Source organism: Streptosporangium sp. NPDC002524 (assembly GCF_040295985.1).
GTDB lineage: Bacteria > Actinomycetota > Actinomycetes > Streptosporangiales > Streptosporangiaceae > Streptosporangium.
Genome location: NZ_JBEOWK010000029.1, coordinates 1 through 57,534 on the forward strand (window position 1 = coordinate 1; position 57,534 = coordinate 57,534).

49 protein-coding genes (1 of these 49 only partly in view) are annotated in these 57,534 nt (G+C 72.1%); 14 read left to right on the forward strand and 35 right to left on the reverse strand.

Features of this window, described 5'->3' with window-relative positions:
• Positions 1-91 precede the first annotated feature (91 nt).
• The 4 genes from ABT053_RS35900 to ABT053_RS35915 form a co-directional block, all read right to left on the reverse strand.
• Entirely contained in the window at positions 92-217 is a 126-nt protein-coding gene (locus ABT053_RS35900) for a hypothetical protein (RefSeq protein WP_350975362.1), read from the reverse strand.
• Positions 218-314: 97 nt separating this feature from the next.
• Positions 315-818, reverse strand: a complete 504-nt coding sequence (gene purE / locus ABT053_RS35905) for a 5-(carboxyamino)imidazole ribonucleotide mutase (RefSeq protein ID WP_350975363.1) — start codon at positions 816-818, stop codon at positions 315-317.
• A gap of 133 nt (positions 819-951) precedes the next feature.
• Positions 952-2,037 carry a 5-(carboxyamino)imidazole ribonucleotide synthase gene (locus ABT053_RS35910; RefSeq protein WP_502991959.1) on the reverse strand — a complete coding sequence of 362 codons (1,086 nt, stop codon included), beginning with the start codon at positions 2,035-2,037 and terminating at the stop codon, positions 952-954.
• Between the two features lie 155 nt (positions 2,038-2,192).
• The gene (locus ABT053_RS35915) at positions 2,193-3,134 is read right to left on the reverse strand and encodes a hypothetical protein (protein WP_350975366.1); all 942 of its coding nucleotides are present in this window, start codon (positions 3,132-3,134) and stop codon (positions 2,193-2,195) included.
• A gap of 296 nt (positions 3,135-3,430) precedes the next feature.
• On the opposite strand from ABT053_RS35915, the gene ABT053_RS35920 reads away from it, so the two are divergent.
• The gene (locus tag ABT053_RS35920; protein WP_350975367.1) at positions 3,431-3,991 is read left to right on the forward strand and encodes a GtrA family protein; all 561 of its coding nucleotides are present in this window, start codon (positions 3,431-3,433) and stop codon (positions 3,989-3,991) included.
• Positions 3,992-4,100: 109 nt separating this feature from the next.
• Here ABT053_RS35920 and ABT053_RS35925 read toward each other — a convergent pair whose 3' ends face one another.
• From ABT053_RS35925 to ABT053_RS35965, 9 genes are all read right to left on the reverse strand, one after another.
• On the reverse strand, positions 4,101-5,378 hold the full coding sequence (locus ABT053_RS35925; protein WP_350975368.1) for an ATP-binding protein: 1,278 nt from the start codon (positions 5,376-5,378) through the stop codon (positions 4,101-4,103).
• Positions 5,379-5,381: 3 nt separating this feature from the next.
• Positions 5,382-6,050, reverse strand: coding sequence for a response regulator transcription factor (locus ABT053_RS35930; protein ID WP_012888073.1), 669 nt, complete (start codon positions 6,048-6,050; stop codon positions 5,382-5,384).
• A gap of 251 nt (positions 6,051-6,301) precedes the next feature.
• The gene (bfr, locus tag ABT053_RS35935) at positions 6,302-6,784 is read right to left on the reverse strand and encodes a bacterioferritin (protein WP_350975370.1); all 483 of its coding nucleotides are present in this window, start codon (positions 6,782-6,784) and stop codon (positions 6,302-6,304) included.
• A gap of 15 nt (positions 6,785-6,799) precedes the next feature.
• Positions 6,800-7,021 (reverse strand): (2Fe-2S)-binding protein, encoded by a 222-nt coding sequence (locus ABT053_RS35940; protein WP_350975371.1) that lies wholly within the window; start codon positions 7,019-7,021, stop codon positions 6,800-6,802.
• A gap of 235 nt (positions 7,022-7,256) precedes the next feature.
• Positions 7,257-7,874, reverse strand: a complete 618-nt coding sequence (locus ABT053_RS35945; RefSeq protein ID WP_350975372.1) for an MBL fold metallo-hydrolase — start codon at positions 7,872-7,874, stop codon at positions 7,257-7,259.
• A complete protein-coding gene (locus ABT053_RS35950) occupies positions 7,871-8,956 on the reverse strand; it encodes an S-(hydroxymethyl)mycothiol dehydrogenase (protein WP_350975514.1) in 1,086 nt (361 codons plus the stop codon). The genes ABT053_RS35945 and ABT053_RS35950 overlap by 4 nt, the downstream gene beginning before the upstream one ends.
• A 75-nt stretch (positions 8,957-9,031) precedes the next feature.
• Complete coding sequence (locus ABT053_RS35955; RefSeq protein ID WP_350975374.1) at positions 9,032-10,069, reverse strand: adenylate/guanylate cyclase domain-containing protein; 1,038 nt, start codon at positions 10,067-10,069, stop codon at positions 9,032-9,034.
• 3 nt (positions 10,070-10,072) lie between these two features.
• On the reverse strand, positions 10,073-10,591 hold the full coding sequence (locus ABT053_RS35960) for a PH domain-containing protein (RefSeq protein WP_350975375.1): 519 nt from the start codon (positions 10,589-10,591) through the stop codon (positions 10,073-10,075).
• Between the two features lie 33 nt (positions 10,592-10,624).
• Positions 10,625-11,449, reverse strand: coding sequence for a biotin--[acetyl-CoA-carboxylase] ligase (locus ABT053_RS35965; protein WP_350975377.1), 825 nt, complete (start codon positions 11,447-11,449; stop codon positions 10,625-10,627).
• Positions 11,450-11,602: 153 nt separating this feature from the next.
• On the opposite strand from ABT053_RS35965, the gene fdhD reads away from it, so the two are divergent.
• Positions 11,603-12,676: a formate dehydrogenase accessory sulfurtransferase FdhD gene (fdhD, locus tag ABT053_RS35970; protein ID WP_350975378.1), complete on the forward strand. Its 1,074-nt coding sequence runs from the start codon at positions 11,603-11,605 to the stop codon at positions 12,674-12,676.
• Positions 12,677-12,935: 259 nt separating this feature from the next.
• On the opposite strand, the gene ABT053_RS35975 is transcribed toward fdhD, so the two are convergent.
• From ABT053_RS35975 to ABT053_RS35985, 3 genes are all read right to left on the reverse strand, one after another.
• A complete protein-coding gene (locus tag ABT053_RS35975; RefSeq protein ID WP_350975379.1) occupies positions 12,936-15,572 on the reverse strand; it encodes a phosphoenolpyruvate carboxylase in 2,637 nt (878 codons plus the stop codon).
• A 110-nt stretch (positions 15,573-15,682) separates the two neighbouring features.
• Complete coding sequence (locus tag ABT053_RS35980) at positions 15,683-17,251, reverse strand: hypothetical protein (protein WP_350975381.1); 1,569 nt, start codon at positions 17,249-17,251, stop codon at positions 15,683-15,685.
• Between the two features lie 116 nt (positions 17,252-17,367).
• Positions 17,368-18,156, reverse strand: coding sequence for an ABC transporter ATP-binding protein (locus tag ABT053_RS35985; RefSeq protein WP_350975382.1), 789 nt, complete (start codon positions 18,154-18,156; stop codon positions 17,368-17,370).
• 100 nt (positions 18,157-18,256) lie between these two features.
• Here ABT053_RS35985 and ABT053_RS35990 point away from each other — a divergent pair, with 100 nt between their 5' ends.
• The 5 genes from ABT053_RS35990 to ABT053_RS36010 all read left to right on the forward strand — a co-directional run bounded on the left by ABT053_RS35990 (position 18,257) and on the right by ABT053_RS36010 (position 23,302).
• Positions 18,257-19,861, forward strand: a complete 1,605-nt coding sequence (locus ABT053_RS35990) for an acyl-CoA carboxylase subunit beta (RefSeq protein WP_350975383.1) — start codon at positions 18,257-18,259, stop codon at positions 19,859-19,861.
• A complete protein-coding gene (locus tag ABT053_RS35995) occupies positions 19,858-20,064 on the forward strand; it encodes an acyl-CoA carboxylase subunit epsilon (protein ID WP_350975384.1) in 207 nt (68 codons plus the stop codon). Before ABT053_RS35990 ends, ABT053_RS35995 begins: the two co-directional genes overlap by 4 nt.
• A gap of 101 nt (positions 20,065-20,165) precedes the next feature.
• The gene (locus ABT053_RS36000; RefSeq protein ID WP_350975386.1) at positions 20,166-21,110 is read left to right on the forward strand and encodes an NYN domain-containing protein; all 945 of its coding nucleotides are present in this window, start codon (positions 20,166-20,168) and stop codon (positions 21,108-21,110) included.
• 249 nt (positions 21,111-21,359) lie between these two features.
• A complete protein-coding gene (locus ABT053_RS36005) occupies positions 21,360-22,769 on the forward strand; it encodes an AlkA N-terminal domain-containing protein (protein ID WP_350975387.1) in 1,410 nt (469 codons plus the stop codon).
• Positions 22,766-23,302: a methylated-DNA--[protein]-cysteine S-methyltransferase gene (locus tag ABT053_RS36010; protein WP_350975388.1), complete on the forward strand. Its 537-nt coding sequence runs from the start codon at positions 22,766-22,768 to the stop codon at positions 23,300-23,302. Before ABT053_RS36005 ends, ABT053_RS36010 begins: the two co-directional genes overlap by 4 nt.
• A 306-nt stretch (positions 23,303-23,608) precedes the next feature.
• Here ABT053_RS36010 and ABT053_RS36015 read toward each other — a convergent pair whose 3' ends face one another.
• From ABT053_RS36015 to ABT053_RS36070, 12 genes are all read right to left on the reverse strand, one after another.
• Complete coding sequence (locus ABT053_RS36015) at positions 23,609-24,514, reverse strand: hypothetical protein (protein ID WP_350975389.1); 906 nt, start codon at positions 24,512-24,514, stop codon at positions 23,609-23,611.
• The gene (locus ABT053_RS36020; RefSeq protein ID WP_350975390.1) at positions 24,511-25,302 is read right to left on the reverse strand and encodes a hypothetical protein; all 792 of its coding nucleotides are present in this window, start codon (positions 25,300-25,302) and stop codon (positions 24,511-24,513) included. The genes ABT053_RS36015 and ABT053_RS36020 overlap by 4 nt, the downstream gene beginning before the upstream one ends.
• 202 nt (positions 25,303-25,504) lie before the next feature.
• Positions 25,505-28,495, reverse strand: a complete 2,991-nt coding sequence (locus ABT053_RS36025) for a hypothetical protein (protein WP_350975391.1) — start codon at positions 28,493-28,495, stop codon at positions 25,505-25,507.
• Between the two features lie 52 nt (positions 28,496-28,547).
• Positions 28,548-28,955 carry a pilus assembly protein TadG-related protein gene (locus ABT053_RS36030; RefSeq protein ID WP_350975392.1) on the reverse strand — a complete coding sequence of 136 codons (408 nt, stop codon included), beginning with the start codon at positions 28,953-28,955 and terminating at the stop codon, positions 28,548-28,550.
• A 398-nt stretch (positions 28,956-29,353) separates the two neighbouring features.
• Entirely contained in the window at positions 29,354-29,764 is a 411-nt protein-coding gene (locus ABT053_RS36035) for a TadE/TadG family type IV pilus assembly protein (RefSeq protein ID WP_350975394.1), read from the reverse strand.
• Positions 29,761-30,321 (reverse strand): TadE/TadG family type IV pilus assembly protein, encoded by a 561-nt coding sequence (locus tag ABT053_RS36040; protein ID WP_350975395.1) that lies wholly within the window; start codon positions 30,319-30,321, stop codon positions 29,761-29,763. Before ABT053_RS36040 ends, ABT053_RS36035 begins: the two co-directional genes overlap by 4 nt.
• Positions 30,308-30,559 (reverse strand): hypothetical protein, encoded by a 252-nt coding sequence (locus tag ABT053_RS36045; protein WP_344750273.1) that lies wholly within the window; start codon positions 30,557-30,559, stop codon positions 30,308-30,310. The genes ABT053_RS36040 and ABT053_RS36045 overlap by 14 nt, the downstream gene beginning before the upstream one ends.
• A gap of 2 nt (positions 30,560-30,561) precedes the next feature.
• Entirely contained in the window at positions 30,562-31,497 is a 936-nt protein-coding gene (locus tag ABT053_RS36050) for a type II secretion system F family protein (protein WP_350975397.1), read from the reverse strand.
• Positions 31,490-32,374 (reverse strand): type II secretion system F family protein, encoded by an 885-nt coding sequence (locus tag ABT053_RS36055; protein ID WP_350975398.1) that lies wholly within the window; start codon positions 32,372-32,374, stop codon positions 31,490-31,492. The genes ABT053_RS36050 and ABT053_RS36055 overlap by 8 nt, the downstream gene beginning before the upstream one ends.
• Positions 32,371-33,672 carry a TadA family conjugal transfer-associated ATPase gene (locus ABT053_RS36060; protein WP_350975399.1) on the reverse strand — a complete coding sequence of 434 codons (1,302 nt, stop codon included), beginning with the start codon at positions 33,670-33,672 and terminating at the stop codon, positions 32,371-32,373. The genes ABT053_RS36055 and ABT053_RS36060 overlap by 4 nt, the downstream gene beginning before the upstream one ends.
• Before the next feature lie 192 nt (positions 33,673-33,864).
• The gene (locus tag ABT053_RS36065; protein ID WP_350975400.1) at positions 33,865-34,707 is read right to left on the reverse strand and encodes a CpaE/TadZ family protein; all 843 of its coding nucleotides are present in this window, start codon (positions 34,705-34,707) and stop codon (positions 33,865-33,867) included.
• A 1-nt stretch (position 34,708) separates the two neighbouring features.
• On the reverse strand, positions 34,709-35,410 hold the full coding sequence (locus tag ABT053_RS36070) for a CpaB family protein (RefSeq protein ID WP_350975401.1): 702 nt from the start codon (positions 35,408-35,410) through the stop codon (positions 34,709-34,711).
• 738 nt (positions 35,411-36,148) lie between these two features.
• Here ABT053_RS36070 and ABT053_RS36075 point away from each other — a divergent pair.
• On the forward strand, positions 36,149-40,741 hold the full coding sequence (locus ABT053_RS36075; protein ID WP_350975402.1) for a type VII secretion EssC family protein: 4,593 nt from the start codon (positions 36,149-36,151) through the stop codon (positions 40,739-40,741).
• A 106-nt stretch (positions 40,742-40,847) separates the two neighbouring features.
• Here ABT053_RS36075 and ABT053_RS36080 read toward each other — a convergent pair whose 3' ends face one another.
• Positions 40,848-41,120 (reverse strand): WXG100 family type VII secretion target, encoded by a 273-nt coding sequence (locus tag ABT053_RS36080; RefSeq protein WP_329090315.1) that lies wholly within the window; start codon positions 41,118-41,120, stop codon positions 40,848-40,850.
• A 347-nt stretch (positions 41,121-41,467) separates the two neighbouring features.
• Between ABT053_RS36080 and ABT053_RS36085 the strand changes: the two genes are divergently transcribed.
• Entirely contained in the window at positions 41,468-43,237 is a 1,770-nt protein-coding gene (locus ABT053_RS36085; RefSeq protein ID WP_350975404.1) for an acetyl/propionyl/methylcrotonyl-CoA carboxylase subunit alpha, read from the forward strand.
• A gap of 366 nt (positions 43,238-43,603) precedes the next feature.
• Positions 43,604-44,938, forward strand: a complete 1,335-nt coding sequence (locus ABT053_RS36090) for a hypothetical protein (protein WP_350975405.1) — start codon at positions 43,604-43,606, stop codon at positions 44,936-44,938.
• A 212-nt stretch (positions 44,939-45,150) separates the two neighbouring features.
• Here the strand turns inward: ABT053_RS36090 and ABT053_RS36095 are convergent, their stop codons facing one another.
• The 3 genes from ABT053_RS36095 to ABT053_RS36105 form a co-directional block, all read right to left on the reverse strand.
• Positions 45,151-46,140, reverse strand: coding sequence for a LacI family DNA-binding transcriptional regulator (locus ABT053_RS36095; RefSeq protein WP_350975406.1), 990 nt, complete (start codon positions 46,138-46,140; stop codon positions 45,151-45,153).
• Positions 46,141-46,151: 11 nt separating this feature from the next.
• Positions 46,152-49,079 carry a glycoside hydrolase family 3 C-terminal domain-containing protein gene (locus ABT053_RS36100; protein WP_350975408.1) on the reverse strand — a complete coding sequence of 976 codons (2,928 nt, stop codon included), beginning with the start codon at positions 49,077-49,079 and terminating at the stop codon, positions 46,152-46,154.
• 487 nt (positions 49,080-49,566) lie between these two features.
• Positions 49,567-50,772, reverse strand: a complete 1,206-nt coding sequence (locus ABT053_RS36105; RefSeq protein WP_350975409.1) for an ROK family protein — start codon at positions 50,770-50,772, stop codon at positions 49,567-49,569.
• Between the two features lie 212 nt (positions 50,773-50,984).
• On the opposite strand from ABT053_RS36105, the gene ABT053_RS36110 reads away from it, so the two are divergent.
• Genes ABT053_RS36110 through ABT053_RS36120 form a run of 3 tightly spaced genes read left to right on the forward strand, consistent with a single transcriptional unit; the run spans position 50,985 to position 54,602 of the window.
• Complete coding sequence (locus ABT053_RS36110; RefSeq protein WP_350975411.1) at positions 50,985-52,679, forward strand: extracellular solute-binding protein; 1,695 nt, start codon at positions 50,985-50,987, stop codon at positions 52,677-52,679.
• Between the two features lie 43 nt (positions 52,680-52,722).
• Positions 52,723-53,706 carry an ABC transporter permease gene (locus ABT053_RS36115; RefSeq protein WP_350975515.1) on the forward strand — a complete coding sequence of 328 codons (984 nt, stop codon included), beginning with the start codon at positions 52,723-52,725 and terminating at the stop codon, positions 53,704-53,706.
• The gene (locus ABT053_RS36120; RefSeq protein WP_350975412.1) at positions 53,703-54,602 is read left to right on the forward strand and encodes a carbohydrate ABC transporter permease; all 900 of its coding nucleotides are present in this window, start codon (positions 53,703-53,705) and stop codon (positions 54,600-54,602) included. The genes ABT053_RS36115 and ABT053_RS36120 overlap by 4 nt, the downstream gene beginning before the upstream one ends.
• A gap of 29 nt (positions 54,603-54,631) precedes the next feature.
• Here the strand turns inward: ABT053_RS36120 and ABT053_RS36125 are convergent, their stop codons facing one another.
• The 3 genes from ABT053_RS36125 to ABT053_RS36135 all read right to left on the reverse strand — a co-directional run bounded on the left by ABT053_RS36125 (position 54,632) and on the right by ABT053_RS36135 (position 56,569).
• On the reverse strand, positions 54,632-54,973 hold the full coding sequence (locus tag ABT053_RS36125; protein ID WP_350975413.1) for a MerR family transcriptional regulator: 342 nt from the start codon (positions 54,971-54,973) through the stop codon (positions 54,632-54,634).
• Between the two features lie 150 nt (positions 54,974-55,123).
• Positions 55,124-55,576 carry an Hsp20/alpha crystallin family protein gene (locus tag ABT053_RS36130; protein ID WP_350975415.1) on the reverse strand — a complete coding sequence of 151 codons (453 nt, stop codon included), beginning with the start codon at positions 55,574-55,576 and terminating at the stop codon, positions 55,124-55,126.
• Positions 55,577-55,702: 126 nt separating this feature from the next.
• A complete protein-coding gene (locus ABT053_RS36135; RefSeq protein WP_350975416.1) occupies positions 55,703-56,569 on the reverse strand; it encodes an aldo/keto reductase in 867 nt (288 codons plus the stop codon).
• 535 nt (positions 56,570-57,104) lie between these two features.
• On the opposite strand from ABT053_RS36135, the gene ABT053_RS36140 reads away from it, so the two are divergent.
• Positions 57,105-57,534, forward strand: partial view of a WD40/YVTN/BNR-like repeat-containing protein gene (locus ABT053_RS36140; protein ID WP_350975418.1) — the 5' portion only. 686 nt of this gene lie beyond the right edge of the window; the window shows 430 of its 1,116 coding nt (coding positions 1-430); its start codon is at positions 57,105-57,107; the stop codon falls past the right edge of the window.

The following is a 57,534-nucleotide window of genomic DNA, read 5'->3' on the forward strand; positions in this document are numbered from 1 at the left end:
ACCGGCACATGCCCCACCTGCCACCGCGACATACCCGCCACCGCCGTACGACCAGAACACCACCCACCCGAACCAACCTAACGAAGTACTACTAGCGCACCGACACGGAACCGCCGGCGGAGTCGACGGGCCTCTGGCTCTCACCGGCGCCCAGGCTTCCGAACACCGCCAGCACGGCCATCGTGAGTCCGAGGATGGCGCGGATAGCGTTCCTCATGGTTCTCGACCTCCAAGATATTTTGAAGGTTTTCCCCTTCCCCCCGCGCCCTCATCTATCCCCGATGCTGTCAAGCCAGCGGTCAAAAGCGCTTATGTCAGGCGCCGAGCTGGGCGGCCTCGGCCCGAAGTTTCTCGCCCTTGGCGTGAGCCTGATCCTTGAGGGCACGCTGGAACGCCTCCATCCTCGTCCGCAGCCCCTCGTCGGCGGCGGCGAGGATCCGCACGGCCAGCAGGCCCGCGTTGCGGGCGCCGCCGACGGCGACGGTCGCGACGGGGACCCCCGCGGGCATCTGGACGATCGAGAGGAGGGAGTCGAGGCCGTCGAGATACTTCAGCGGGACCGGGACACCGATCACCGGCAGCAGGGTCACCGACGCGAGCATGCCCGGCAGGTGGGCGGCTCCCCCGGCACCCGCGATGATCACCTTCAGCCCGCGCCCGGCCGCCTCCGCGCCGTACGCGATCATCTCCTCGGGCATGCGGTGCGCGGAGACCACGTCGGCCTCGAACGCCACCCCGAACTCGGCCAGCGCCTCGGCGGCGAGTCTCATCACCGGCCAGTCGGAGTCGCTGCCCATGACGATGCCGACGGTGGTCATTGTGTCTCCTTGCCTCGCGGCCCGGTGGCCGCGCGCGTTCGCGGTGGTGCCGTGGTGAATGCCGGTACGGCGCGTCCGGTGGTGCGGGGGCTCCGGACGATCCCTGCGACCGTCCTTCCGACGGCCCGGCGGCTCAGGTGTATCTTCCCTCGGCGAGGTAGACGGCGGCGTGCCGGGCGCGCGCGCGGACCTCGTCCAGGTCGGTGCCCATCGCGGTGACGTGGCCGATCTTGCGGCCCGGCCGCACCTCCTTGCCGTAGAAGTGGACCTTGATTCCCGGGTCGTGGGCCATCACGTGCTCGTACCGGGAGAAGATGTCGGGGTCGTCGCCGCCCAGGAGGTTGGCCATCACCACGACGGGGGCGGTCGGCGCGGGCGACCCGAGCGGGAGGTCGAGGACCGCGCGCAGGTGCTGCTCGTACTGGGAGGTGCGGGCCCCGTCGATCGTCCAGTGGCCGCTGTTGTGCGGGCGCATGGCCAGCTCGTTCACCACCAGCCCCGAGGGGGTGGCGAACATCTCCACGGCGAGCAGCCCGGTCACGCCCAGCTCCTTGGCGATGGTCAGCGCGATCCGCTGGGCCACCGCGGCCCACTCGGGGTCGAGGCCGGGGGCGGGGGCGATCACCTCGACGCAGATGCCGTCGCGCTGGACGGTCTCCACCACCGGGTAGCTGACCCCCTGCCCGTGCGGCGACCTGGCGACCAGCACGGCGAGCTCCCGCTCGAACGGCACGAACCCCTCGGCCATCAGCGGCACCCCGGAGGCGAGGACCTCGGCCGCGTCGGCCGCGGAGCGGCAGATCCAGACGCCGCGCCCGTCGTAGCCGCCCCGGACCGCCTTGAGCACGACCGGCCAGCCGTTCTCCGCCGCGAACTCCTCGACGTCGGCGGCCGTCGCGACCCGCCGCCAGGGCGGGCAGGGAACGCCGATCGCGGTCAGCCGTTCGCGCATCACCGCCTTGTCCTGGGCGTGGACGAGCGCGCCGGCCCCGGGGTGCACCGCGAAGCCGTCCTCGGCCAGGGCCCGGACGTGCTCGGTGGGCACGTGCTCGTGGTCGAAGGTGACCGCGTCACACCCCTTGGCGAGGTCGCGCAGGTCGGCCAGGGACCGGTAGTCGCCCAGACGCACGTCGGCGATCACACGGGCGGCGCTCTCGTCGGTCGAGCCGGCCAGGACCCGCAGCTCGATGCCGAGGGCGATGGCCGCCTGCTGTGTCATCCGGGCCAGCTGGCCCGCTCCGATCACGCCGACGACGGGGCCGATGGGACTGGCCAAAGAAGGGCTGCTCACAGCGGTTAAGTTTACTGTCACGCCGTGCGCGGCCAAGCGGTGGGCGGACGGAGGGCGGCCTGGGGGCGGCCTGGGGGCGGGGGTCAGTCCGCCGTGAGGGTGGCGAGGCCGCGGCGCATGCCCGTCGTGACGAGCTTGGAACCGTTGCCGACGATCTCGGTGGCGACGAGCACGATCTCGGTCCCGGTCAGTTTCGCGGTCCTGGTCCTGCCGGTGAAACCGCGCAGGTCGGCCCGGCCGTAGATGGGACGGGCCAGCGCGGCGCGGCCCTGACGGGCCCTCTGCCGGTATTCGATCTCCAGGGCGTGGATGACCAGGGCGCCGCCCGTGGGCAGCAGCAGCGCGTGCCGGGGGCCGACGAGCAGGCGGACGTCGGCGGTGAGGCGGTCGGGCCGCGCGTTCGGCGGGCGCCTGACCAGCTCGTCGAAGAGAGCCCGGACCGGGTCGCCCCTGGGGAAGGTCACCCCGCTCACCCCCACCGGGTCGGTCAGGTAGGCCAGGTAGCGCTGCGGCACGAGACGGGCCCGCACCCCCGTGTCGGGGTCGTCGGCGGGGACCGCGCCGTCGGCCGGCTCGTGGATCTCGCCCTGGATCGGGATGGGGCCCGCGCCGAGCCGCCACTCGCCGTCCTCCCGGAGGAACAGGAAGTAGGCCGGGTCGGGCTCGCGGGCCAGGGCGACGAACCAGCTTTCCTCGTCGACGCCGGGCAGGTACAGCTCCACGTCGTCGTACGACTTCCTGGCGGGGGCTGGGCGGCCGTTCCGGGTCGCCTCACAGGCACGGCCGCCCAGCGCTCTCTCCGCCCAGGTGGTGAGCCTCTCGACGGTCGCGCAGTCCCGGTCGCGCCAGGCGTCGTCGAGCCTTCTCAGCTGCGCGAAGGCCTTGGACGCCTCGGCGAGCCGCACCCCGGCGGACGCCTCGCGCGACGGGCCGGTCCCGGGGGCGGTGTCCGGCGTGCCGCTCCGCGCGCCGCAGCCGGTCGCCATCGACAGACCGAGGATCAGGGCGAGGAGTCGGCGGCGCAAGGGTTGATCCCCGGGGTAGTGGCCGTCGCGTGCGGCAGTCCGTCTGGACCGATCACGGGAGGCGAAAGTTTCACGGAGCCTCCGACGATCTGAGGGATCAGCGTAACGGCCAGCGCCCCTGTTTATCCGGTGTTATACGACATTCGTGGAAAAAGTCCCTGCTGACGGCTATCGACATCAACGTGTCAACCTCGCGCGGATCACGCCTCCTCACCGGTAGCCTGGCCCGAAGAGTGTTCGAGGTCCTCCGACGCGGCGGATCAGCAGCCGACCCCCGAAAGGACCGTGCAGGAAACGTGGAGTTTCTCCGACATGCCTACCGGCGGCTCGCCGAGCTGGCGCGAGAGCTGGCGAAGTTCGGCACGATCGGCGCGGTCGCCTTCGTGATCGACACCGGCGGCACCAACCTGCTCAGGTTCGGCCTCGACTGGGGACCGCTCACCTCCAAGGTCATCGCCACGATCGTCGCGGCCACCTTCGCCTATCTCGGCAACCGCTACTGGACGTTCAGGCACCGGGAGCAGAGCGGCCTGGCCCGCGAATACTTCCTGTTCTTCCTCCTCAACGGCATCGGCCTGCTGATCTCGCTGCTGGTGATCGGCTTCGTGACCTACACCCTGGGCCTGCAGGACGCGCTGAGCTACAACATCGCCCTGCTCACCGGCACCGCCCTCGGGACCCTGTTCAGGTTCTGGTCGTACAAGAAGTGGGTCTTCCTGCCCGGCACGCCACCGGCCGAGGCCGTCCCCGGCGCGCCGCCCGCCCCGCCGGCGGCGCCGAACGGCCAGGTCAACGGGCACATGTTTCCCCTGAGCAAGACCTCGGAGGAGAACGCGCCGCCCCCCGGCCCGCGCTAGCGCACCCCGGGCCGGTCTCCGGCCCGCGGGACGCCCGAAGTCCCGGCCGGCGCCGGTACGCCCGCCGCCGGAGACCGAGAAACCACGCCCCGGAACCCCGCCGGAGCGCTCAGGCGGGCCCGCGCACGACGCGGTTCCTGCCCGGCTCGCCCACCTGGCGCAGGAAGAACGCGAACGCCGCCGGACGCGCCCGTACGAGCTCCAGGCGCCCCCCGTCGGCGGCGGCCAGCGCCCTGGCGAGGGGCAGGCCGAGACCCGTGCTGCCGCGCCCGCTCACGTTGCGTTCGAACACCCTGGGTGCGAGATCGTCGGGGATGCCGCTCCCCTGGTCCGCGACCTCGATCACGATGGACCTGTCCCTGGCACTGGTGGTCACCGTCACCGTGCCGCCGCCGTGTTCCAGCGAGTTCTCCAGCAGGGTGGAGACCACCTGGCCGATGCCGCCGCCGGTGCCCAGCGCCTGGAGACCTCGCGTGCCGACCAGGCTCAGCCGCCGCCCAGCCCTGCGGAACGCGGGGCCCCACTCGATGAACTGCTGATCGAGCAGCACGTCGAGCTCGACGATCTCGGACTGCGCCTGACGCTGCCGTCTGGCGGTGGCCAGCAGCTCGTCGATCACGGCGGTGAGCCGTTCGGCCTGCACGATGGCGGCCTCGCCCTCCTCCTTGACGATCCCCGGCTCGTCGGCGGCGGCGACGATCTCCTCAAGTCTCATGGTCAGGCCGGTGAGCGGGGTGCGGAGCTGGTGGGAGGCGTCGGTCGCGAACTCCCGCTCTCTGGCCAGGAGGTCGGAGATGCGGGTCGCGCTGCGGTCGAGCACCTCGGCCACCCGATCGAGCTCCTGGATGCCGTAACGGTGCTTGCTCGGTCTGGCGTCACCGGAACCGAGCCGCTCAGCGATCATCGCAAGGTCGCTGAGCGGTAACGTCAGGCGGCGCGACTGCACTATGGCGAGCCCGACCGCGACCGCGAGGGCAGCCGCGGCGAGTCCCAGGATGAGGAACAGCCACGCGCGGACCTCACGCTCCACTCCCGTCTTGTCCCGGCTGACCGCGACGTACACGCCGTTCTCCGACTGCGCGTCCTCGGTCATCTTCTGGCTCTCGGGGGGCTCGGTGCCCACCGTTATCACCTGGGGAGGTGTCCCCTTCGCGTAAATCTGGATGTAGAGATCGGAATACTTGCGTTCGAGCTGTTGCTCGTCGACCGGCTGGTCCTGGATCCGGGCGTACTCGACCTCCCCGAGCAGGCTTTTGGCATGGGAGGAGAGTTCCTGGGTCGCCTCCTCCTCGATGAGCCGGTTGACCGCCACACCGAGGGGAATGCCCAGCAGCAACACCCCGATGACCGCGACGAGGAGAGTTGAGGAGAGAAGACGGCGGCGCATCTCCTACTCGCGCTCGAACCTGAAGCCGACTCCTCGAACGGTGGTGATGTATCGGGGCTTGGCGGCGTCGTCGCCGAGTTTCCGGCGTAGCCAGGAGATGTGCATGTCCAGGGTCTTGGTCGAACCCCACCAGTTGGTGTCCCACACCTCGCGCATGATCTGCTCTCGGGTGACCACCTTTCCGGCGTCGCGGACCAGGACCCTCAGCAGGTCGAACTCCTTCGTGGTCAGGTGCAGCTCCTTGTCCCCCATCCACGCGCGACGGGAGTCGGCGTCGATGCGCACGCCCTGGACCACGGGCGTCTCGGACGTGCCGCGCCGCAGCAGCGCGCGGACGCGCGCCAGCAGCTCGGCGAGGCGGAACGGCTTGGTGACGTAGTCGTCGGCCCCGGCGTCGAGGCCCACCACCGTGTCGACCTCGTCGACGCGGGCGGTGAGGATCAGCACGGGAGTTCCGTGACCCTCGGCACGGATGCGCCGGGCCACCTCCAGGCCGTCCATCTCGGGCAGGCCCAGGTCGAGAACGATCAGGTCGATGCCACCTGACAGCGCCCGCTCCAGAGCCTGCGGGCCGTCAGGGCTCACCTCTACTTGATAACCCTCGCGGCGCAGGGCTCGAGCCAGCGGCTCGGAAATCGAGGTGTCATCCTCGGCGAGTAGTACACAGGTCATGTTGCGATCGTAGGACCTTAGGGGATCGTTTCCCGGGTACAGCGCGCGGTTTGACTCGTCGTTGACCTATCCATTGACCTGGGCAAACACTGATAAATCCCGGATAGTCATCCCGCAACGGCCGGGCGCCACGGAGTAGGTCTCCCGCATTGGAAGTCCCTCGAAAGCACAGGACCGCCAAAGGATCGACGGACAAAGCAGAACACGCCCTACCGGAGGGGATCCGGCGGGCGTGTTCTGCTCGATTCACCTCAAGACGCCGACGGCGGCTCGGTGTAGCGGGCGAGGTAGAGCTGCTCCCCGAGACTCCCGATGAGACCCAGCTCGGTCTCCAGGTAGTCGATGTGGTGCTCCTCGTCGGCGAGGATCTCCTCGAAGAGGCGGGCGGAGGTGGCGTCGCCCTTCTCCCGCATCAGGGTGATCGCCGGCTTCAGCCGGGTGACCACCTCCAGCTCGACGTCCAGGTCGGCGCGGAGCTGCTCGGCGACGGTCTGGCCGATGTGCAGGGTGCCCAGCTTCTGGTAGTTGGGCAGGCCTTCAAGGAAGAGGATGCGGTCGGTCAGCTTCTCCGCGTGGCGCATCTCGTCGATGGACTCTTCGCGGGTGTATTTGGCCAGCCTGGTATATCCCCAGTTCTCCTGCATCTTGGCGTGCAGGAAGTACTGGTTGATCGCGGTCAGCTCCGCGGTCAGCTGCTCGTTGAGCAGTTCGATGATTTTCTTGTCGCCCTGCATGGCGGGCTCCTCGTGCTATGCGGTCGGCATCAAATCTTCGGACCGCTTTAGGATCGCACAGATTTTTCGCACGCAAGAAGCGCAGTCGCCACCGGCACCCGTGGCATCGCGGATCTGACGCGCGCTCCTGGCACCTGCCGAGATGCAGTCGTGCACCTCGTTCTCGGTGACCGCGCGGCAGACGCATACGTACACGGTGATGCGACCTCTCTGGAGACTACCATAGGTTAGGCACACCTAAGCTAGCTCATTTGGTAAGGCTTGCCTATATGAACTGGGACACACATTCTTAATATCGCCGTCACGGGCACGAATTTCCCGCCGGAAACGCGAACGCGCCCCGGCGGAAACCGGGGCGCGTGATCGGATCGAACGCGGCGGGAAGCGGCGCGGCGGCGGACGCGGATCAGCGGTGGATCAGCGGCGCATCAGCGGTGGATCAGCGGTGGATCAGCGGTGGATCAATGGCGGGTCAGTGGCCTCTGGCCAGCCATTCCTCCAGGTGTCCCGACTCCGCGCCGATGGAGGTGGAGGCGCCGTGACCGGTGTGCACGGCCGTCCCCGGCGGCAGGGCGAGCAGCCGGTTCTTGATCGACTCGATGATCGTGTCGAAGGAGGAGAAGGACCTCCCCGTCGCGCCGGGACCGCCGTTGAACAGGGTGTCACCGGTGAAGACCGCGCCGATGTCCGCTCCGTACAGGCAGACCGCTCCCGGGGCGTGGCCCGGCGTGTGCAGCACGGTCAGCTCGATCCCCCCGGCCGAGAGCACCTGCCCGTCCTCCAGCGGGGTGTACGGCAGGTCGGGGTAGACCATCTCCCACAGCACCTGGTCGGCCGGGTGGAGCAGGATCGGCGCGCCCGTCCGCGCGGAGAGGTCGGCCGCCGCGTCGATGTGGTCGTTGTGCGCGTGGGTGCAGACGATCGCCCTGACCTCGCGGTCACCGACCCGCTCGGCGATCGCGGCGGCGTCGTGCGCGGCGTCGACGACGACGACCTCGCTGGCCGAGCCGACGATCCAGACGTTGTTGTCGACGTCCCACGTCCCGCCGTCCAGCGAGAACGTGCCGGAGGTGACGACTCTGTCGATCACAGGACCACCACCGAGCGCAGGACCTCGCCGCGGTGCATCTTGGCGAAGGCGTCCTCGACGTCGCCGATGCCGATCGTCTCGGAGACGAAGCGGTCGAGGTCGAGCCGCCCCTGGAGGTAGAGGTCGATGAGCATGGGGAAGTCGCGGCTGGGCAGGCAGTCGCCGTACCAGGAGGACTTCAGCGCGCCGCCCCGGCCGAAGACGTCCAGCAGCGGCAGCTCCAGCGTCATGTCCGGGGTGGGCACCCCGACCAGGACCACGGTCCCGGCGAGGTCGCGGGCGTAGAAGGCCTGCTTGTACGTCTCGGGGCGGCCGACCGCCTCGATGACCACGTCGGCGCCGTTGCCCCCGGTGAGCTCCTTGACCGTCTCGACCACGTCGGCGGTGCGGGAGTTGACCGTGTGGGTGGCGCCGAAGTCCTTGGCCCAGCCGAGCTTGCGGTCGTCCACGTCCACCGCGATGATCTTCGAGGCGCCCGCGAGCCGGGCCCCCAGGATGGCCGCGTCGCCGACGCCGCCGCACCCGATGACCGCCACGCTGTCGCCGCGGGTCACCCCGCCGGTGTTGATCGCGGCGCCGATTCCGGCCATCACCCCGCAGCCCAGCAGCCCGGCCACCTGGGCCGGTGCCAGCGGGTCGACCTTGGTGCACTGCCCGGCCGCGACGAGGGTCTTCTCGACGAAGGCGCCGATGCCCAGGGCCGGGCTGAGCGGCGTGCCGTCCTCCAGGGTCATCTTCTGGGCGGCGTTGTGGGTGTTGAAGCAGTACCAGGGACGGCCCCTCAGGCACGCCCGGCAGTCGCCGCACACGGCCCGCCAGTTCAGGATCACGAAGTCGCCGGGGGCCACCTCGGTGACGCCCTCGCCGACGGCCTCGACCACCCCGGCCGCCTCGTGGCCGAGCAGGAACGGGAACTCGTCGTTGATGCCGCCCTCGCGGTAGTGCAGGTCCGTGTGGCAGACGCCACAGGCCTGGACCGTCACCACGGCCTCGCCGGGGCCCGGATCGGGCACGATGACGGTCTCCAGCGAGACGGGCTCGCCCTTGCCACGCGCGACCACGCCTTGCACGGTGTACGGCATGTCCTGCACCTCATCTGTCATGGTTTCGGCCCTCGCGGGCCCGCTTGCCGATCGGACGGCCCTGGGGCGCCGGCCTCAATGATTACCAGCCCTGCGTAGCACGTACGGCTGCACCACCCCAAGCCCGCGGGCCGGGCGCTGGCGGATGCGGCCGACCTCGACGCCGGGCGTGTCCCGCAGCGCCTCGGCCAGCCTGTCGTCGGCGACGACGGTGCCGGGGCGGGCGATGGCGGTGAGCCTGGCCGCCAGGTTCACGGTGGTGCCGAAGACGTCGCCCATGATCGGCAGCACCGGGCCGTACGCCAGCCCGATGCGCACGTCGGGGCCGTACTGGCGGATCGCGCCGACCAGGTCCAGGGCGATCGTCGCGGCCGTCCGCGGGTCGGCCGCGGTGAAGAACACCTCGTCGCCGAGGGTCTTGACCATCCGCCCCCCGTGCTCGGCGACGACGTCGGAGGCCCGCGACTCGAAGCCCTCGACCAGCTCGGCCAGGCCCCGTTCGTCGAGCTCGCGGGAGACCCGGGTGAAGGAGACCAGGTCGGCGAAGCCCACCGCGAGGGTGAGCCGGGCCGGCACGATCTCGTCGGTGAGGTCGGCGAGCGCCAGCAGGCGGGTCCCGGCGGCGGCGAGCTGGGCGCGCCAGACGTGGACCAGCACCTTCTCGAAGTCGGGCAGCAGCCTGCGCGAGGTCTCCATGACCGCCGCCAGGTCCTCGTCGGTGGGCCGGCGGCCGGGGTCGAGCATCGCGCCGATCATGATCTCGGCCTGCCACTGGGCGAGCCTCGCCGTCGTCTGGCCGAGTGCCCTCGACATCCGGATGACGGTCCGGTCGTCCAGCAGGCCGCTCTCCATCATCGTCCGGACCCGCTCCAGCACGGCCACGTCCGCGTCGGTGAAGGCCACGGTGTCGTCGGGGAGCGTGGCGAACCCCAGCGCGCGCCAGATCCGCTCGGTGAGCTCCTGCGGCACCCGGGCCAGGCTCGCCACCTGGATCCGGGTGTACTGGGGGGACGCTCCGACGAAGAGGCGCTCGATCCGCTCGGCCGTCGGGCGCCCGGCGGGGACCTCCGCCCCGTCCCCGCCCTCCCCCAGGCCCAGGAGGTCACGCCCCATGGGTCACCGCCCGCCGGGTTCCGAGGGCTCCCCGTCGGCCGCTTCGTCGATCGCGCGGAACAGCTCGGCCCGCACCTCCTGGATCCGGGGAATGTCGCGCAGCGTGATCCGGCCGTGGTCGCCCGCCGACTCGACGACCAGCGTGCCGGAGCCGAAGAGCCTCTCCACGAGGGTCTGGTCGGCGCTGACCGTGTTCACCTTGGCCATCGGGATGTCGTCGACGGAGGTGTTCAGCACCCCCGTGCCGATGGTGAACCGGTGCGAGGTGAGGACGTACGAGGTGTTCTTCCAGCGCAGGTACGGGACGAACGACCACACGGTCAGCAGGCCGACGGCGACCACGGCCACCGCGATGAGCGCGTAGGACCGGTACTCGAAGTCGGGCATGAAGAAAAGAGCGGCGCCGGACCCCACGATGATCAGGATCAACGCGAGGAACGGGCCGATAAGTCGCTTCCAGTGAGGGTGGAACGACCTGATCCGTCGCTCCCCCTCCGTCATGTGGTGATCGGGTAGACCCATGGGGCAAATCGTGGCACGTCAACATGCTCCACGTCATGAGCTGTGGGGTCGAACATGCACGACGTCGCCCGCGCTGAGCGTGTGCTCCTCTCCCTTGGAGCTGACGACCAGGCGTCCGGCGCGGTCGACACCGGTGGCGGTGCCGGTGAGCACCCGCTCGCCGGGCAGCTCCACCCTGACCTCCCGCCCGACCGTGGCGCTGACCGCGAGGTAGGCGGCCCGCAGGCCGCAGGCCTCGACGTCGCCGTTCGCCTCCGACCACTCGCGGTAGTGGGTCTCGATCTCCCGCAGCACCGCGCGCAGGATCGGGTCGCGGTCGGCGCAGGCGGCCTCCTCGATGGCGAGGGAGGTGGCGGTCTCCACCGGCAGCTCCTCGGGGCGCACGCTCACGTTGAGGCCGACGCCCACGATCACCGCGCTGTCGATCCGCTCGGCGAGCACCCCGGCGAGCTTGCGCTCGCCGATCAGCAGGTCGTTGGGCCACTTGAGGCGTACGTCGACCTCGGCGACCTTCCGCACGGCCGACGCGACCGCCAGGCCGACGAGCAGGGGCAGCCACCCCTGCTCGGACAGGGGCGGGTCGGGACGCAGGAGGACCGAGAACGTCAGGCTCGAACGAGGCGGAGCGCTCCAGACGCGGCCGAGCCTGCCGCGACCGGCGAACTGGGACTCGGCGACGACGACGGCGCCCTGCCGCGCGCCGTCGCGGACGGCGTGCGCGAGGTCGGCGTTGGTCGATCCGGTCCTGGTGACCACGGAGACGCCGGACCAGAGTCCGCCGGGACGGACCAGCGCGCGGGTGAGCGCCGCCTGGGAGAGCGGCGGGCGGTCGAGATCAGTGAAGGGCGAGTCGAGCACTTAGCCATCTTGCCTCCACTAACGACCCCCTGTTACCGAATTAATCCAATGACCAGGGAATACTGTTGTCGAAGTCTGGGTGGGCGGGCAAGGACCGGCTTTCCGACGGGGCGGGAAACCGTTCAGACGGCGGCGAAAAGAGATGATGAACGCATGAGCAGACATCTCCCCGTACAGAACGGCGCTGACATGGCCGACGCGGCTGAGGTGGCCGGCGCGGCTGAGGTGGTCGAGGCGGCCGAGGTGGTCGAGGTGGTCGAGGTGGTCGAGGTGGCTGGTGTGGCCGGCGCGGCCGACGCTCCGGCCCCCGGGGTGGATCCGGGCTCAGGGGCGGATGCGGGCTTCGAGGTGGATCCTGGCTTCGAGGTGGTGGAGGTCGTGCGGAGGCCGGGGCCCACCACCCGGGCGCGGGTCGGGCAGATGCGGTCGGGGACGATCCGCGAGCGCCGGGACGACCTGGCCACCGAGGAGCCGCTGGAGATCCGCGTCCAGGCGGGCGAGGAGCGCCGCACGGTCGCGATCACCATGCGCACCCCCGGACACGACTTCGAGCTGGCCGCCGGGTTCCTGTACGGCGAGGGCGTCGCGGCTCCGGCGGACATCGGGTCCATCGCCTACTGCACCGACGAGGACGTGCCTCCGGAGGCGCGCTACAACACGGTGACCGTACGGCTGCGCGGCGACGGGCTGCCCGACCTGCCCTCGCTCGACCGGCACTTCATGACGTCGAGCGCGTGCGGCGTCTGCGGCACCGCCAGCCTCGACGCCCTGCGCGGCCGGTGCTCGCCGCTGCCCGGCCAGGAGGGCCAGGAGGACGTGCTGGTCTCCCCCGAGGTCCTGTACGGCCTGCCCGGCAGGCTGAGGAGCGCCCAGGGGATCTTCGGCAAGACCGGCGGGCTGCACGCGGCCGGTCTGTTCACCGCCGGGGGCGAGCCGCTCGCGGTCCGCGAGGACGTGGGGCGGCACAACGCGCTGGACAAGCTGGTCGGCTGGGCCATGATGACCGGGAGGCTGCCGCTGGGCGGGCACGTGCTCATGGTCAGCGGGCGGACCAGCTACGAGATCATGCAGAAGGCCCTCACGGCGGGCCTGCCGGTCGTCTGCGCGGTCTCCGCGCCGTCCTCCCTCGCCGTGGACCTGGCCAGGGAGTTCGGGATGACGCTGGTCGGCTTCCTGCGCGAGGAGCGCTTCAACCTCTACGCGGGGGCGCACCGCATCGGTCCCTGAGCCTCCGCCCGCTTCCCGGAACACCCCGTACCGGCCGTGAGCCGCCGGACGCTCCCCGGACACCCCGGAGCGCCCCGGTCCCGAACCACCACCTACCCCCGGAACACCTCAGAGCGTCCCGTACCGGCCGCTGAGGCGCCCGCTCCGGCCCTCGAAGAACCCTCCTGGCCGGGAAGTTCACTCCCGTCCTGAATCGCCGGTATCGGCCTCTGAGCCGTCCGCCCGGGACCGGAGGGGCCCCAGGCGGACGGCTCGGGGGTCAGCCGGTGTTCTGCAGGCCCGCCGCGACGCCGTTGACCGACAGGAGCAGCAGCGTGGACAGGCGCTCGCGCTCGTCCTCCGACAGCCCCTCGTCGGCGCGGAGGGTGGACAGGGCGCGCAGCTGCAGGTGGGAGAGGGCGTCCACGTACGGGTCGCGGAGCTGCACCGCGCGGGACAGGACCTTGCGGTCCTCCAGCAGCCGGGTGTGGCCGGTGATCTCCAGGACCAGGCGGCGCGTCAGGTCGTACTCGGCCAGGACCTGCTCGACGAAGTCGTCCCTGGCGCCGAGCGCGAGGTAGCGGGCGGCGATGTCGCGGTCGGTCTTGGCCAGCGACATCTCCACGTTGTCCAGCAGCGAGGCGAACAGCGGCCACTCGCGGTAGGCGGCGCGCAGCTCGTCCAGGCCGGACTCGGAGATCACCGCCTCCAGGCCGCTGCCCAGGCCGTACCAGCCCGGCAGGTTGACCCGGGTCTGGGCCCAGGCGAACACCCACGGGATGGCCCGCAGGTCGTCCAGGGACCGGGGGGCGCCGAGGCCGCGCCGGGCGGGGCGGGAGCCCAGGCGGAGCGAGCCGATCTCCTCCAGCGGGCTGACCAGGGAGAACCACTCGGGGAAGCCGGGCGCCTCGGTGAGCCGCCGGTAGGCCTTCTCCGAGGCGGAGGCGACCTGCCCGGCCACGCCGCGGAAGCGCCCGGCCGCGTCGGCCGTACGGGCCTCGATGGACGGGGTGGAGGCGAGCAGCACCGCCGAGGTGACCTGCTCCATGTGGCGGCGGGCGATGGCGTCGTGGCCGTAGCGGGCGAAGATGACCTCGCCCTGCTCGGTGACCTTGAACCTGCCGCCGACCGAGCCCGGGGCCTGCGCGAGGACGGCCCGGTTGGCCGGTCCGCCGCCCCGGCCCAGGGCGCCGCCCCGGCCGTGGAACAGCGTGAGCGGCACGTCGTGCTCGTCCGACCAGGCGGCCAGCGCCTCCTGGGCCTCGTACAGCTTCAGGGTCGCGGCGGCCGGGCCGAGTTCCTTGGCGGAGTCGGAGTAGCCGAGCATGACCTCCAGGCGCCGGTCGGCGGCGAGCCTGGCCTGTACGGCCGGGATCTCCAGCATCCCCGACAGCACGGCCGGAGCGGCGGCCAGGTCGGCGCCCGACTCGAACAGCGGGACCACGTCGAGCCGGGGCGCCCGGTCGCCCAGCGCGTGCGCGGCCAGCGTGTGGACCGCGGCGATGTCGTCGGCCGAACGGGTGAAGGAGACGACGTAGCGGGAGCAGGCGGTCACCCCGAACCGCTCCTGGATCCAGGCGATCGTGCGGATCGTGGCCAGGACCTCCTCGGTCCGCTCGGAGGTGCGCCCGGCGGCGATCTCCTCCAGCGCGGCGGCGTGGACCTGCGAGTGCTGGCGGACCTCCAGCTCGGCCAGGTGGAAGCCGAAGGTCTCCACCTGCCAGATGAGGTGCTGCAGCTCCCCGTACGCCTGCCGGTTCGACCCGGCCTCGACCAGCGAGTCCTGGGCCGTGCGCAGGTCGGTCAGGAGCTGCTCGGGCGAGCGGTAGGCCAGGTCGAGGCCGCGCTGGCGGGTCGCCGCGATGCGGGCGGCGACGAACATCAGCCACTGCCGGTGCGGCTCCCTCGGGGAGCGGGTGGCCATCTCCGAGACCACGTCGGGGTGGTCGTTCACCGCGCTCGACAGCGCGGCCCGCAGCCCGGCGGAGGCGGGGGTGTAGTCGGCGGTGAGGGTGAGGGAGCGGCCGATCCTGAGCGTCGCGTTCTCCAGGGCGATCAGCACGTGCTCGGCCTGGATGAGCACGGCGTCCCTGGTCACCTTGGAGGTGACGTTCGGGTTGCCGTCGCGGTCGCCGCCGATCCAGCTGCCGTACCTGATGAAGGCGCGGGCCCTCGGCTTCCCGGTGCCGGCCCCGCCGCCGAGCGCGGCGTCCAGGGCGCGGTAGACCTGCGGGACCACCCGGAAGAGGGTCTCGTCGAAGGCCGCCATCGCGGTGCGGACCTCGTCCAGCGGGTCGAGCTTGGTGGAGCGCAGCTGGGCGGTCCGCCACAGCAGGTCGATCTCCTCCAGCAGCCGCCGCCGGGTCTCCGCCCGCTCGGCCGCGCCCCTGTCGGAGCTGTTGTACGCGGCGAGCTGGCCGCTGATGCGCTGGATCGCGGTGACCACGGCGCGCCTGCGGGCCTCGGTGGGGTGCGCGGTCAGCACGGGGTGCAGGCGCAGCCCCTCGACCAGGTCGGCGACCTTGTCGTCGCCGAGTTCCTGGACGGCCTGGGCCAGGGACTCCGGCAGCGGCTCCTCGCCGGTGTCGCGGACCCTGAGGGTGCGGATCCTGAAGTGCTCCTCGGCCAGGTTCGCCAGGTGGAAGTAACAGGTGAACGCGCGGGCGATCTGCACCGCGCGGTCGATCGGCCACTCGGCCACCATCGCGGTGATCTCGTCGACCGACACCTGCTTTCTGCGGGCCCCGATGACGGCCTTTCGCAGCCGTTCGACATCGGCGAGCAGGTCATCGCCGCCATGCTCGGCGATGACCTGCCCCAGGAGCTCACCGAGCAGTCGCACGTCCGCGCGCAGCTCGTCGGGCATCTCGGTGACAGCGGTGGAACGCTCTGCCTGATGGGACACGGTGGCGGGCATGCCCGCCAGCGTACCCAGTCCGTTTTGTCGAACGGAGACCGGTCTCACCCATTGGACTAGACCACTCGGAGGGCCGTTCACGGGCCGTTCAGACAGCCCTGGGACGAGTGTCAGGTGGCCACGGAGGTCGCCTCCAGGAGTGCCGGATACCGGGCGAAGGCGATCTTCGCCGCGACCCTCCGGCCGCCCCAGGAGAACAGCAGCCCGTACGGCACCGCCAGCACGCCCACCCACGTGAGACCCGCCAGGACCGGCAGGACGACGGGCAGCGCGAGCAGGCCGGTGCCGATCAGCGCGCCGAACGACGCCACGAAGGCGATGCCGCCCTGCCCCGGGGCCGCGCCGGTGAAGGCGTTCAGCCGCTCGGGCACGGTGTACGGCATCAGCACGCTGGTCAGCGCGCCCACGCCGAGCCCGGCCCCGAGGACGCCCCAGGCGGTGAGCGCGGCCGGGACCGCCCAGGCGATGTTCCCGGCGAGCAGGGCCGCGACCGTGGCGAGCACGAGCAGCAGCGGGACCGCGATCGTCGCCACGGCCAGGTGCCGCCCGGCGATGTCGGTGCGCCAGTCGCGGTCGGTGCCGTAGGCGACGGCGTTCGTCCACAGGGAGCGGCCGTCGATGCCGAAGGCGTTGCACCCCTGGATACCGATCATCACCGCGCCGAGGCAGGCGGGGAGGATCACGAGGAAGCTCCCGGTCGCGCCCTCGCCGTCTCCGTACATCGAGAAGGCCATGATGCCCGCGACCGCGACGGCGGCGAACCAGCCGACCCTGCCCCGCGGGTCGCGGCGGGCGTACCTGAGCTCCTTGCCCGCGACCGCGGCGAGCGGGCCGTCGGGCAGGATCCTGGCCAGCAGGCCCTGGGAGTTTCGCACCGACGCGCCCTGGGTGGAGGCGTCGGGGGAGACCAGGGAGCGGCGCAGCGCCGCGATCCACAGCCACCCGGCCCCGGCGACCAGGACCGCGAGCAGGGCCGACCCCGCGACCGCGAGGAGGCCGCCGTCGGCGACGGCGCGGGCCGCGACGCCGGAGGGGGTCCAGCTCAGCACCGAGGCGACGTCGCGCAGCATCGCCCCGGGGTCCGTCAGGCCGCCGTTGAGCAGCAGGTTCGGCAGCTGGGCCGCCAGGATGAAGAAGACGACCGAGACGGCCAGCACGTCGCGGCCCCTGCGGGTGCGCAGGATCCCCGACAGCGACGTGGTGACCAGCCGGGAGAGCGTGACGCAGAGCGCGAAGTGGAGCAGCACCGCGACCGCGCCCAGGATCACCCCGCCGATCCCGGTGGCGAGGCCCGCCACGGCCCCGGCCATCACGGCCAGCGAGGCGAGCGGCCACACTCCGGTGACCGAGGCGGCGAACATGCCCGCGGCCAGCCGGCCGGTCCCCAGCGGGAACAGCGCCAGGCGCGACGGGTCGAGCGTGTCGTCCAGCCCGAACGCGAGCAGCGGCACGACCGCCCAGCCCACCAGGAAGACGGTGAACAGCACGGTCACGGCATCCAGGGCCACGTCCGCGGGCGCGAGGCGCAGCGAGGCCGTCGCCAGGAAGCCGAGGGTGCCGAAGAGGAACGCGGCGATCACCGTGAAGACGAACCCCAGCAGGCGCTGGGTGCTGCCGCTCAGGTTCCCGGCGACGAGCCGCAGCTTGAGCCGCACGAACACCATGGGCCCGACCCGCACGGTCCCCACACCTCCCGCGCCTGCCGCGCCTCCCGTGACAGTGTTCTCCCGTACGGCCGCGCTCACCCCGTCACCCCCGCCTCCGTGTCCCTGCCGCCCTGTCTCGTCCGGCGCGCTCACGAGGGGGTCGCGCCCAGCCACGACAGGCCCTCCCGCCCGCCCGGGCCGTCGTCGCCGCCCCGGGCGCCGACCAGGGCGAGGAAGGCCTCGTTGAGGCCGCGTCCCGCCCTGACCTCGTCCAGCGGCCCCTGGGCGACGATCCGCCCGCGGTCCATCACCGAGACCCAGTCGCACAGGCGCTCGACGAGCTCCATGACGTGGCTGGAGAAGACCACCGTCGACCCGGAGGCGGTGTAGCGCCTGAGCACCTCGACGAGCGTGTTGGCGCTGACCGGGTCGACGCCCTCGAACGGCTCGTCGAGGAAGAGCACCCCGGGGTTGTGCAGCAGCGCCGCGGCCAGACCGATCTTCTTGCGCATGCCGGTGGAGTAGTCGACGACGAGCTTGTCGGCCGAGTCGGTCAGGTCCATGACCTTCAGCAGCTCCTCCGCCCGCCGCCCCACCTCGTCCCTGGGGATGCCGCGGAGCTGGCCGTTGTAGGAGAGCAGCTCCCTGCCCGAGAGCCGCTCGAACAGGCGCAGCCCCTCGGGGAGCACGCCGATGCGGCCCTTGACCGCGACCTGGTCGTGCCAGACGTCGGCGCCGCCGATGTGGGCCGAGCCGCCGTCGGGGCGCAGGAGGCCGGTGACCATGCTGAGCGTGGTGGTCTTCCCCGCGCCGTTGGGGCCGACCAGCCCGGCGAAACCGCCCTGCGGCACCACCAGGTCGACACCCCCCACGGCCACCTGCTGCCCGAACCTCTTGAGCAGCCCCCGTGTCCTGACCGCCTCCGTGACCTCCGGCATGGCACCTCCCTTTCCGGGCCCGACGATCGGCCGCCCCGCACGGGAAACGAACGATCGCCCCCGATAGTTCGCGATGTGAGACGACGGTTACCCTGCTGGGATGAGCGAGTCCCTGAGCGCCGAGCCGTCGGATTCCGGACCCGACATTCACACCACGGCCGGGAAACTGGCCGACCTGGAGCGCCGCCTGGGTGAGGCGGCCCACGCGGGTTCGGCTCGCGCCGTCGAGAGACAGCACGCCGCAGGGAAGATGACCGCCAGGGAGCGGGTGCTCGCCCTCCTCGACGAGGGCAGCTTCGTGGAGTTCGACAAGCTCGCCAGGCACCGGTCCACGAGCTTCGGCCTGGAGCGGCAGCGGCCGTACGGCGACGGGGTCGTGACCGGGTACGGCACGGTCGACGACCGCCCGGTGGCGGTGTTCTCCCAGGACTTCACCATCTTCGGCGGCTCCCTGGGCGAGGTCTTCGGCGAGAAGATCCTCAAGGTCATGGACCACGCGCTGAAGACCGGCTGCCCGGTGATCGGGATCAACGACTCCGGAGGGGCGCGCATCCAGGAGGGCGTCGTCTCGCTGGGCCTGTACGCCGAGATCTTCAAGCGGAACGTCCACGCCTCCGGGGTGATCCCGCAGATCTCGCTGGTCATGGGCCCCTGCGCGGGCGGCGCCGTCTACTCCCCCGCCCTCACCGACTTCGTGCTGATGGTGGCGGAGAAGTCGCACATGTTCATCACCGGCCCCGACGTGATCAGGACGGTCACCGGCGAGGAGGTGACGTTCGAGGAGCTCGGCGGGGCGCACACGCACAGCTCCCGCTCGGGCGTGGCCCACTACGAGGCGTCCGACGAGGCCGACTGCCTGGAGTTCGCCAGGGCGCTGCTGTCCTATCTGCCGTCCAACAACATGGACGACGCCCCGGCGTTCGACGCCGACCCGCCGCTGGAGACGACCGACGAGGACCGCGAGCTCGACACGCTGATCCCCGACTCGGCGAACCAGCCGTACGAGATGCACACGGTTCTCGAACACGTCCTGGACGACGGCGAATTCCTGGAGGTGCACGCGCAATTCGCGCCCAACATCCTCGTGGGTTTCGGCCGGGTCGAGGGACGCCCGGTGGGAATCGTCGCCAACCAGCCGATGAGTTTCGCCGGCACGCTGGACATCTCGGCCTCCGAGAAAGCCGCGCGATTCGTCCGTACGTGCGACGCCTTCAACATTCCCGTCCTGACATTCGTCGACGTCCCGGGATTCCTGCCGGGCACCGACCAGGAATGGAACGGCATCATCCGGCGCGGCGCCAAGCTGCTCTACGCCTACGCGGAGGCGACCGTCCCCCTCGTCACGGTGATCACCCGCAAGGCGTACGGCGGGGCGTACGACGTCATGGGGTCCAAGCACCTGGGCGCCGACGTCAACCTGGCCTGGCCGACCGCGCAGATCGCGGTGATGGGCGCGCAGGGCGCGGTCAACATCCTCTACCGGCGCGAGCTGGCCGCGGCCGAGGATCCGGACGCCCAGCGGGCCGGGTTCGTCGCCGAGTACGAGGACACCCTCGCCAACCCGTATCTCGCGGCCGAACGTGGGTATGTGGACGCCGTGATCCGCCCTTCCGACACCCGGGTCCAGATCGTCAAGGCGCTGCGGACCCTGCGCAACAAGCGCGCGACCCTGCCCCCGAAGAAGCACGGGAACATCCCGCTATGAGGCATCTGAAGATCATTAAAGGGGACGCGACCCCCGAGGAGATCGCCGCTGTGGTGATCGCCCTCGCAACGCGTGCCGCACCGGCGAGTCCGGCGTCGAAAGCCCCGCAGACGTCGAAATCATGGAGCAATCACTCACATCGCATGCGAAAAGCACTTCCTACCGGACAAGGCGCGTGGCGATCCAGCGCACTGCCGAGATAGATCCCGGGAACAGGGTGTCAAGTTGCACGAGAGTTGGGACCATCTAAGAAATGGGCGCATATAGTCAGCCGATCAGCTAGTTCCGAGGCCTGGAGGACGACATGACCATCCTGGACCTCACGTCGCATCCCATCGCCGCGAAGTACGCCGTCCTGGTCGACGTCGGCTACCTGTACGCGGCGGCCGGAGAGGTGCTCCTGAGTGCCAAGGAGCGCAAGGAGTACCGGGTGGCGGCGGACGAGCTGATCCAGGCGTTGCAGAAGCACGCGGAGGAGCGCATCCACGGGGAGCTGCTCCGGATCTACTGGTACGACGCCGCCCGCGACCGGGTCCCGACCGTGGACCAGCGGGTCATCGCCCAGCTGCCCTGGGTCAAGGTGCGCCTGGGCAACCTGAACGCGCGGGGCCAGCAGAAGGGCGTGGACGCGCAGATAAGGAGCGACCTGGAGGCGCTGGCCAGGCACCACGCGGTGAGCGACACGATCCTGCTGGCCGGGGACGAGGACATGGTCCCCGCCGTCGAGGCCGCCCAGGCGTACGGGGTGCGGATCCACCTGTGGGGGGTGGAGCCCCCCTACGGCACCAACCAGGCCGAGCGCCTGGTCTGGGAGTCCGACACCGTCGAGATCATCAGCGCCGACTTCCTGCGGTCCTTCTTCAGCCGCGCCCCCGCGCCGGTGCCGGTGCCGGTCCCCCCGATCGCGCCCTCTCCCGCCCAGGTCTTCGCCGGTCGCACCGCCGCCGCCAAGCCCAAGGTGCCGGTGGGCCAGGTCACCAAGCTGGGCCCGAGCCGCCCGCGCGTCGAGGAGGTCGGCGAGCACGTGGCCCAGAAGTGGATCCTCACCCGTGGCCGCGACAACATCCGCGACCTGCTGCCGGGGCCGATCCTGCCCACGGTGATCGACACCGAGCTGCTCATCGAGGCGGAGAAGGAGCTGGGCCACTCCCTGCGCCCGTACCCCGAGGCACGCGTCTGGCTCCGCGACGGGTTCTGGGCCCGCGTCTACCGGGAGTTCGAGATCGGGGTCGGCGTCTCCTCCAAGTGAGTCGGCGTCTCCTCCACGTGAGAGGTGTGACGGGTCCTCCACGTGAGGGGCGTGACGATCCTCCAAGTGAGGGGTGTGACGGTTCTCCACGTGAAGGGCGTGACGATCCTCCACGTGAGGATCGCGACGGCCTCGTCCGCCTGCCCTCTGCCTGCCCTCCGCCTGCCCTCTGCCCTCCCGCGACGGCCGCCACGACCGCGTCCGATTCCCGCCAGCCGTGCCCCGTGCGCCGCGGGTAGCGTCGTCGGCGTGCCCGTGAAAGAGCTCGACTTCGACTCCTGTTACCGCGCGGTGGCCGCGAGGGACGCCCGGTTCGACGGGCGGTTCTACACGGCGGTCACCTCCACCCGCATCTACTGCCGGCCGATCTGCCCGGCACGCACCCCGTCCACCCGCAACGTGCGGTTCTACCGCCACGCGGCCTCCGCCGAGGCGGCCGGGTTCCGGCCGTGCAAGCGCTGCCGGCCGGAGCTGAGCCCCGGCGACCCCGGCTGGGACCACCGGGGCGACCTGGTCGGCCGGGCGCTGCGGCTGATCGACGAGGGCGTGGCGGACGACGGCGGGATGACCCGGCTCGCCGGGCGGCTGCACATCACCGGACGGCACCTGCACCGGCTGTTCACCGCGGAGATCGGCGTGGGCCCGCTCGCCGTGGCCAGGACCAAGCGCCTGCTGCTGGCCAAGCAGCTGCTCACCGAGACCGGGCTGCCGATCGTCGACGTGGCGTTCGCGTCGGGCTTCGGCAGCGTCCGGCAGTTCAACGCGACCATGAAGGACACCTACGGCTTCACCCCCGGCGAGCTGCGGGCGACGACGGGGACGAAGCCCGGGATGTGCGGCGACGCCCTCACCCTGCGGCTGCACCGCAGGGAGCCGTACGACGCCGCGACCCTGATGCGGTTCCTGGGCACGCGGGCGATCCCCGGGCTGGAGCGCGCGGACGGCACGTCCTACAGCCGGGCCGTCCCCGGCGGCACGATCACCCTCACCCCCGGGCCCGGCCACGTGAAGCTGGACGTGAGCGTCGACGACACCCGCCACCTGGCCAGGATCGTCGCCCGCTGCCGCCGCCTCCTCGACCTCGACGCGGACCCCGAGGCGATCTCCTCCGCGCTCGGCGCGACCTCGCTGGGACCGCTCGTCGCCGCCCGCCCGGGACTGCGCGTGCCCGGCGCCTGGGACGGTTTCGAGATGGCCGTACGCGCGGTGATCGGCCAGCAGATCTCCGTCGCGGGCGCCCGTACCATCCTCGGCCGCGTCGCGGCCAGGGCCGGGCGCCCCACCGGCGGGCAGGGGCTGACCCACCTGTTCCCGTCCGCGGAGGAGCTCGCGGAGGCCGATCTCGGCGGGCTGGGCCTGACCGGGCGGCGGGTGGCGACGCTGAGGGCGCTCGCCGAGAGGGTCGCGGGCGGCGAGATCGACCTGGACGGCGCGCAGGAGCCCGCGGAGGCGGCCGCCGGGCTGCTGGAGGTCCCCGGGATCGGGCCGTGGACCTCCGGCTACATCGCGCTGCGGGCGCTGCGCGACCCGGACGCCTGGCCCGGCGGAGACCTCGGCCTGCGGCGGTCCATGGCCTGCCTGGGCATCCCCGAAGACCACATCGAGCGGTGGCGCCCCTGGCGGGCGTACGCCGCACTGCACCTTTGGAGCTCGGAATGATAGAGGCACAGGTTCTCGACACCCCGGCCGGCCCGCTGGCCATGCTCGCCCGCGAGGGCGTGCTGCTGGCGGCGGGCTTCACCACCACGGGCCCGGAGGAGATGTTCGCCCGGCTCTCCCCCGAGCTGCGCGCCGAGGGGCTCACCCTCACCGGCGATCTGGGCCTGCCGACGCGGGCGGTACGCGACTATCTGGACGGCGACCTCACCGCCCTCGACGCGGTGCCGGTGGAACAGCCGGGCACGCCCACGCGGCAGCGGCTGCTCACCGCCCTGCGCCAGGTGCCCGCGGGCGTCACGATCAGCTACGCCGAGCTCGCCGAGCGGGCGGGGCTGCCCAGGACCGCGGCGAGGGCCGCCGGTTCCGCGTGCGCGCGGAACCTGATCGCGCCGTTCGTCCCCTGCCACCGCGTCCTGCCCTCCACCGGCGGGTACGGCGGCTACTACTACGGCACCCCGGTCAAGCAGTGGCTGCTCACCCACGAGGGCGCACCGGCCGCCGAACGGCTCAGGACCAGGCGGGAGAGCCACTGACCGGTCTTCCCGGCCGTACCCCGCACCTCGACGCGGCCGGTCACGAGCACGCGACCGGCCCGGACGGCAGCCACACCTCGACGCGGCCCGTCACAGGTGCATGGTCGGCCCGGACGACAGCCGCGCCTGACGCGGCCGGCCACAGGTGCGTGACCGGCCCGGACGACAGCCGCTCCTCGACGCGGCCGGCCACAGGTGCGTGAGCGGCGCCCGACGCGGCCGGTCACCGACGCGTGATCGGCCGGTCTTCGCCGGTGCGCCACGCCCCGCCACAGCCGGTCACATGCACCTGACCGGCCCGGACGGCTAGCCGGTCTTCCTGACCGTGCTCTGCACCTCGCCCACCGGGACGTCGCGGGTCGCCCCGACCTCGACCGGGTCGTAGGCGAAGGGCACCACGTCGTCCTCGATGTCGATCTCCCAGACCGAGGTGACCTCCAGCACGTAGACCCCGCGCGGCTGGTCGATCGAGGCCCGTTTGTAGCTCACGCCGCAGGTGAAGTCGGCCCCCTTCTTGTACGGCGTGCCGCTCATGCCGCACCCCTTGGTCTCGACCGTCGCCCGGTCTTCGGTGGTGCCCGAGTCGATCTCGAGGTCCGAGAGGTTGGCGGTCACGGTGGCGCTCATCACCCCGGGCAGCGTCGCGGTCACGGACCTGGTGGTCTCACCGGCACCGTCCAGCCAGACCCAGGTCGGCAGGTTGACGTAGCTCTTGACGTCCGGGTTGAGCTCGATCTTCGGCTCGGGCACGGTCAGCGCGGCGCGGGCGATGTCGACGAGATCCTCTATGGTGAGCCCGTTGGCCGGGGTGGTGCCGGGCTCCACCCACACGAACGGCGGCAGGTTGAGACTGCAGGCCGAGCCGTTCGGGTCGCTCCCGTTGTAGGCCGGTGTCCACCAGGACCCCTCCTGGCCGATCTTGTCCTTGAACTGCTCCAGGAACTGCCGGTATTTCTCCTTGCTCGCCTCGTCCCCCTGCCACGCCTCCGGATTGTTGAATCGATCCAGCATGCCGGTGGCGCTGTCGTCGGGTTCGTACCAGCAGGGGCGCTTGAGCTGGTAGCCGTCGCTCTTGCCGCTGAGCCCGGTCCCGGTAAGGACGATCTTGGAGTTCTCCAGGCGGACCCCGGCGGTCGACCCGTCCTGGAAGCCCTCGCCGTGGGGGCCGGGGTCGAGCATCAGCAACCCCGCGATGAGGAGGTTCGCGATCATCGAAGACATCCCTTCGCGCGTTCACTGGGAAGTACCGCGTGGCGGAACATCGCGATCCGCCATACCCCGTCGTCGCCTCGCCGCATGCCCGCGCTCTGGAAGAAGGGCGCGCGCGTCCACTTGGACTGGCGGGCGGCCTTCCTGCCCGTCGTCGTGTCGATCATCTGCATCCCGCGCTGGTCGACGCACACGTCCAGCTGGGCCCCGCGTCCGACGAGCGAGCTGACGTTCAGCGCGTAGAGCCGGGCGGTCCCCCGTACCGAACGACGCTCGTCGAGGAACTTCTGCCTCCAGGCCAGCGCCTCGCCGGCCACCGTCATCTCCAGCGTGTCAAGGTAGGCGGTGTCACCGTCACCGTTCACGACGGCCTTGAAGGACCCGGCGTAGAAGTCGCGGAAGACCTCGACCATCGCCGTCGTGTTCGCGTCCGGCGCGGCCGGCCACTCGACCAGCACCTTCATGTTCGGCGCGACCCTGACCGTCTCCGTCCTCGGCCCCGGCGGCGTCTCCCCGGTCGCGGAACGTCCAGGGGAGACGGTCGCGGCGGCGTCGGCGGGCAGGTCCACGGGAGTGAACGGCCGCGCCTCCGACGGGGCACAGCCCGCCGACGCGACGAGGGCCGCGAGCAGGGCCGGCGCGATCACGGCACGCATACGGATCACGCTAGGAGTGACCGCCTGCCGAAACCACCGGTATGCACGATTCGGCATGGCCACCTCCTGCATGCCGTCCATGCCGTCCATGCCGTCCATGCTGGTGATCCCGGTGATCCCGGCGATGGAAGGCATGGCCACCCCTTCCGTCCCGTCTCGTCCACCGGCGTCCGCTCGCCCCGGTCCGGCCTGCCCCGGTCCGGCGCGCTCCGTACCTGCGCGTCGTCTCATGGCCGCTCGCCCGCACCGGCCCGCACCGCGAGAGTCCGTCCCGCCCGGGCCCGTCCCGCCCGGGCCCGTCCCGCCCGGGTCCGCCCCGGCCGCCCCGCGCGGCCCGTCATGCGGTCGGGGCCGAGCGCATCCGCCACGAGGGCAGCAGCTCGTCGATGAGGGCCTCGGTCTCGGGGGCCATCCCGCCGCCGTAGGGGTGGGAGGCGGCCCGCCGGTGCAGGGCGTCGACCACGGCGCGCAGGCGGACGGGGTCGGCGGTGAGGTGAGTGGCCCGCAGCAGGTCGCGCCAGAGCCCCTCGTCGTCCGCGGCCAGCAGCAGCCCGGCGCGTACCGCCGCCACGGCCTGGTCGGTCTCACCGCGGGCCAGCCGCACCTCGCAGAGCCGGTGCGCGGCGTCCGCGACGCCCGCGGTCACGTTGTACTCCAGGTCGTCGGCGGCGAGCCAGGCGTAGCGGCCACGGGGGCGGCCGTTCAGCAGCGGGCCCCGTACCAGGCTCAGCGCCCTGTCGAGGAGCGCGGGACGTCCGGCGGGGTTGGCGTGCGACCGGCGGACGAGGTCGCGGAAGAGCATCCAGTCGCTGCGCACCTCGGGGCCGAACCGCAGTCGCCCGGACTCGTCGGCGTAGAGGTTGGGCCGTCCCTGGCTGTCGGTGCCCAGCCAGGCGACGACCCTGGCGATCGTGGCGTCCCTGACCACCGGCTGCACGCCCCTCGGCCAGAGGATGCCGCCGAGCACCACGGGATGGACGCCGCCGGGGTGCGTCGCCAGGTAGACGGCCATCTCGACGGCGATCACGGCCCGCCCCTCCTCCATGGGCGGCGGGCCGACGACCTCGGCGGGGCCGAGGACGCGCACCTCGACCGACGGCGTGTCCGTGACGGCCTCCGGCTCGTCGGAGAGCGGCTCGCCCTCCAGCCGCTCGGTCGCCAGGAACAGGTCGATCAGCGCCCGGTACTGGCGGCGGGGCAGCAGCTGCGCGGCCACGTCGAAGCCGAGCGCGTCCACCTCCGCGCGGCCCTCCTGGGTGATCGTCCAGTTCCAGGTGGCGTGCGGCACCTCGCCCGCGACGACGTATCCGGCGGCCGTCCTCACGCCCTTCCTGGCGAGCAGCGCCAACCGGCGGCCCTCCTCGGGGGTGGGGGCGATCGCGGACAGCAGGTAGTGCGGCGTGCAGACCGGATCGGCGGCGCGCCCGTGGATCCGGCCGGTGAGCACCTCACCGCCGTGGGCGCGCCCCCCGGCCCCGGCCTCCAGCTCGGGCAGGATCTCCGCCAGGGCTCCCACGTACCTGATCCGGTCGGGGGCGATCACGGTCAGCTCCTCGCCGAAGCCGACGAGGGTGACGCGCATCCGGTCCGACCAGCGGTTGGTGGCCAGCTCCACGGCGAGCGCGGCGAGGGCGGCGGTGGTCTGCGGCCCGTTGATGCTGATCGGCCCGTGGGCGGCCTCCAGGTCGACGAGCACCCGGCCCTCGCCGTTGGAACCGAGCGAGACCAGCCCCGGGTACGGGGCGGGCGCGTCGGCGAGCGCCCGCTCGTCGATCATCCGGCCCTCGTGCGCGGGGAGCCGCCAGACCTGGCCGCCGTCGTGGGCGGTCCAGGGCGCGGGCGCCTCGGGGTCGGGCGGGTGGATCCACAGGTCGAGGGTCTGCGGCGACAGGTGGGCGGCGTAGATCGTGGGTGGTACGCGGTTCTCGGCGGCGAGGGACCTGCCGAGGAGCCGGAGCCCGATGTCGAGCATCCGGCTGCCGGGGGCGTCGGCGCCGAGCCTGAGCGCGAGCTCGGCCTGGGCGGCGTCGTCCCTGGGCCGGGTGATCCGGCGTCCGAACGCCCGGTGCCAGAGCTGCTGCCTGCGCCTGCGTCCGAGCGCCGCGAGCAGTCCCGCCGCCGCGAGCGAGGCCCCCGCCAGGTAGTCGAGCGCCCCCAGGCCGGCGTCCTGCCCGCTTTCGGCGCCGCCGGTGCCGTCAGCACTTTCGGCGCTGCCTCCGGGTTCCGGCACCGCCGCCGGGTCCCGCCGTTCCACCTGGCCGGGCTCCTGCCTTTCCGCCTGGCCGGGCTCCTGCCGCCCGCTGTCGGGCACGGTGTCCGGCACGGCTCGCGGGGGGCGTTCGGCGGGCGCCGGGTCGCGGGTGGTGTCCTGGCGCGCCCGGTCCGGTCCGGCCTCCCTCGCTCCGCCGGTCCCGTCGGCGCCGGCCCTGTCACCGGCGTCACCGGCGTCACCGGCCCTGTCGCGGGGGTCGGAGACCTCGGGCGCGGGCTCCGCCGGGAGGTCGGCGCGGCCGGGGGTGATGGTCTGGGTACGGCCGTCCAGCTCCACCGGCTTGTCCCGGTGGTCCTTGAGGGTGTCGTCGCGCGGCTGGGAGGCCGGGACGAGGTGGATGTTGCGCGCGTCGTCCGGCATGTCCAGGACCCAGCCCGGCCTGATCAGGTCGGCCATGTGGAGGCGGCTGCCGTCGGGCTGCTCCTTGTGCTGGTTGAGCCGGTAGATCTCCGGATACCGGCGCCCGTCGCCGAGGCACTTCTCCGCGATCTCCCACAGGCTCTCGTGATGGCGCCCGTGCGGCGGCTGCACCACGTACACCTTCTTGGCCTTGCGCACCGGCTCCAGCTCGGCCCGCTCTCCGGCGGCCGGGCCGGACACCGACGAGAGCCCGGTGGAGACGACGCTGGGACCGGAGGGCGGCAGGCTGGTCAGCTTCGCGATCGGCAGGGCCACCGCGGAGACGGTGAACAGCAGCATGGCCGCCGAGACCAGCCGGTTGGCGAACATCTGCGTGCCGCCGGAGAACGGCACCCTGGCCGGCATGCCGACCCGGCGCAGCCCGGCGTAGATCTCGACCAGCACGCAGACGACCAGCTGCAGCCACGCGAGCCAGACCAGCAGCACGAGGATCGCGACGATCGTGCTCGTGCCCACCTGGCTGGTCAGCAGGTCGAGGTTGAGCAGCTCGGGCGGGAGCGGCGGCCCGGCCAGCCGGTACAGGGCGTAGGGGACCCCCGCGATGAGCGCGACCAGGACGATCAGCGCGCCGAGGCCCGCCAGCAGGTCTCCCGGTGTGCGCCTGGCCTTGATGCGCGCGGGCTGTCGCGTGGGCATTCGTCTCCCTCCCCGTCCAGATTCGTCCTCGGTCAACCGGTGGGCCAGCGATTCACGGCAATTGGTCTTCCCCGATGTCCGGTCCGGCCGTGGCCTCGGCTCTCATCTCCGACCCCGGGAAGCCGAAGGCGGCGAGGAAGAACGCCTTCCAGGTGACGGATACGCCCACGGTGACCTCGGCCTGGGCGCCGCCGAGCGTGCACTCCGTGAGCTGTACGTCGCCGCCGCCGTGGGCGGAGACGATCTCCTCGGCCGGCGCGCAGGCCTCCCCCTCCCCCAGCAGCCGGGCCTGGCCGGTGGCGCGCAGGTGCTCGACGTCGATCTGGTCGGCGGCGGCCCTGGCGGCCTGCTCGGCGACGTCGGCCGCGCGCAGCCGGGCGTTGATCGCCGCCCCTCCGTCGACGAGCAGCCCGGCCAGCAGGAACACCACCACCGAGAAGATCACCGTGAAGATCGACATCGACCCCCGCTCCCGGTGCCGCCTCTCTCCGCCGGCCGGACGAGACGGCCCCCCGGACGCCCGGCACGCCACGGACGGGCGTGCGAACCCCCGCCACACCACGGGCGACCCCACGAATCCCCGGCCCGCCGCTCGCGGGCGCACGAACCCCCGCCACGGCACGGACGGCCGCGCGGATCTCCGCCACACCACCCGTGAGCGTACGAACCTTCGCCACACCACCCGTGAGCGCGCGAACCTTCGCCACACCACCCGTGAGCGCGCGAACCTCCGCCGCGCCGCTCGCGGGCGCACGGATCTCCTCCCCGACGGGGAGCGCACAGGCCCTCTCCGTGTCGCGGGCGGGTGTACGGAGCTCCGGTGCGCCTGAGCCTCCGGAGGGGGCGGATTCACGGGGTTCACTCCTCGACCCTCCGGAACTGCTCCAGCGGGACCACCGAGTCGCCCTTCATGTCCTTGGCCGCGCCGAAGCCCAGGAACTCCAGGTCCAGGGAGCAGGTCACCTCGGCGTGGACCTGGCCGCCCTCCTCCCATTTCGTACCGGACAGGCTCACCTCCGGCTCGCACTCGCCCGACAGGGCGCCGCGGGCCGCCTCGTCCGCGGCGGCCTCGGCGTCGGACAGGGTGCGCTCGACGGAGGCGGCTCTGGCGGCGTCCCTCGCGGCGCCGTTGACCTCGCCCTGGGCCTCCACCACCCTCCCCGCGCCCACCAGGAACAGCAGGAACAGCAGGAAGACCGGGGCGAGCAGCACCGTCTCGGCGCTGAGCGACCCGCGGTCGCCGCCGGTCTCGGGGATCAAGCGGATCACTCGCACCCTTCGCTCCCGTCGTCGGGACGGAAGCACTCGATGGGACCGCCGAAGCGCGCGGTGACGGTGAACGTGGTGGACGGCAGCAGCGGGACGACCTGGACAGCCGAGGCGGTCACCTCGACGCCCCGCAGGTCGCCCTCCTCCCAGGCCGTGACCGTGGCGCCTTCGAGGAGTTTCGGCCCGACGGTCCGGATCAGCTCCTGGGCGCGGGACTCGGCGTCCTGCTGCCAGGACTCGGTGTCGACCCGGGCGAGCCGCGCGCCCTCCCTCGCCGCGGCGTCGGCGATCTGGCGTCCGTGGAACCAGAGGGCGGTCTGCACGATGAGCAGGATGACGACCAGCACCACCGGCATGATGATCGCCAGCTCGACGACCGTGGCACCGCGCTCGCCGCCACGGCCCCCGGCGCCGGAGCGGCCACCGCGCCGCGGCCTCCCGGGCCGGTCGCGCCCGCCGTCCTTCCGCCGGTGCTCCCGGATCTCCCGGTGCTCCCGGTGTTCCCGGATCTCACGGCTCTCCAGGTCGCGGTGCCGCGAGCGATCACGGGTCGCCAAGTTCGCCGCCCCCGCCCCCGCCGCCCCCGCCTCCGCCGAACTGGTTGGAGATCTCGGCCTGCTTCCCCTCGACGAGGGTCTTGATGAGGGTGGCGAGTCCGAGCGCCACCCCGGCGATGATGGCCGTGATGATGACCCATTCGACGGCGGAGGCTCCCCGGGTGGGGGCGCTGCGCGCCTTCTCGATCCGGACGCTCAGGACGGCGGCCGCGTAGACGATCCACGGATGGCTCAGCATTGTCAGGACCCCAACATCTTCATAGCGGCAGGGAAACTCAGAAAGATCACAAAGCCCGCGCAGAGCAGGAGCTGCGCGACGAGCATCGACTGGGAGCGCTCGCCGGCCTGCCCCTCGATCTCGGCGAGCTCGCGGCGCCGCATGGTCGCGGCGCGGGCGGTGAGGGAGGAGCGGACCTTGGCGCCGTCGTCGGCGACGAGCCCGAGCGCGGCGGACAGGTCGCGCAGCTCGTCGACGTTGATCTCGTCGCCGAGCTGGCCGAGGGCCTGCCAGGGGGTGATGCCGACGATCCTGGCGTTGCCGAGCGCCTCGCGGATGCGGGACATCGCCCAGTTGGCCCCCTCCTCGTCGGGCCCCGGGGTGCCCACGGAGACCGCCATCATCAGCGCCTCCGGCACTCCCCGCCCGCCCGCCAGGTTCATCGCGACGAGGTCGAGGAAGGAGCCGACGACGTGCCGGAAGTCGCGGCGCATCCGCGCGGCGTCCCGCTTGACCTGCAGGTCGGGCAGGACGAAGAACAGCCCGGCGACGATGAGCGCCGCCCACAGCGGGACGGTGAGGGAGACGCCCCACTCCATCAGCACCAGCCAACCGACCAGCAGCGGGAACGCCAGCAGCCCGGAGACCGCGAGCAGCACCTTGGTGGCGAGGAAGCCCTCGAACGACCTGCCGAGCAGTGCGAGGTCGGCCCTGGCCGAGCGCGCCTCCCAGCCCCTGGCGGCGTAGAAGCGGGCCATCCGCTCGCCCAGGCCGCGCCGGAACGCGCTGACCTCCTCGTCGGGCAGGATGAGCCGGGCCCGGGGCGCGTCGGTGCCCTCCCTGGCGGCGTCGAGGGCGAGCAGCCGTGTCACCAGCCCGGGGCGGGCCGGGAACAACGCTCTGAACAGCAGGAACAGGCCTATACCGAGCAGCGATCCGGCGAGCAGCGCCTCAGTCATCGCGTACCTCACCTCCGGAGGGCAGGCCGAGCAGGCGGGCGGGCTTGTCGAAGCGGGCCAGGCGGCGCATCCACGCGAACCCGGCGCCGAAGAACCCGGCGACCACCACGAGCACGGCCTGCCCGAGCGTGTTGTCGTACTCCTCGACGTAGGAGGGGTTGAACACGACGAGCATCACGGCGAAGGCGACGGCCGTACCGACCACGATCTGCACGCTGCGGCGGGTGGAGCGGCGCTCGGCCTCGACGCGGCGGCGCATGTCGAGCTCCTCGCGCGCCGAGACGGCGAGCGCGCCGAGGACGTCGCGCAGGCCGGGGCCGCGCAGCTTGGAGTTGAGGATGAGGGCGGCCACGACCAGGTCGGCGGAGGGGTCGTCGAGCTCGTCGGCGAACAGCCTGAGCGCGTCGGGCAGCGCCATCCTGGTGTGCAGGCGGTCGACCATGGACCGCAGGTGCGGGCGGAGCGTGGGCGCCGCCGCCCGGATCGAGGACGGGATCGCCTGCTCCAGCCCGGCCGCTCCGGCGATGGTGTCGCGGAGCGACTCGGTCCAGGCGGCGAGGGCCTCCAGCCGCCGCATCGCGGTGCGTTCCTCCGCGGCGCCGCCGGACAGGCCCCGCCAGGCGATGGCGAGGAGTACGGCTCCCACCGCCATGACCGGCCACCCGGTCACCACGAGCACGACCACCCCGACGATCGCCCCCACCGCGGTCCGGGTGGACAGCGCGCGCAGGAACTCGCGCCTGCCCGCGCTCCTGCCGGGGGTGGACGGCCTGACGGGCACCCCGTACAGGGAGAGGAAGAGCAGGAACAGCCCGGCGCCGAGCGCGAGGCCGGAGAGCAGCACGAGCGGGTCGAACAGGCCCGGGGGGAAGGTCATGCCCAGCCTCCCGGGTCGTAGCCGAAGTGGGCCAGCTCCTCCAGGCACGACAGCGGCGCGTGCGGCACGACCCGGCCGTCGGGCGCCATGGCGAACACCTCGGAGGAGAGCACCCTGCCGTCCACCCCGGCCACCTCGCGCACGCTCGACACGAAGCGGCGCAGCCTGCCGCCCACCGCGTAGTCGTTGCGCTTCTCGATGAACACCACGAAGTCGATCGCGCCCGCGATGAGCATGTGGGTGGCCTCGATCGGCAGGCGCTCGGCGGCCTGGAGCGCGTAGGTGGCGATGCGGTTGAAGACCTCCATCGAGGAGTTGGCGTGGATGGTCGACAGCGAGCCGTCGTTGCCCTGGGTCATCGCGTTGAGCATGGTGACGATCTCGTCGCCGAGGACCTCGCCGACGATCACCCGGGACGGGTTCATGCGCAGGGAGCGGCGGACCAGCTCCGCCATGGTGATCTCGCCCTGGCCCTCGGAGTTGGGGAGCCGCTGCTCGAAGGCGACCACGTTGGGGTGGAGCTCGGGAAACTGGTCGAGGCCGAGTTCCAGGGCGCGCTCGACGGTGATGAGCCGCTCGGACGGCGGAATCTCATTGGCGAGGGCGCGCAACAGGGTCGTTTTCCCGGCGTTCGTCGAACCGGAAATCATGATGTTCTTCCGCGCCGCCACCGCGGCCGAGAGAAAACGCCCCAATTCCGGGGTCAGGCTGCCGTTTCCCACGAGGTCGGTGAGAAACACCTTGCCCAGCCGGGAACGGCGGATGGAGATGGACGGGCGCACCGTCACGTCCATCACGGCCGAGAGCCGGGAGCCGTCGGGAAGGCGCAGGTCGAGCTGGGGGTTGGCGGTGTCGAACGGCCTGCTGGACAGGCCGCTGTAGGCGGCGAGGATCTGGATCAGCTCGACGAGCTCCTCGTCGGACTCGGCCACCGGCTCGCGCATGAGCTCCTGGCCGTCGGCGTAGCCGACGAACACCCGGTCGCAGCCGTTGATGTCGATGTTCTCGACCTCGGGGTCGTCGAGCAGCGGCTGCAGGCGGCCGACGCCGAACAGGGCCGCGTGGATCCCCGCGGCGAGCGCCTCCTCCTCCTCGGCGGTGGGCGGCGTCCTGCCGACGCCGATCTCGCCGCGGGCGAACTCCTCCAGGATCTGGGCGATCAGGGCGCGGGCGAACTGGCGCTCGTCCTCACCGGTCATCGGCAGCAGGCCGCTGGCCTGGTCGAGGCGGCGCTGGTGGGCCAGCCGGTCGCCGACGTCCTGCCGGAAGCGCTTCACCAGCGTGTGGTCGATGGTCACGGCCTCGCCCCCTGCCGGAAGCGGTTGACCGGCGCGTGGTCGGCGGTCACGGCCTCGCCCCCTGCCGGAAGCGCTTGACCCGCTTGGTGGACGGTCACGGTCTCGCCCCCTGCCGGAGGCGCTTGACCCGCGTGTGGTCGGCGGTCACGGCCTCCCCCTGCCGGAAGCGGTTGACCAGGGCGTGGTCGATGGTCACGGCCTCGCCCCGCCCGACGGCTCGACGGGCGAGCGGGACGGCTCGGCGGGCAGGCGGGCGGCCCGCTCCCGGGCGCGGTAGGCCGACTCCGCCGACTCCTGGGCGCGGAGCTGGGCGTCGAGACGGCCGCCCAGCTCCCTGGCGGTGCGGATCAGCAGGGAGCGGTCCAGGCGCCCGCCCCACTGGCCGCGCAGCAGCTCCGCGCCCTTGGGGTCGTGCGCGAGCCCGCTCACGAAGGCGACGTGCCTGCCGGTGCCCGCGACGATCCGGCGCACCTCGTCGATGGTCGTGCGGTACTGCCGGGGGTCGGCGATCACGACCACGCCCACCTGGGGCTCGCGCGGCATGATCTGCAGGCGTTCGCGCAGGTGGGCGACGTGGTCGAGGCTCGCCCTGGTGAACAGTACGACGAGCGAGGCCTCGGTGGTCAGCTCGGCGAGCTGGGGGTGCCCGCCGAGGCGCCCGCAGTCGGCCAGCACGTCGGCGTCGGGCAGCGTGGCCAGTGCGCGGCCGAGCGGGCCCCAGAGCCAGGTCAGCCCGGACGCCTGCTCGCCGTGGGTGAGCCCGGCGAGCACGTCCAGGCCACCGATGATCTTCTGGGTGTGCTCGTGGATCTGGTCGGGGTGCAGGCCCCGGCGGGCCGTGGCCCCCAGGGTGAGCAGGCCCCTGGCGGGGTTGAGCACGCCGCCGTCGGCGCCGGGCAGGCGGTAGGCGATGTCGCCGCCCGCCGGGTCGCACTCGGCGAGCAGCACCGGACGCGGCCAGATCGCGCCGAGCGCGGTCGCCGCCGTGGTCACCCCGGGTGCGCCCTTGTCGGCGGCCAGCACGATGAGCGCCACGTCAGCGCGCTCCCGGCAGCTCGGCGAGCGCGATCTCGCCGGTGGAGGCGTACGCGACGATCTCCGGCGAGATGGAACTGTCGACGATGATGGTGACCAGGCCGTTCGCCCCGGTCCTGCCCGGTGTGCCGATCTGGTGGACCAGGGCGCTCTGCGCCAGCACCCGGCTCTCCCGGTCGCCTCCGGCGCCCCTGCTCGGCACGTGGACGACCTGGACGCGGTCTCCGCGCTCCAGGGTGCCCGGTGTCTGGCCGGGTTTGAGCGACAGGCCGACCTGCGCCTTGCCGGGGCCGAGCTCCCTGCTGGCGGAGACCACCATGTCGCGGGTGAGGAGCGTGCCGGGGATGAGGGTCACTCGGGCGAAGTTCTCGGTGACGCGGGCGCGCTGGGACCAGGCCACGTAGCCGATGCCGGTGTCGGCGATCTGGACCTCCCTCAGCATCGACTCGGTGAAGGGCTGCCCGGCGCCGACCTGCTGGGAGATGGCGATCGCCGAGACGCGGTCGCCGCTGCGCAGGACGAGCAGCGTGGTGGCGAGGGCGCCGCCCAGGATGAGGAGGACGGCGAGGGCGGCGAGGGCTGGTTTGCGCTCGCGTGGGGGCACGGGAAGCTTGCGCGACGCCGGACCCGACAGGGTGCCCGCCGAAGTCTGGCGCTCGGCGTTGACCGGGACACGGCCCGTTGGCTTCTCACTGGTCCTCATGGGTAGGGGGACTCCCAGAGTGATCATAAATATGGGGAACTACTGGTCGAATTTACGCCATTATGCGCACCATGCCGACGGGCTGTCGGGCAAAATCCAGGACCCATGCTCGTTTGATAGGAACACGTCTGTCAACGCCACTTCAGAAGAAAATGGCCGTTTGGCTAGATGACGGAAGACTTATCTGGGTGATAAGGACGGTAATTAACTCTCGTACCAATCGCCCCACCTTTTTCACCCCGCATTCACGTGCCGCGCTCCGGCCGCCTTCACCCGGCCCCTCCCATCCGTCCTCCCACCTCCTGCGGCCGTCCTTCACCCGTCCTTCACCCGCCGTCCTCGCGCGCTTCCCTCCCGCGTCTCCCGCGCCTGCCGCTCTCGCCCCGCCACCGAAGCGGCAGGCCGGAGAGCTCCGGGCGCGGATCAAACCCGGATCAAACCCGGACCAGACCCGGGACAACCCCGGAACGGACCCTGACCGGAACCGGCCGTTCCCCCTCGTTCTCCGAACAGGTTTTCCACAGCCCGGCTCCGCAGGCGGGCCACCGCCCACAAGCCCTCGTATCGCCAAATGCCCACCTAGGACGGCATAACCGGTCAACACCCCCGGATAGTTATCCACAGGTTTTGCCGTTTTCCACATACCGGTCGCGAGTCGTGACATTGCCGCGAACACTCTCTCGGGGACGGTTTTCACTCGGTACGGTGGATCCGGGGCCTGACCCGAGGAGAGCGGCGATGCGGATCATGCTCACCGTGCTCAACGAGCACGCCGACCGCGATGTCGTGGTCGAGGGCGACGAGACGACCACGGTGGCACGGCTCGCGGAGTCCCTGGCGGGCCAGGGAGGCGAGCGGCCGAGCAACGTGGTGCGGCTGACGCGCAGCAAGGCCCCGTACGGGCTGGACCGTGACTCCGCGGGGGCCGAGCCCCCGACGCTGTGGATGGACGGCCGTCCCCTCGACCCCGGCGCCCCCGCGCTCGGCCTGCTCCGCGACGGCGACCTCGTCACCCTCGACCGTTCCCTCGCGGTGGCCACGCTCGCCGAGGAGCCCGGCGGGATCGTGGAGATCCGGGTGGTCGGCGGGCCCGCCGCCGGGTCGGTGCACCGCCTCAGCCTGGGGACGCACACCATCGGCTCCGACCCCGCCTGCTCGGTGGCCGTGACCGACCCCCGGCTGCCCGCGCGGGCCGCGGTGGTGCGGCTCACCCCGGACGCCATCACCGTGGAGCCCGGGGAGGGCACGACGCCCCTGCTGGACCGCGACCCCCTGGAGGGTCCGCTGCCCTGGCCCGAGCACGCCCTGCTGAGCTGCGGCGGGACCGTGCTCACCCTCAAGGCGGTGGAGCCGCCCGACGCCCACCTGGACGCGCAGCCCGACGGCGGGCTGGCCTACAACCGACCGCCCAGGTTCCGGCCGCCGGGCGGCGCGCGGCGCTTCGAGGTCCCGGCCGAGCCCAGGCGGGCCGAGACGATGCGGCTGCAGCTGCTCACCGCGTTCCTGCCCGCCGCGCTGGGGGTGGGCATGTGCATCGCCCTCAACTCGTGGTACTTCCTGCTGTTCGCGTTCATGACACCGCTGATCATGATCGGCCAGTGGTGGAGCGACAGGCGGCACGGCCGCAAGCAGTACCGCCAGCAGGTCAAGGAGTACAAGCAGCGGCTGAAGCTCTTCGAGGCGGCCGTGGAGCGCGCCCGCGCCGACGACGAGACCGCCCGCCGCGCCGCCGCGCCCGACCCCGCCGAGGTGCTGCTCACCGTGACCGGCCCCCGGCGGCGGCTCTGGGAGCGGCGCGACCACGACCCCGACGCGCTGCGGCTGCGGGTCGGCCTCGCCGACCTCCCCGCCGACCTGGAGTTCGCCGCGGAGCGCTCCGCGCCGGTCGACGCCCCGCTGCCCGTGCCGCCCACCTGCCAGGCGGTGCCGGTGGCGCTCGCCATGCGCCGCCTGGGCGTCGCCGGTCTGACCGGGCCCAGGGACACGGCGGCCGGGGTGGCGCGCTGGCTCGTCGGCCAGGCCGCCGCCCTGCACAGCCCGCGCGACCTGGCGATCGTCGTGCTGTCCGCGCACGGCGACGGCGAGGAGCGCTGGAACTGGGTCCGCTGGCTGCCGCACTGCGCCCCGCGCGGCGGCGAGGACTGCGTGGCCCTGGTCGGCGCCGACCCCGAGGCCGCGGCCCGCCGGGTGAGCGAGCTCGCCGCGCTGATCGACGAGCGCCTCGGCGACGACGCCGCCGCGGGCCCCGCCGCCAAGCTGGGCCGCATCCCGGCCGGCTGGGGCGACCTGGGCGGAGCCACGGGTACGGGGTCCGAGCAGCCGTACGCCGCCCCCGTCTACGACGAGCGCCCCTACGACGTGCTGGTCGTGCTCGACGGCGCGCAGGTGCTGCGCGCCCTGCCGGGCATGCCCCAGGTGCTGCGCCAGGGGCCCAGGGCGGGCGTCTACACCCTGGCGATCGACGGCGACCAGCGGCTGCTGCCCGAGGAGTGCGCGACCGTCGCCGCCGTGGAGGCCGACGGCACGGTGCGGCTGCGCGGCGGCGGCCTGGACGACCTCGGGGAGATCCTGGCCGACCAGGTGACGTCCGCCTGGTGCGACCGGCTGGCCCGCTCGCTGGCGCCGATCCGCGACGTCAGCCGCGACGACGCCGGGCTCGCCCTGCCGGACTCCGCGCGGCTGCTGGACCTGCTGGAGCTGCCCTCGGTCTCCGGCGCGGCCCTGGCCAAGCGCTGGGGGCGGGCCACCGAGGCCGTGGTGGGAGCGGGTCCCGAGGGGCCGTTCTCCGTCGACCTGCGCAGGGACGGGCCGCACGCGCTCATCGCGGGCACCACGGGCGCGGGCAAGTCGGAGCTGCTGCAGACCCTGATCTGCTCGCTCGCGGTGGCCAACCGGCCGGACGAGATGACGTTCGTGCTGATCGACTACAAGGGCGGCGCCGCGTTCAAGGAGTGCGTGCGGCTGCCGCACACGGTGGGCATGGTCAGCGACCTCGACGGCCACCTGACCCAGCGGGCGCTGGCCTCGCTCGCCGCGGAGATCCGCCGCCGCGAGCGCCTGCTGCTCGCCGTGGGGGCGAAGGACATCGAGGACTACCACGAGCTGCGCGACGCCCGCACGGCCCGCGCCTCCCGCGACCTGCTCGTCGCCGGGAGCGGCGGGCAGGTCAAGCCGCTGCGCGGGCGCGCGGCGCCGTCCTCGATGGAGCCCCCGGCCCCGCTGCCCCGGCTGGTGCTGGTCATCGACGAGTTCGCGGCGATGGTGAGCGAGCTGCCCGACTTCATGACCGGGCTGGTCGACATCGCCAGGCGGGGACGCTCGCTCGGCATCCACCTCATCCTCGCCACCCAGCGGCCCGGCGGCGTGGTGACCGCCGACATCCAGGCCAACACCTCCCTGCGGATCGCCCTGCGGGTCACCGAGGCGTCGGAGTCGGCCGACGTCATCGGCCGCCCCGACGCCTCGTACATCCCCAAGTCCGCTCCCGGCCGCTGCTACGTGAAGTCGGGCGCGGGGGCGGCGACGGCCGTGCAGACCGCGCGGATCGGCGGCCGGAGCCCCGGCGCGTCGGGGGGCGAGGTGAGGGTACGGGTGACGGAGGTCGGCTGGCAGGCCCTGGGGCATCCCAGGACGGTCCACGCGGGGGCCGAGAGCGGCCACGTCACCGACCTGTCCATACTCGCCGACGCCCTGGTCGAGGCGGCCCGCCTCTCCGGGGTCGCCGAGCAGCCGAGTCCCTGGCTCGAACCGCTTCCCGACCTCGTGACCGTCCCCGTCCTCCCGGCGACGCCCGTGCTGCCCGGTGACGCGCCCCGCGGGCTGCCGTACCGGGCCGGGGTCGAGGAGGTGCCGCCGCTCGCCTTCGGGATCACCGACCTGCCCTGGGCGCAGGACCGGCGGGCGCTCGCGCTCGATCTCGCCCACGGGGGGCACCTGCTCGTCGCGGGCGCCTCGCGCAGCGGGCGCTCCACCGCGCTGCGCACGCTGGCGGGGGCGATCGCCGCCGGGGCCTCCCCCGACGACGTGCACGTGCACGCGATCGACTGCGGCTCGGGCTCGCTGCTGCCGCTGATGGCGATGCCGCACTGCGGGGCGGTGGTGACCCGCGACCAGCTCGACCGGGTGGAGCGGCTGCTGACCCGGCTGCGCGCGGAGGTGGGGCGGCGCCAGCAGCTCCTCGCCGAGGCCGGGTACGCCTCGCTGGCCGAGCTGCGCGCCGCCGCGGACGGCCCGAGGCTGCCATGGCTGGTCCTGATGCTTGACCGGTGGGAGGGGTTCGTCGCCGCGTTCGAGGCGTACGACTACGGGCGGCTCATCGAGTCGCTGATGCAGCTGCTGCGCGAGGGGCCCGCGGTCGGGCTGCGGGCCGTGGTGACCGGCGACAGGTCCGCGCTGATCGGGCAGATCTCCACGGTCTTCGACGACCGGCTGATCCTGCGGCTGGCCGACCCCTCCGACTACGGCCTGGCCGGGCTGCCCGTCAAGGATCTGCCCGCGACGCTCGCGCCGGGCCGCGCGCTGTCGACCGGGGAGCACGGCACGACCGAGAGCCAGATCGCGCTGCTCTGCGACGACCCGTCGGGACCGGCGCAGGTCGCCGCGCTCCAGGCACTGGCCCGCTCGGCGCCGGAGATCGCCGCCGACCCGCCGCTGCGGGTGGACGCGCTGCCGATGCGCGTCACCGCGGCGCAGGTCCTGGACCTGGTGCCCTCCTTCCGGCCGCCGTCCCCGCTGTGGGCGCTGCTCGGCGCCGGGGGCGACTCGCTGGCGCCGCTCGGCGTGGACCTGCTCGCCCACGGCCCCGCCGCGGTCGTCGCGGGCCCGCCCAGGTCGGGCAGGTCCACGGCGCTGCTGACCGCCACCCACTCGCTGCTCTCCCACGGCACCCCCACGGTCCTCGTCACCCCCCGGCGCAGCCCGCTGTGCACGCTGGTGGACACCCCGGGCGTGCTGGCCGTGCTGGACGCGGGCGGCGACCTGCACGAGGCCGTCGCGGGGCAGGACCGCTACGTCGTGATCGTCGACGACGCGGAGCTGATCTCCGCGGACTCCCCCCTGGGCACCGCGCTGGAGCAGGTGCTGCGCAGCGGCAGGGACGGCGAGCACGGCATGATCGTCGGTGGCACCACCGGGGACCTGACCACCGCCTACCGGGGGTTCGCGGCCGAGGCCCGCAAGGGCCGCACGGGCCTGCTGCTGTCGGTCCAGAGCCCCGCCGACGGCGACCTGTTCACCGTCCGCCTGCCGCGCGGCGCGGTCGGCGGTCCCCCCGGGCGCGGCCTGCTGGTGACCCTGGGCTCGGTGGTCCCCGTCCAGGCCGCCGTCACCTGAGGGCCGTCCCGTCGCGTGATGGCCGTCGCGTGAGGGCCGCCGATGAGAAAACGCCCCGGTCCTGAGGACCGGGGCGTTTCGGCGGGCCGTTTCGGCGGACCGTTTCCTAGCGCGTGGCGGACTCGATATTGCCGCGATAGGTGTTGATGACCCGGGAGGCCTCGGCGAGCTCCTCGGACATGCGCTGGAAAGCGGCCCGGTAGTTCTGCCAGGCCTCGCTGAAACGCTGGGCACCGGGCCCCGTCCAGGCGGTGCCGACCTTCGCGGCCTCCCGGTCGAGGGCGGCCACGGTGGCCCTGACCTGGTCGGCCTGCTGGGTGAACTGGGTGGCCATCTGCTGCATTTCCGCGGGATTGCCGCCGAGCAAGTTCTGGCTCATGCCAGTCTCCTTTGGATCGGTGTCGGGAGGAGTCGCCAAACGAAATCACGATAGGCGTAAGGATCACATGGGTATCCGGATTATGCCGAGCGGCTATGGACGTTCCCTCAGTCGCCGAGAGGTTAAACGCTCTCCATTGTCTTGATTTTTGGTAATTCAAGGGACTGGAGGCGTACGGGTGGCGGGTCCCTCACTTCTCACGATCGGCCGGAGGGCGGGCCCCGTCCCTCACGCCCGGCGGGGAGGAGCCCAGCACCTCCCCGCGATCAGAGGACGCCTACACTCCGTTGAAGGCCCGCCAGTCCTCCGTCCGCACGTACTGGCACGTACTGAAGGGAACGACGTCGGTGCACAAGGTCCTGATCGCCAATCGTGGTGAGATCGCGGTGCGGATCGCCCGCGCCTGCAAGGACGCCGGGCTGGCCAGCGTCGCCGTCTACGCCGACCAGGACCTGGACGCGCTCCACGTCCGGGTCGCGGACGAGGCCCGCGCGCTCGGTGGCGCCACTCCCGCGGAGACCTACCTCGACGCCGGCAAGCTGCTGGGGATCGCCGCGGAGGCCGGGGCCGACGCCGTGCACCCCGGTTACGGCTTCCTGGCCGAGAACGCCGGGTTCGCCCAGGCCGTGATCGACGCGGGCCTCACCTGGATCGGCCCGCCCCCGGCCGCGATCACCGCGCTCGGCGACAAGGTCCAGGCCCGCCACATCGCCCAGAAGGTCGGCGCGCCGCTCGTGGCCGGTACCAAGGACCCGGTCTCCGGGAGCGAGGAGGTCGTCGCCTTCGCCACCGAGCACGGCCTGCCGATCGCGATCAAGGCCGCGTACGGCGGCGGCGGACGCGGGCTGAAGGTCGCGCGCACCCTGGAGGAAATCCCCGAGCTGTACGACAGCGCGGTCCGCGAGGCCGTCACCGCCTTCGGGCGGGGCGAGTGCTTCGTCGAGCGTTACCTGGACCGGCCCCGGCACGTGGAGACCCAGTGCCTGGCCGACTCCCACGGCACGGTGGTCGTGGTGTCCACCCGCGACTGCTCGCTGCAGCGCCGCCACCAGAAGCTGGTCGAGGAGGCCCCGGCCCCCTTCCTGTCGCCCGAGCAGCTCGACCTGCTCAACACCAGCTCCAAGGCGATCCTGAAGGAGGCGGGCTACGTCGGGGCCGGCACGTGCGAGTTCCTGGTCGGCCAGGACGGCACGATCTCCTTCCTGGAGGTCAACACCCGCCTGCAGGTCGAGCACCCGGTGACCGAGGAGGTCGCGGGCGTCGATCTCGTACGGGAGATGTTCCGCGTCGCCGACGGCGAGGAGCTCGGCTACGGCGATCCCGTCCCGCGCGGCCACTCGATCGAGTTCCGGATCAACGCCGAGGACGCCGGGCGCGGCTTCCTGCCCGCCCCCGGCACGATCACGCGCATGAGCGCGCCCTCGGGGCCCGGGGTGCGCCTGGACGCCGGGTACGAGACGGGCATGACCGTCCCGCAGTCCTTCGACTCGCTGATCGCCAAGCTGGTGGTGACCGGAGCCACCCGGGCGCAGGCCCTGGAGCGCTCGCGCAGGGCGCTGGCCGAGTTCGAGATCGACGGCATGCCGACCGTGCTGCCCTTCCACCGGGCCGTGGTGGCCGATCCCGCGTTCACCTCCGAACCCTTCGCCGTCCACACCCGGTGGATCGAGACCGAGTTCGACAACACGATCACGCCGTACGAGGGAGAGCCCGGCACGGCCGAGGAGCCGGGCGAGCGGGAGCGGATCACCGTCGAGGTGGGCGGCAAGCGGCTGGAGGTGGTGCTTCCCCCGGGGTTCGCCGCCGGGAGCGCCGGGAGCGCCGGGAACACCGGGAGCGCGGGCCGAGCCTCGAAGGCGCCGCGCCGGGGTGGCGGGGCGGCCAAAAAGGCCGCGAGCGGCGACTCGCTGGTCAGCCCGATGCAGGGCACGATCGTCAAGGTCGTGGTCGCCGACGGCGACACCGTCGCGGCCGGTGACACGATCGTCGTGCTGGAGGCGATGAAGATGGAGCAGCCCATCGCCGCCCACAAGGCGGGCACCGTCACGGGGCTGGCCGCGTCGGTCGGCCAGAGCATCACCTCGGGCGCCGCGATCTGCGAGATCAAGGACGCCTGAGCGCGCTCGCGGGCCGGTGCCGCCGACATGGTCGGCGGCGTCCGCCTGAGCGCCCCCCGCGGGCCGGAGCCGGTACGAGGGCTGGTACGAGGACCGGCGCGGGCCGGGGTCGGCGCGAGGGCCGATACGAGAGTCGGCGCGGGCCGGGACCGACGCGAGGGCCGATACGAGGACCGGCGCGAGGATCGAGTACCCGGGGCCCCGGTCCGGGGACGTTCGCGGTCTCCGCGCGGGCGGGGCCGGTGCGGCGATCGGATACCGGGTGGCGGAGAGGCGCCTGTCGCGGGCCGTGAGGGGATACGGTCGAGGGGTAGGGAACTCTGCCGTCCACTCATTCGTCTTTCAGGACGAAGGAGGCTTTCTGCCGTGACCATCACAAAAGCCGCGCCAGGTCGTTTCGGTGCCACGATCATGGCATTGTTCGCCGGGCTACTGGCCATGTTCATGATCGCCCCGGCGGCCCACGCCGCGGCGCCAGACCCCAGTGCGATTGTCTCGGAGTTGAAGGACGGGGACCACTTCTACGTCGATCCCGCGGCGAACGTGCCCGCCGACGCCGCCGACGCCATGCGCGGCGCGGCCGAACAGACTTCCTCCGTCTACGTGGCGCTGCTGCCCGGAGGTTCGATCAGCAGCCAGTCCCAGGCGAGGACCCTGCTGACCTCGATCCTCAAGGGCGTCGGCTCCAAGTCCACCGTCCTGGTGATGAACGGCGACGTGCCGTTCGGCGTCAGCAACATCAGGGGCGTCGACGTCGACGAGCTGCTCGGGCGGGCCAAGACCGCCACCAGCCCGACCGACAACGTGATCAACTTCGTCAAGCTGGCCGACGACGCGGCCGTCAGCGGCGGTGCCTCGTCCGGTTCCTCCAGTTCCTCCAGCGGTTCCAGCGGAGGCATCCTGGTCGGCATCCTGGTGCTCGCCCTCGCCGGAGGCGCGGGCATCTTCCTCTACTCCCGCAAGAAGAAGAAGCAGCGCCTGGAGCGCGAGGCCGCCGAGCTGGCCGCGGTCAAGCAGACCGTGGACGAGGACGTCACCAAGTTCGGTGAGGAGATCACCGACCTCGACACCGACGTCAAGCTGCTCAACGACGGCGCCGACCACCAGCAGGACTGGCAGCGCGCCCTCGACTCCTACGAGCGGGCCAAGGTGGAGCTCGCGGCGGTCAAGCGCCCCGACGAGTTCCGCGGCGTGACCACCGCGCTGGAGGAGGGCCGCTACGCCCTCGCCTGCGTGAAGGCGCGCGTCAACCACCAGCCGCTGCCCGAGCGGCGCTCCCCGTGCTTCTTCAACCCGCAGCACGGCCCCTCCGCCCGCGACGTGCGCTGGGCCCCGCCCGGTGGCGCGCTGCGCGACGTGCCCGCCTGCGCGGCCGACGCCGAGGCCGTCGAGCGCGGCTTCGAGCCGCAGACGCGCGAGGTCATGGTCAACGGCCAGCGCCGCCCGTACTACGACGCGGGACCGGCCTACCAGCCCTACGCCTACGGCTACTACGGCGGCTTCGGCGACGTCATGACCGGCATGCTCGTCGGCACGATGATGGGCAGCATGATGAGCGGTGGCTTCGGTTACGGCGGCTACGGCGGCGGCGAGAGCTCCGGCGACTTCGGCGGCGGGGGCGACTTCGGCGGCGGAGGCTGGGGTGACTTCAGCGGCGGAGGCGACTTCGGCGGCGGAGACTTCGGCGGAGGCGACTGGTAGCCGTCCACGACCGGTAACCGTCCACGACGGAACGACCGGCAGGACAGGCAAGGCAGGCAAGGCAGGCAGGACAGAACGAGTGTGACGCCGACGGGCGCGCCTCCTCGGGAGGGGGGCGCGCCCGTCGGCGTCACGTGAGAGCCCGTCGGCGTCACGTGAGAGCCCGTCGGCGTCACGTGAGAGCCCGTCGGGAACCCTGCGGGAGAGCCCGGTCAGGTGCTGTCGCGGACGGTGAGCCTCGGCTGGAGCAGGGTGCCGTCGGGGACGGCCCGGCCCTCCAGCTTCTCCATGAGCAGCCGGACCGCCTGGCGGCCCACCTCCTCGGCCGGGATCAGCACCGAGGTGAGCGGCGGGCTGGCGCGTTCCGCGATGTCGTCGGGGCAGATCGCCACCACGGCGATGTCGCCGGGCACCCGCCTGCCGTACTGGCGCAGCGCACCCAGCACGTGGCCGACCGCGGCCTCGTTGTGCACGACCAGCCCGGACAGACCCGGCCTGGCGTCGAGGAGCGCGGCGATCGCGGCGGACACCTGGTCGAAGTTCTCCTCGCACGGCAGGGCCACCCCGGTCAGCCCGGCCTCGGCCACGGTCGCGGCGAAGCCCTCCCTGGTACGGCGGGCGAAGCCGGTGCCCCGCTCGTAGACGACCGAGGGGGCGCCGAGCAGTGCGACCTCCCGGTGCCCGCGCTCGGCCAGGTGCTCCACGCAGAGCGCGCCCGCCCGCGCGAAGTCGAGGTCGACGCAGGTCAGGCCGGACGGGTCGGCGGGGAACCCGATCAGCACGCTGGGCTCGGCGAGCTCCCGCAGCAGCGGCACCCGGCCGTCGTGGAGCTCCACGTCCATCACCACCAGCCCGTCGACCAGCGCGCTCGCCGCCGCCCTGCGGAGCCCGTCGGAGCCCTCGTCGGCGGTGAGCAGCAGCACGTCGTGGTCGTAGCGCCGCGCGGCGGTGACCACCGAGGTGGCGAACTGCATCAGCACCGGGACGTGCACCCCGGCCCGCAGGGGCAGGACCAGCGCGATGACGTTGGCACGCCTGCTGGCCAGGGCCCGCGCCCCGGCGTTGGGGTGGTACCCCAGGACCCGCACGCTGTCGAGCACCCGGCGCCTGGTGTCGGCCGAGATGGCGCGCTTCCCGCTGAGCACGTACGACACCGTGCTCACCGCGACCCCGGCGTGCCGGGCGACCTCGCTGATGGTCACCGCCCGCCCGCTCACCCGGCCTCGCAGAGGCCCGGGGAGGCTCCGAAGCCCAGGGAGGCGGAGGCGCCGAAGCTCAGGGAGGCGACGGTGATCCCCGCGTTCTCGAACACCACATAAAGATCGTGGACTCCCCGCGCCGCCGCAAGCCCGGTGCGCACCTCGGTGAGGTCGTGGCGGCCCGCCCGGGGGACGGGGAGGTCGCCGACGACGGGCCCGTAGAGGGGGTCGTCCAGGCGCAGGGTGATCACCCCGCCCTCCTCCCCGGCGGCGACGGCGGCGCAGGAGGCGGCCCCGTCCCCCAGGTCGACCGAGCGGAACACGATCCAGGCCCCCTCGGCGGTGGACCGCACGGCGTCGCCGGAGACCCTGGCCGCGTCCACGAACGTCACCGAGTCGTACTCGTCGTGGTCCACGGCGGCGATCGGGCCCGCGAGGACGTCGCGCGGCGGGATCCGCTCGCCGTCGACGTGGAAGGGCGCGCACAGCCGGATGTCCCGCGAGGAGCCGCCGACCATGAGCTTGTGGGGCGCGTCCTCGACGACGAACCGGCTCCTGGTGACGTCCCAGAAGGCGAGCTCCGCGACGTCGAGGCTCCAGTCGACCCGGGTGCTCTCGCCGGGGGCGAGGCGCACCTTGACGAAGCCGCGCAGGCGGCGCAGCGCCTGCTTGACCCGGGAGCTCCGCTGGCGGGTGTAGATCTGGACGACCTCCACCCCCTCCCGGGAGCCGGTGTTGGTGACGGTGACCGAGGCGGTGACCGTGCCGCCCCCGCCGCCCCCGCCGCCCCCGCCGCCCTCACCGCCGTCGCCGCCCTCGCCGCTCTCACCACCCCCGCCGCCCCGGCCGTCCTCGCCGTCCTCCACCGAGACGGCCAGGTCGGCGTACTCGAAGGTGGTGTAGCCGAGGCCGTGGCCGAAGGGGTAGAGCGGGGTCCCCCGGAAGTACTGGTAGGTCGCGTCCGAGGCGATGATGTCGTAGTCGAACAGGTCGGGCAGCTCGCAGGCCGAGCGGTACCAGGTCTGGGTGAGCCTCCCCTCGGGGTCGGCGTCGCCGAACAGCACCTCGGCCAGCGCGTGCCCGTACTCCTGGCCCCCGTGCGAGGACCACAGCACCGCGGGCGGGTCGTCGCCGTCCCAGGTCACCGGGTAGCCGCTGCTGATCACCATCACGGTTCTCGGGTTGGCCTCGCGCACCGCCCCGACGACGGCCTGCTGCGCGGCTGGCAGCGCGAGGTCGAGGCGGTCCTCGGTCTCCCTGCCGTTGACCAGCGGGTGGTCGCCGACGACCACCACGGCCACGTCCGCGGTCGCGGCGAGCGCGGCGGCGGCCTCGGCGCCGCTCACCACCCGCTCCACGGTGAGCCAGGCGGCGGCGTCGGCGTCGTCGGCCAGCCGGAAGACCTCGCCGTCCAGGGCGAGGTAGCGGCCGGTGGAGATGTGCCGGAGCGCGAGCGCGCCCCGGGGACGGTCCTCGGTACGGAAGGTCTGGCGCACCTCCCAGCCGTTGGGACCCGGCTGGTCGTTGACCAGGACCCCGTCGTCGTCGACGGACAGGTGACGCCCGGTCGCCACGGCCCGCAGGGCGTAGCAGCCGCCGCCCCAGTCGAACAGGTCGAACAGGCCGGGCTCGTCGCCGACCCCGAGCGGCCCCCCGTCGGGGTCGGCGACGACGTGACGGCCCTCCGTTCCCTCCGGGAGTCCCTCGACCGTGAGGGTGATCCGGTCCACGGCCTCGCAGAAGACGGTCTCGCACCGCTCGGCGAGCCCGGCGCGGGCGGTGACGGCGTACGGGAGGGTCCCGGAGTACCAGTCCTCCATGAGCGTGTCGCCGAGCTGGCCGATGACCGCGATCCTGCGCACCGAGGCGTCCAGCGGCAGGACGCCGTCGTTGCGCAGCAGCACGATCGAGCGCCGGGCGGCCTCACGGGCCAAGCTCTGGTGCTCCGGGCAGTTGACGACCGCCTCGGTGATGTCGTCGTACGGGGTGGCGGGGTCGAACTCGCCCAGCCGGAAGCGGACGGACAGCGTGTGCCGTACGGCGGCGTCGACGTCCGCCTCGGTGAGCAGGCCGCGCTCCAGCGCGGCGCGGAGGTGGCCGAGGGTGGCCTCGGGCCGGTCGTCGTCCTGGGTGAAGCTGTCGAGCCCGGCTTTGATCGCGTGGGCGTACGCCTCGGGGAGGTCGTCGTGGTAGCCCTGCAGGCCGGTGAGGTTGGCGGGCGCGTACGCGTCGCTGACCACGAGGAGGTCGCCGGGCGCCCAGGCCCGCAGCACCTCGCCGATGAGCGGGCTGAGGTGGGCCGGGCGGCCGTTGACCAGGTTGTACGAGGGCATCACCGCGACCGCGGCGCCGCTCTCCAGGGCGGGCCGGTAGGCCGGGAGCTCGTACTCGCGCAGCACCCGGGGCGGCAGGTCGCTGGAGGTGACGCAGCGGTCGGTCTCGTTGTTGTAGCCGAGGAAGTGCTTGAGGGTGGGCGCGGTCTTCAGCACCGTGGGATCGCTCCCACGAAGCCCGGAGGCGTACGCCGTCGCCATGACGCCGGTCAGCCACGGGTCCTCGGAGTAGCCCTCCTCGTTGCGGCCCCAGCGGGGGTCGCGCAGCGGGTTGACGACCGGGGCCCAGACGTTGAGCCCCGCTCCCGACGGGTCCTTGTGGTGGAAGGCGAGGACCTCGTCGCTCGTGGCCTCGCCGACCCGCCGGACCAGGTCGGGGTCCCAGGTGCTGGCCAGCCCGACCGCCTGCGGGAACACCGTCGCCGGGCCGAGCCAGGCGAGTCCGTGCAACGCCTCGGTGCCGGTACGGAACGGGCCGAGCCCGAGGCGCTCCACCGGCCGCTGGTACTGGTGCAGCAGCCCGATCTTCTCCTCCAGGGTGAGCCGGTCCCGCAGGTCCGCGACGCGCCGGGCGAGGGGGAGTTCCGGGTCACGGAACGGTTCGTTCATCGGGGACCATCCCTTTGAGAGCCCTTTGAGGACGTCGAAGCGCTTCGATTCCGACATGGTTCCAACGCGGTTCCACGCGGCTCCCCGTGGTTCCGGGTTCCCGTGGTTCCGGCACCGGCTCCGACCTGGAAGGACGCCTCAGTCGAAGCGCTTCGACAGTCGGTCCGGGAAAACTCCGTCGCCACCCGCGCGCCCCGGTTGTCCGTTACGCGCGTGTTTCGAACGGAGCTTCCATGAAGGGTGCACTCCCGGATGGCCAAGGTCAAGAGGTGTCCGGCGAACGGCCGCGATCCCCCCGGGCCCGGAGCGGAAGATCCCAGCGAGCGACCCGGATGCCCCGGGATCGGGACGGGAGATCCGCCGGGAGCGTCGTGAATCTAGCTGAAAACAACGTGAATCCAGGGCGATGACCACGACGTCCGAGATGTCAGGCAGATGTCCGGCGGGAGGCGGGTCACGAGACTCGCGGCGGGCATCCAAGCGCGGATCACGAGACCCGGGGCAGGCGTCCTGAGTCCACGGAGTCGAGCACGCGGGCGGCGCCCCCCAGCGCGGCCGCGCCGTATCCGAGTGTGGAGGCCACGACCTGGCAGCCCCCGGCCTCCGGGGCGATCGTGCGCCCCCGGGTCTCGGTCTCCACCGAGGGCAGCAGCCACGGCGCGAGCGGCACGTAGTAGCCGCCCAGGATGACCACCTCGGGGTTGAGCAGGTTCGTCATCAGGGCCACGCCCTTGCCGAGGTTGTGGCCCACGGAGCTCAGCAGGGCGAGCGTGCGCGCGTCGCCCGCGCGGGCCAGCCGTACCACCTCGTCGAGCTCGACCTCGACCTCGGCGGGCGAGATCGCGGCGTGTTCCAGCACGGCGCCGATCCCGGCGACGGCCTCCAGGCAGCCCAGGCGCCCGCAGCGGCACTCGGCGCCGAAGGGGTCGAGCTGGATGTGGCCGATCTCGCCGCCGTACCCCTGGCCGCCTCGGCGCAGCCGCCCGTCGAGGATGACCCCGGCCCCGACGCCGATCTCGCCGGTGAGGTAGACGAGGTTGGCCGTCCCGGCGTACGGGCCGAAGCGGTGCTCGGCCAGGGCGGCCAGGTTGGCGTCGTTGTCGACCTGGACGGGGAAGCCCGGGTCGCGCAGGGCCTTGGTGAGGTCGCCGCAGAGGTCGGCGTCGCGCCAGCCGAGGTTGGGCGCGATGCGCACGGTGCCGTCGGTGCCGACGAGCCCCGGCACGCCCACGGTCAGCCCCAGGACCTGGCGCTCCTCCTTGGCCATCCGGGTCACGACGCGCCGGACGATCCCCGCGACGGTGGCCATGGCCTGGCCCGCCGTGCCGGCCGCGCCGGGGAAGGACCTGCGCCAGGACAGCAGCCTCTCCCCCGACAGGTCCACCGCGACCGCGGTGATGTAGTCGACGTTCACCTCGATGCCGATCGCGGCGTACGGCGACCCGTCGAGCACGAGCATCGTGGCGGGGCGGCCGACGCGGTTCTCCGTCAGGCCGGTCTCCCTGACCAGGCGGCGGTCGATCAGATCGGCGACCAGGCTCGACACGGTCGCCTTGTTGAGACCGGTCGACGCCGCGATGTCGGCCCGCGAGCACGGCGCGTGCTCGCGCACGAACCTCAGCACGACGGCGAGGTTGGTGGCCCGCACGTCGGCGAAGTCGGCCGGCCGCGGGTCAGTCGTAGATGTGATCAAGGTGAGTCCCGCTCCCGCTCGGCCAGGCTGGCCCCATCATGCCCCATCGTTCACCAATCCGTGACCGCTCCCCGGCTCCCCGCGATCGGCGATCCCTTGTGGCGGCGGCCACCCTCGACTAATTTGTTTGGTCGAAAGACTAACTAATTCTACCCCGGAGCCGTTCCCCACGACACCCCGGACCCGTCTCGAGACAACGAAGGGAGCGCCCCGTGAAGGATCTTCCCCCGGGCGCGATGACCAGCCGCCGTGGATTCCTCGGGCTGGTGGGACTGAGCGCCGCGACGGTCGCGGGCGGCGGCCTGCTGGGCGCGTGTTCCGCGCCGACCGGTCCCCGGCCCGGCGCCGGGGGCGCCACGGCCGCCGCGGCGGACAAGCTGACGTCCCTCACCCCCACCTACACCGCCTTCCCCGGTATCAAGCCCGATATTCCCGGCACGATCTCCACCCTGCCGGGGGTCCCCGACGTCAGCGGCGGCTTCACCTCCTACCCGGCCACCCCCACCGCCGCGCTCACCCAGAAGGCGGGCAAAGGCGGTACCTACAAGGCCATGACCCCGCTGTGGGGCCCGCCGCCGCCCGGCCTGGCGGACAACTCCTACTTCCAGGCCGTCAACGCCGACATCGGCGCGACCGTGGAGTTCCAGATCACCGACGGCAACGTCTACGGCGACAAGGCCATCGCCAGGCTCGCCGCCGGGGACGTCCCGGAGATCATGGTCATCCCGAGCTGGGAGATCGACAAGATGGCGGACTTCAACACCGCCGTCGACAAGGCCTTCGAGGACCTCACCCCGTACCTGCAGGGCGACAAGGTCAAGCCCTACCCGCTGCTGGCCGCGCTGCCGACGGCCGCGTGGCAGTGGTCGGTATGGAACGACAAGCTCATGGCGGTGCCGTTCCCGACCGAGCCGTACCCCTTCGCACTGCTCTACCGCAAGGACCTGTTCGAGAAGAACGGCTGGAACGCCGCCCCCAAGACCGCCGACGAGCTGTTCGAGCTGGGAAAGGAGATCACCGACGCCAAGGCCAAGCGCTGGGCGTTCGGCAGCATCCACGAGATGATGTGGCCGACCTTCCGCATCCCGCAGGACTGGCGGTACGAGGGCGGCAAGCTCGTCCACAAGTACGAGACCCCCGAGTTCGAGCTGATGCTGGAGTTCATGCGGAAGGTCTTCGCGGAGGGGCTGGTCCACCCGAGCGTCGCCGGGAGCAAGGGCGCCAACGAGAAGGAGCTGATCGGGGCCGGGCAGATCCTGATCTACCGCGACGGGCTGGGCGGCTGGAAGGAGCTCCTGCAGCAGCACCGCGGCAAGAATCCCGCCTTCAGCCTGGGCGCCTTCCCGGTCTTCGCCCACGACGGCGGCACGCCGCTGATGTACCACGGCAACGCGGCGGGCATCTTCACCTTCGTCAAGAAGGGCCTGCCGAAGGAGAGGGTGGAGGAGATCCTCTCCATCCTCAACTGGTGCGCGGCGCCGTACGGGACCAAGGAGTACGAGCTCGCCAACTACGGCGTGGAGGGCGAGCACTTCACCCGGGACGAGAACAACGTCCCGCAGGCGAACGACCTCGGCCGCAAGGAGGTCGCCTACACCTACGGCTTCCTGGGCGGGCGCCCGCTGTACGTGGACTGGCCCTGGCCCGACGCGGTGAAGGCCAACGTCGAGTGGCAGAACGCGAGCTTCCCGTACCTGGAGAAGGGCCCGTTCGACGGGATCAGGATCCAGCGGCCGTCGAGGTACTCCGGGCTGCAGGTTCCCACCGAGGACAAGTTCACCGACATCATGCGCGGCCGGCGGCCGGTGAGCGACGCCAGGCAGATCGCCACGGAGTGGCGGCGGGACGGCGGCGACGAGGCCCGCGACTTCTACCTGAAGGTCCTGCGGGACAACGGCCGTGCTTAGGACGTCGTCGGGCGGGCGAGGAAAAACCGGGCCGGCGGGTGACCTGACCTCACCCGCCGGCGCCGGCACCTCCAAGGATGTCCGTAAAAGGGGTCCGAGGACAAGCCGGGCGCGCCCTCAACCCTTCGGAGCGCGTCTGAAACGTGACTGGCAGCTGCTGCTCATGGCCCTTCCCGCGGTCGGGCTGCTCGTCCTGTTCCACTACGTCCCGCTGCTCGGCAACGTGATCGCGTTCCAGGACTACTCGCCGTACGTGGGCATCGGGGACAGCCCGTGGGTGGGGTTCGCCAACTTCCACTGGCTGGTGTTCGACGCGAGCTTCTGGGACGCGACGCTCAACACCCTGACGATCACCGCGTTCCAGCTGGTCTTCTACTTCCCCGTACCGATCATGCTGGCCGTGCTGCTGGACAGCGTGGTGCGGCCCCGGCTGCGCCTGTTCGTCCAGGGCGTCGTCTACATGCCGCACTTCTTCTCGTGGGTGCTGGTGGTCACGCTGTTCCAGCAGATGTTCGGGGGCGCGGGCCTGCTCTCGCAGGTGCTGCGGGACCACGGGTACGACGGCATCGACATCATGACAAATCCGGATACGTTCATCGCGCTGGTGACGGCGGAGACCGTCTGGAAGGACGCCGGCTGGGGAACGATCATCTTCCTGGCCGCGCTGGCGGCCATCAACCAGAACCTCTACGAGGCCGCCGCCGTCGACGGCGCGAGCCGCTGGCGGCGGCTGTGGCACATCACCCTGCCGGGCCTGCGCCCGGTCATCGTGCTGCTGCTGATCCTGCGCCTCGGCGACGCGCTGAACGTCGGCTTCGAGCAGTTCTTCCTGCAGCGCGACGCGGTCGGCAGGGACGCCGCCGAGGTGCTGGACACGTTCGTGTACTGGCGCACGCTGCTGACCGGCGAGTGGAGCTACGGCGCGGCGGCCGGCCTGGTGAAGGGCCTGGTGGGGCTGGTGCTGATCCTGGTGGCCAACAGGGTCGCCCATCGATTCGGCGAGCAGGGGATCTACAAACGATCATGACGACTCTTCCCCCCTGGGCCGAGCGGCCCAGCCGTGCCGGCGGGCTCCTCAAGGGGCTCGTCCTCACGCTCATCGTCGCGTGCGTGCTCTTCCCCATCTACATGGTCGTGCTGACCAGCCTGTCCACCCAGGAGGCGGTGACGGAGGCCGGCGGCCTGGTCACCGTGCCGGGCGGGCTGTCCCTCGCCGCGTACGAGGAGCTGTTCTCCGGCGGCGTGGTGACCCGGTCGGTCGGGGTCAGCCTCGGCGTGACCGTCGTCGGCACGGCGATCAGCCTCACCGTCACCGTGCTGGCCGCCTACGGGCTGTCGCGGCCGGGGTCGCTGCTGCACCGGCCGATGCTCTTCCTGATCCTGCTGACGTTCCTGTTCGGCCCGGGGATGATCCCGAACTACCTGCTGGTCAGCTCGCTGGGGCTGATCGACACGTACTGGTCGCTCATCCTGCCCGGCGCGGTCACCGCGTTCAACCTCGTGGTGATGCGGGCGTTCTTCATGAACATCCCCCAGGAGGTGAGCGACAGCGCCCGCATCGACGGCGCGAGCGAGTTCCGTATCCTGCGCACCATCGTGCTGCCCATGTCGAAGGGCGTCACGGCCGTCATCGGCATGTTCTACGCGGTCGGCTACTGGAACTCGTTCTTCAACGCCGTCCTCTACCTGAACGACAACGCCAAGTGGCCGCTGCAGGTGGTGCTGCGGCAGTACGTGCTCCAGGGCCAGTCGCTGATCGCCGGCCAGACCGGCGTCGGCACCGTCGCCGGCCAGACCCCGCCGCCGAGCCTCGCCATCCAGATGGCCATCATCGTCGTCGCGCTGCTCCCGGTGCTGTTCGTCTACCCGTTCGTCCAGCGGCACTTCACCAAGGGGGTGATCATCGGCGCCGTCAAGGGGTGAGCCGTCCCGTCAAGGGCTTGGCGACGCCGTCAGGGGCTGGGCGGCCCCGGCCGCCCGGAGGGCGGGTTCTCCCGCCGAAGGGCACGCTCCCTGGCGAGCTCCTCCTGCAGGTCGCGGACCTGTTGCTGCAGGGTGAAGATCCGGCGTACGGCGGCGAGGCTCATGCCCTCGCCCACGAGACGGATGGCGTCCTGGAGGTCGCCGATCTCGTGGCGGGTGTAGCGGCGCTGGCCACCGGTGGAGCGGGCCGGGCTGACCACGTCGTGCTCGTCGAGCCTGCGCAGGAACGCCTGCTCGACGTCGAGCATGTCGGCGACCTGGCCGACGGAGTACAGCGGGGCGTGCTCGTCGTCGAAGGGCAACCGGGCCATCACCGCTCCTTTCCCGTGTGGGGGTTCGCTGGATTCTTACGGGAGGTCCGAGACGGTGACGGGGGCGGTGACGGGGGCGGGAAACGCGCGGGGGTGGGCGCCGGAACCCGGCACCCACCCCGAGGAGGTCCTTCGGTCGGACCCCGGACCTCACGCCTTGATCGACCTCTGGTCGGACGCGTTCTCGGCCATCTGGATCGCGACCTTGCGGGGCTTGGCCCGCTCGATGACCGGGATGCGCACCGCCAGGACGCCGTTGGAGTAGGCGGCGTCGATCTTCTCGCTGTCGAGGTGCTCGGACAGGTAGACGCGGCGGGTGAAGGTGCCCATCGGACGCTCCCGGACGAACAGGCGGTCGTCCTCCCCGTACTCCTCCTCGCGACCGGCGCTCACCGAGAGCACCCCGCGGTCGACGGTCACCTCGATGGTGTCGGGGTCGATGCCCGGGAGGTCGAACTTCAGGAGGACGTCGTCCTTGCGCCGGACACCGTCCAGCGGCATGGCGCGGCCCGCGGCCTCACCGGACCCCAGGGCCTGACGCGCGAGCCGGTCGAACTGGCGGTCGAACTCCTGGATGAACGGGTCGATCGACGTCAGCAGCATCGGTAACCACCTCCGTGTGAACTGGCAGGTATCCTCAAGCCTGCCTTCTCGAAAACCTCTTAGTTCAGTTATAGGTTAGCGGTATGCCGGTTCGCAAGTACCCTCACGAAAATTCTTGGAGCGGCGTCAGGCTCCCCTGGTCAGGGCGCCGAACTCGGCGTCGGTCAGCTCGACGGCCGCGGCGGCGACGTTGTCCTCCAGGTGGGCGACCGACGAGGTGCCGGGAATGGGCAGCATCACCGGCGAACGACGCAGCAGCCACGCCAGCGCGAGCTGCGACGGGGTGGCGCCGTGTTCCTTGGCCGCCGCGGCGAGCGGGCCGCCCTCGGCCGCGAGCGCGCCGGTCGCGAGCGGGAACCACGGGATGAAGGCGATACCGTTGGCCTCGGAGTACTCCAGCAGCGGCTCGGCGTCGCGGTGCGCGAGGTTGAAGAGGTTCTGCACCGAGACGATCGTCGCCGACTTCCCCGCCTCCTCGACGTCCTCGACGCTGACCTCGCTGAGACCGATGTGCCGGATCTTGCCCTCCCGCTGCATCAGCGCGAGCTCACCGACCTGGTCGGCGACGGGGACCTCGGGGTCGATGCGGTGCAGCTGCAGCAGGTCGATCCGCTCGACGCCGAGGTGGCGCAGACTCAGCTCGACCTGCTGGCGCAGGTACTCGGGGCGGCCCACCGGCGTCCAGAGCCCGGGGCCCTGCCGGGTGAACCCCGCCTTGGTCGCGATGACCACGTCGTCGGCGTAGGGGCGCAGCGCCTTCTTGATGAGCAGCTCCGCGACGAACGGGCCGTAGGAGTCGGCGGTGTCGATGAAGTTCACCCCGAGCTCGACGGCCCTGCGCAGGACGCGGACCGCCTCCTCCGGGTCGCGCGGGTCTCCCCACACGCCCTCGCCGGTGAGCTGCATCGTCCCGTAACCCAGGCGGTTGACGGTGAGGTCTCCCCCGATGGTGAACCGGCCCGACGCTTCGGCGGGACGAGTCGTGGTCGTCATGGTGTCCTCCCGGGACTAGGCCTGATGTTCATGGTTCGCAACAGCATGGCGATGAGGCCGATTCCCCCTCTTGAACCCCGTACTCGTGAATCTTGTGGCACACACCCGCAAAACACCCCAGACAGGGCGGGCCAGGTGACATCACCCGACGCCACCCGACGCCGCGCGCGAGGATCGGACTTCCTCACGGCACGAGGTGAGACCCGCGAACCGGACGGGCCGGGAACGCGTCCGGGCGACAAGCGCGAGGACCTCGCCGTCGCGACACCGGCCCGTTGTCCGTGACACCGGCCCGCCGTCGTGACGCCGGTCCACCGTCGTGACATCGGCCCATTGCCGTGACGCCGGTCCGTTGTCGGGGTGTGACGCGATGTCGCCGTGGCGTGCCGCGTTTTTGTCGGTGGGCTGTCGTAGCGTCGGTGCCCACGGCCGTGGCGGACATGTCGTGGACGGATCGGCTCCGAGCCCGGTCGGACGATCAGAAACGTGGCCGCGCTGTCGAGCCGGCTCGGCACCGGCCCGGAAAGGAACGCCGATGAGTGGTGTACGAGTGCTGGTTGGCACGCGCAAGGGCGCGTTCATCCTGACCTCCGACGAAAAGCGTGAGCGATGGGACGTCAGCGGCCCCCATTTCGGGGGCTGGGAGATCTACCACCTCACCGGTTCCCCCGCCGACCCGTCCCGGCTCTACATGTCGCAGTCCGGCGGCTGGTTCGGGCAGGTGATCCAGCGCTCCGACGACGGCGGCGCGACGTGGGAGGCGGTCGGTAACCGGTTCCAGTACGACGGCGTCCCCGGCACCCACCAGTGGTACGACGGCACCCCGCACCCGTGGGAGTTCAACCGGGTCTGGCACCTGGAGCCGTCGCTCACCGATCCCGACACGGTGTACGCCGGGGTCGAGGACGCCGCCCTGTTCCGCTCGGTCGACGGCGGGCACAGCTGGCAGGAGCTGGCCGGGTTGC

What these genes read in the sequence shown, in the direction of transcription:
- ABT053_RS35900 (WP_350975362.1), bottom strand. Translation starts at nt 217, where the DNA reads ATGAGGAACGCTATCCGCGCCATCCTCGGACTCACGATGGCCGTGCTG.
- purE (WP_350975363.1), bottom strand. Translation starts at nt 818, where the DNA reads ATGACCACCGTCGGCATCGTCATGGGCAGCGACTCCGACTGGCCGGTG.
- ABT053_RS35910 (WP_502991959.1), bottom strand. Translation starts at nt 2,037, where the DNA reads ATGACACAGCAGGCGGCCATCGCCCTCGGCATCGAGCTGCGGGTCCTG.
- ABT053_RS35925 (WP_350975368.1), bottom strand. Translation starts at nt 5,378, where the DNA reads ATGCGCCGCCGTCTTCTCTCCTCAACTCTCCTCGTCGCGGTCATCGGG.
- ABT053_RS35930 (WP_012888073.1), bottom strand. Translation starts at nt 6,050, where the DNA reads ATGACCTGTGTACTACTCGCCGAGGATGACACCTCGATTTCCGAGCCG.
- bfr (WP_350975370.1), bottom strand. Translation starts at nt 6,784, where the DNA reads ATGCAGGGCGACAAGAAAATCATCGAACTGCTCAACGAGCAGCTGACC.
- ABT053_RS35950 (WP_350975514.1), bottom strand. Translation starts at nt 8,956, where the DNA reads ATGCCGTACACCGTGCAAGGCGTGGTCGCGCGTGGCAAGGGCGAGCCC.
- ABT053_RS35955 (WP_350975374.1), bottom strand. Translation starts at nt 10,069, where the DNA reads ATGGGGCGTGACCTCCTGGGCCTGGGGGAGGGCGGGGACGGGGCGGAG.
- ABT053_RS35960 (WP_350975375.1), bottom strand. Translation starts at nt 10,591, where the DNA reads ATGGGTCTACCCGATCACCACATGACGGAGGGGGAGCGACGGATCAGG.
- fdhD (WP_350975378.1), top strand. Translation starts at nt 11,603, where the DNA reads ATGAGCAGACATCTCCCCGTACAGAACGGCGCTGACATGGCCGACGCG.
- ABT053_RS35975 (WP_350975379.1), bottom strand. Translation starts at nt 15,572, where the DNA reads ATGCCCGCCACCGTGTCCCATCAGGCAGAGCGTTCCACCGCTGTCACC.
- ABT053_RS35985 (WP_350975382.1), bottom strand. Translation starts at nt 18,156, where the DNA reads ATGCCGGAGGTCACGGAGGCGGTCAGGACACGGGGGCTGCTCAAGAGG.
- ABT053_RS35990 (WP_350975383.1), top strand. Translation starts at nt 18,257, where the DNA reads ATGAGCGAGTCCCTGAGCGCCGAGCCGTCGGATTCCGGACCCGACATT.
- ABT053_RS35995 (WP_350975384.1), top strand. Translation starts at nt 19,858, where the DNA reads ATGAGGCATCTGAAGATCATTAAAGGGGACGCGACCCCCGAGGAGATC.
- ABT053_RS36000 (WP_350975386.1), top strand. Translation starts at nt 20,166, where the DNA reads ATGACCATCCTGGACCTCACGTCGCATCCCATCGCCGCGAAGTACGCC.
- ABT053_RS36010 (WP_350975388.1), top strand. Translation starts at nt 22,766, where the DNA reads ATGATAGAGGCACAGGTTCTCGACACCCCGGCCGGCCCGCTGGCCATG.
- ABT053_RS36015 (WP_350975389.1), bottom strand. Translation starts at nt 24,514, where the DNA reads ATGATCGCGAACCTCCTCATCGCGGGGTTGCTGATGCTCGACCCCGGC.
- ABT053_RS36020 (WP_350975390.1), bottom strand. Translation starts at nt 25,302, where the DNA reads ATGCCTTCCATCGCCGGGATCACCGGGATCACCAGCATGGACGGCATG.
- ABT053_RS36025 (WP_350975391.1), bottom strand. Translation starts at nt 28,495, where the DNA reads ATGCCCACGCGACAGCCCGCGCGCATCAAGGCCAGGCGCACACCGGGA.
- ABT053_RS36030 (WP_350975392.1), bottom strand. Translation starts at nt 28,955, where the DNA reads ATGTCGATCTTCACGGTGATCTTCTCGGTGGTGGTGTTCCTGCTGGCC.
- ABT053_RS36045 (WP_344750273.1), bottom strand. Translation starts at nt 30,559, where the DNA reads ATGCTGAGCCATCCGTGGATCGTCTACGCGGCCGCCGTCCTGAGCGTC.
- ABT053_RS36050 (WP_350975397.1), bottom strand. Translation starts at nt 31,497, where the DNA reads ATGACTGAGGCGCTGCTCGCCGGATCGCTGCTCGGTATAGGCCTGTTC.
- ABT053_RS36055 (WP_350975398.1), bottom strand. Translation starts at nt 32,374, where the DNA reads ATGACCTTCCCCCCGGGCCTGTTCGACCCGCTCGTGCTGCTCTCCGGC.
- ABT053_RS36070 (WP_350975401.1), bottom strand. Translation starts at nt 35,410, where the DNA reads ATGAGGACCAGTGAGAAGCCAACGGGCCGTGTCCCGGTCAACGCCGAG.
- ABT053_RS36075 (WP_350975402.1), top strand. Translation starts at nt 36,149, where the DNA reads ATGCGGATCATGCTCACCGTGCTCAACGAGCACGCCGACCGCGATGTC.
- ABT053_RS36080 (WP_329090315.1), bottom strand. Translation starts at nt 41,120, where the DNA reads ATGAGCCAGAACTTGCTCGGCGGCAATCCCGCGGAAATGCAGCAGATG.
- ABT053_RS36100 (WP_350975408.1), bottom strand. Translation starts at nt 49,079, where the DNA reads ATGAACGAACCGTTCCGTGACCCGGAACTCCCCCTCGCCCGGCGCGTC.
- ABT053_RS36120 (WP_350975412.1), top strand. Translation starts at nt 53,703, where the DNA reads ATGACGACTCTTCCCCCCTGGGCCGAGCGGCCCAGCCGTGCCGGCGGG.
- ABT053_RS36125 (WP_350975413.1), bottom strand. Translation starts at nt 54,973, where the DNA reads ATGGCCCGGTTGCCCTTCGACGACGAGCACGCCCCGCTGTACTCCGTC.
- ABT053_RS36130 (WP_350975415.1), bottom strand. Translation starts at nt 55,576, where the DNA reads ATGCTGCTGACGTCGATCGACCCGTTCATCCAGGAGTTCGACCGCCAG.
- ABT053_RS36135 (WP_350975416.1), bottom strand. Translation starts at nt 56,569, where the DNA reads ATGACGACCACGACTCGTCCCGCCGAAGCGTCGGGCCGGTTCACCATC.